The sequence below is a fragment of the Microbulbifer echini genome, from assembly GCF_041447225.1.
Lineage (GTDB): Bacteria > Pseudomonadota > Gammaproteobacteria > Pseudomonadales > Cellvibrionaceae > Microbulbifer > Microbulbifer echini.
This window is the reverse complement of the sequence record NZ_JBGMEL010000008.1, coordinates 115343-173013: the sequence shown is the minus strand read 5'-3', so window position 1 is coordinate 173013 and position 57671 is coordinate 115343. Positions and strand designations below refer to the sequence as shown.

42 protein-coding genes and 2 pseudogenes (1 of these 44 cut by a window edge) are annotated in these 57671 nt (G+C 47.6%); 24 read left to right on the top strand and 20 right to left on the bottom strand.

All coding sequences use genetic code 11. From position 1 onward, the window contains the following. The 3 genes in view from ACCI51_RS10035 to ACCI51_RS10025 are tightly spaced (at most 44 nt apart) and all read right to left on the bottom strand, a layout consistent with a single transcriptional unit that may run on beyond the window. Positions 1-488, bottom strand: the beginning of a protein-coding gene (locus tag ACCI51_RS10035; protein WP_371843469.1) for a DMT family transporter. It extends 496 nt beyond the left edge of the window; 488 of the gene's 984 nt are visible here — the first part of the coding sequence; its start codon is at positions 486-488; its stop codon lies off the left edge, out of view. A gap of 44 nt (positions 489-532) precedes the next feature. Next, positions 533-2635: a 3-hydroxyacyl-CoA dehydrogenase NAD-binding domain-containing protein gene (locus ACCI51_RS10030; protein WP_371843468.1), complete on the bottom strand. Its 2103-nt coding sequence runs from the start codon at positions 2633-2635 to the stop codon at positions 533-535. Between the two features lie 32 nt (positions 2636-2667). After that, positions 2668-4545, bottom strand: a complete 1878-nt coding sequence (locus tag ACCI51_RS10025; RefSeq protein WP_371843467.1) for an acyl-CoA synthetase — start codon at positions 4543-4545, stop codon at positions 2668-2670. 463 nt (positions 4546-5008) lie between these two features. Between ACCI51_RS10025 and ACCI51_RS10020 the strand changes: the two genes are divergently transcribed. Beyond that, positions 5009-6208 (top strand): acyl-CoA dehydrogenase family protein, encoded by a 1200-nt coding sequence (locus ACCI51_RS10020; protein WP_371843466.1) that lies wholly within the window; start codon positions 5009-5011, stop codon positions 6206-6208. A gap of 27 nt (positions 6209-6235) precedes the next feature. Further along, positions 6236-7363, top strand: a complete 1128-nt coding sequence (locus tag ACCI51_RS10015) for an acyl-CoA dehydrogenase family protein (protein ID WP_299589137.1) — start codon at positions 6236-6238, stop codon at positions 7361-7363. A 59-nt stretch (positions 7364-7422) separates the two neighbouring features. Here the strand turns inward: ACCI51_RS10015 and ACCI51_RS10010 are convergent, their stop codons facing one another. After that, positions 7423-8223: an IclR family transcriptional regulator gene (locus ACCI51_RS10010; protein ID WP_371843465.1), complete on the bottom strand. Its 801-nt coding sequence runs from the start codon at positions 8221-8223 to the stop codon at positions 7423-7425. Between the two features lie 446 nt (positions 8224-8669). Between ACCI51_RS10010 and ACCI51_RS10005 the strand changes: the two genes are divergently transcribed. From ACCI51_RS10005 to ACCI51_RS09995, 3 genes and pseudogenes are all read left to right on the top strand, one after another. Beyond that, entirely contained in the window at positions 8670-9440 is a 771-nt protein-coding gene (locus ACCI51_RS10005; RefSeq protein WP_299589143.1) for a class I SAM-dependent methyltransferase, read from the top strand. 156 nt (positions 9441-9596) lie between these two features. Beyond that, a complete protein-coding gene (locus ACCI51_RS10000) occupies positions 9597-9890 on the top strand; it encodes a hypothetical protein (protein WP_371843464.1) in 294 nt (97 codons plus the stop codon). A 53-nt stretch (positions 9891-9943) separates the two neighbouring features. After that, positions 9944-10227: pseudogene (locus tag ACCI51_RS09995) on the top strand (transposase); the annotation flags it as partial. 137 nt (positions 10228-10364) lie between these two features. Here ACCI51_RS09995 and ACCI51_RS09990 read toward each other — a convergent pair. The 3 genes from ACCI51_RS09990 to ACCI51_RS09980 all read right to left on the bottom strand — a co-directional run bounded on the left by ACCI51_RS09990 (position 10365) and on the right by ACCI51_RS09980 (position 12554). Beyond that, on the bottom strand, positions 10365-10997 hold the full coding sequence (locus ACCI51_RS09990) for an HD domain-containing protein (protein WP_371843463.1): 633 nt from the start codon (positions 10995-10997) through the stop codon (positions 10365-10367). Between the two features lie 380 nt (positions 10998-11377). Continuing rightward, positions 11378-11863: a glutathione S-transferase family protein gene (locus ACCI51_RS09985; RefSeq protein WP_371843462.1), complete on the bottom strand. Its 486-nt coding sequence runs from the start codon at positions 11861-11863 to the stop codon at positions 11378-11380. Between the two features lie 556 nt (positions 11864-12419). Then, positions 12420-12554, bottom strand: coding sequence for a hypothetical protein (locus ACCI51_RS09980; RefSeq protein WP_371843461.1), 135 nt, complete (start codon positions 12552-12554; stop codon positions 12420-12422). Between the two features lie 212 nt (positions 12555-12766). On the opposite strand from ACCI51_RS09980, the gene ACCI51_RS09975 reads away from it, so the two are divergent. Then, positions 12767-14980, top strand: a complete 2214-nt coding sequence (locus ACCI51_RS09975) for a M3 family metallopeptidase (protein WP_371843460.1) — start codon at positions 12767-12769, stop codon at positions 14978-14980. A gap of 389 nt (positions 14981-15369) precedes the next feature. Here the strand turns inward: ACCI51_RS09975 and ACCI51_RS09970 are convergent, their stop codons facing one another. After that, complete coding sequence (locus ACCI51_RS09970) at positions 15370-15774, bottom strand: YybH family protein (RefSeq protein ID WP_371843459.1); 405 nt, start codon at positions 15772-15774, stop codon at positions 15370-15372. Positions 15775-17926: 2152 nt separating this feature from the next. On the opposite strand from ACCI51_RS09970, the gene ACCI51_RS09965 reads away from it, so the two are divergent. Continuing rightward, positions 17927-20161 carry a pre-peptidase C-terminal domain-containing protein gene (locus ACCI51_RS09965; protein ID WP_371843458.1) on the top strand — a complete coding sequence of 745 codons (2235 nt, stop codon included), beginning with the start codon at positions 17927-17929 and terminating at the stop codon, positions 20159-20161. Positions 20162-20822: 661 nt separating this feature from the next. Here ACCI51_RS09965 and ACCI51_RS09960 read toward each other — a convergent pair. The 3 genes from ACCI51_RS09960 to ACCI51_RS09950 form a co-directional block, all read right to left on the bottom strand. Next, on the bottom strand, positions 20823-21380 hold the full coding sequence (locus ACCI51_RS09960) for an NADAR family protein (RefSeq protein WP_371843457.1): 558 nt from the start codon (positions 21378-21380) through the stop codon (positions 20823-20825). A 796-nt stretch (positions 21381-22176) separates the two neighbouring features. Continuing rightward, positions 22177-23829, bottom strand: coding sequence for an amidohydrolase (locus ACCI51_RS09955; protein ID WP_371843456.1), 1653 nt, complete (start codon positions 23827-23829; stop codon positions 22177-22179). 170 nt (positions 23830-23999) lie between these two features. Further along, entirely contained in the window at positions 24000-25160 is a 1161-nt protein-coding gene (locus ACCI51_RS09950) for a PQQ-dependent sugar dehydrogenase (protein WP_371843455.1), read from the bottom strand. A 432-nt stretch (positions 25161-25592) separates the two neighbouring features. On the opposite strand from ACCI51_RS09950, the gene ACCI51_RS09945 reads away from it, so the two are divergent. The 3 genes from ACCI51_RS09945 to ACCI51_RS09935 are packed head-to-tail and all read left to right on the top strand — an operon-like array spanning position 25593 to position 26377. Then, on the top strand, positions 25593-25955 hold the full coding sequence (locus tag ACCI51_RS09945) for a hypothetical protein (RefSeq protein WP_371843494.1): 363 nt from the start codon (positions 25593-25595) through the stop codon (positions 25953-25955). Further along, positions 25930-26232, top strand: a complete 303-nt coding sequence (locus ACCI51_RS09940; RefSeq protein ID WP_371843454.1) for a hypothetical protein — start codon at positions 25930-25932, stop codon at positions 26230-26232. Before ACCI51_RS09945 ends, ACCI51_RS09940 begins: the two co-directional genes overlap by 26 nt. Continuing rightward, positions 26192-26377 (top strand): hypothetical protein, encoded by a 186-nt coding sequence (locus tag ACCI51_RS09935; RefSeq protein WP_371843453.1) that lies wholly within the window; start codon positions 26192-26194, stop codon positions 26375-26377. The genes ACCI51_RS09940 and ACCI51_RS09935 overlap by 41 nt, the downstream gene beginning before the upstream one ends. Before the next feature lie 148 nt (positions 26378-26525). Here ACCI51_RS09935 and ACCI51_RS09930 read toward each other — a convergent pair whose 3' ends face one another. Together ACCI51_RS09930 and ACCI51_RS09925 are read right to left on the bottom strand one after the other, a co-directional pair. Then, positions 26526-27446 carry an ADP-ribosylglycohydrolase family protein gene (locus ACCI51_RS09930; protein ID WP_371843452.1) on the bottom strand — a complete coding sequence of 307 codons (921 nt, stop codon included), beginning with the start codon at positions 27444-27446 and terminating at the stop codon, positions 26526-26528. 64 nt (positions 27447-27510) lie between these two features. After that, a pseudogene (locus tag ACCI51_RS09925) lies at positions 27511-27818 on the bottom strand (NrtR DNA-binding winged helix domain-containing protein). A gap of 325 nt (positions 27819-28143) precedes the next feature. On the opposite strand from ACCI51_RS09925, the gene ACCI51_RS09920 reads away from it, so the two are divergent. Then, positions 28144-28350 (top strand): DUF2905 domain-containing protein, encoded by a 207-nt coding sequence (locus ACCI51_RS09920; protein ID WP_299588467.1) that lies wholly within the window; start codon positions 28144-28146, stop codon positions 28348-28350. A 262-nt stretch (positions 28351-28612) separates the two neighbouring features. Here the strand turns inward: ACCI51_RS09920 and ACCI51_RS09915 are convergent, their stop codons facing one another. Continuing rightward, positions 28613-30784 (bottom strand): TonB-dependent hemoglobin/transferrin/lactoferrin family receptor, encoded by a 2172-nt coding sequence (locus ACCI51_RS09915; protein WP_371843451.1) that lies wholly within the window; start codon positions 30782-30784, stop codon positions 28613-28615. Between the two features lie 233 nt (positions 30785-31017). Between ACCI51_RS09915 and ACCI51_RS09910 the strand changes: the two genes are divergently transcribed. The 5 genes from ACCI51_RS09910 to ACCI51_RS09890 all read left to right on the top strand — a co-directional run bounded on the left by ACCI51_RS09910 (position 31018) and on the right by ACCI51_RS09890 (position 38845). Further along, positions 31018-31548, top strand: coding sequence for a MotA/TolQ/ExbB proton channel family protein (locus ACCI51_RS09910; protein WP_299588461.1), 531 nt, complete (start codon positions 31018-31020; stop codon positions 31546-31548). Then, positions 31548-31895: a DUF2149 domain-containing protein gene (locus ACCI51_RS09905; protein WP_299588458.1), complete on the top strand. Its 348-nt coding sequence runs from the start codon at positions 31548-31550 to the stop codon at positions 31893-31895. The genes ACCI51_RS09910 and ACCI51_RS09905 overlap by 1 nt, the downstream gene beginning before the upstream one ends. Before the next feature lie 2 nt (positions 31896-31897). Continuing rightward, positions 31898-35848, top strand: coding sequence for a cobaltochelatase subunit CobN (gene cobN, locus ACCI51_RS09900; RefSeq protein WP_371843450.1), 3951 nt, complete (start codon positions 31898-31900; stop codon positions 35846-35848). 1320 nt (positions 35849-37168) lie between these two features. Beyond that, complete coding sequence (locus tag ACCI51_RS09895; RefSeq protein WP_371843449.1) at positions 37169-37846, top strand: hypothetical protein; 678 nt, start codon at positions 37169-37171, stop codon at positions 37844-37846. Between the two features lie 228 nt (positions 37847-38074). Further along, positions 38075-38845, top strand: coding sequence for a reprolysin-like metallopeptidase (locus ACCI51_RS09890; RefSeq protein WP_299588448.1), 771 nt, complete (start codon positions 38075-38077; stop codon positions 38843-38845). Between the two features lie 186 nt (positions 38846-39031). Here the strand turns inward: ACCI51_RS09890 and ACCI51_RS09885 are convergent, their stop codons facing one another. Beyond that, a complete protein-coding gene (locus ACCI51_RS09885) occupies positions 39032-39370 on the bottom strand; it encodes a DUF4870 domain-containing protein (protein ID WP_371843448.1) in 339 nt (112 codons plus the stop codon). A 149-nt stretch (positions 39371-39519) separates the two neighbouring features. After that, entirely contained in the window at positions 39520-40152 is a 633-nt protein-coding gene (locus tag ACCI51_RS09880; RefSeq protein ID WP_371843447.1) for a LysE family translocator, read from the bottom strand. Between the two features lie 281 nt (positions 40153-40433). Here ACCI51_RS09880 and ACCI51_RS09875 point away from each other — a divergent pair, with 281 nt between their 5' ends. Further along, entirely contained in the window at positions 40434-41498 is a 1065-nt protein-coding gene (locus ACCI51_RS09875; protein WP_371843446.1) for an FAD-dependent oxidoreductase, read from the top strand. Positions 41499-41544: 46 nt separating this feature from the next. Here the strand turns inward: ACCI51_RS09875 and ACCI51_RS09870 are convergent, their stop codons facing one another. Together ACCI51_RS09870 and ACCI51_RS09865 are read right to left on the bottom strand one after the other, a co-directional pair. Further along, complete coding sequence (locus tag ACCI51_RS09870; RefSeq protein WP_371843445.1) at positions 41545-42765, bottom strand: phytanoyl-CoA dioxygenase family protein; 1221 nt, start codon at positions 42763-42765, stop codon at positions 41545-41547. A gap of 6 nt (positions 42766-42771) precedes the next feature. Continuing rightward, positions 42772-43128: a hypothetical protein gene (locus tag ACCI51_RS09865; RefSeq protein WP_371843444.1), complete on the bottom strand. Its 357-nt coding sequence runs from the start codon at positions 43126-43128 to the stop codon at positions 42772-42774. A 413-nt stretch (positions 43129-43541) separates the two neighbouring features. On the opposite strand from ACCI51_RS09865, the gene ACCI51_RS09860 reads away from it, so the two are divergent. The 5 genes from ACCI51_RS09860 (at position 43542) to ACCI51_RS09840 (ending at position 50850) form a co-directional block, all read left to right on the top strand. Beyond that, positions 43542-45833, top strand: a complete 2292-nt coding sequence (locus tag ACCI51_RS09860; RefSeq protein ID WP_371843443.1) for a TonB-dependent receptor — start codon at positions 43542-43544, stop codon at positions 45831-45833. Between the two features lie 302 nt (positions 45834-46135). Further along, complete coding sequence (locus ACCI51_RS09855) at positions 46136-46969, top strand: alpha/beta fold hydrolase (protein ID WP_371843442.1); 834 nt, start codon at positions 46136-46138, stop codon at positions 46967-46969. A gap of 544 nt (positions 46970-47513) precedes the next feature. Then, complete coding sequence (gene ppnN / locus ACCI51_RS09850) at positions 47514-48887, top strand: nucleotide 5'-monophosphate nucleosidase PpnN (protein WP_371843441.1); 1374 nt, start codon at positions 47514-47516, stop codon at positions 48885-48887. Positions 48888-49369: 482 nt separating this feature from the next. Next, positions 49370-50389 (top strand): ATP-binding protein, encoded by a 1020-nt coding sequence (locus tag ACCI51_RS09845; protein WP_371843440.1) that lies wholly within the window; start codon positions 49370-49372, stop codon positions 50387-50389. A 53-nt stretch (positions 50390-50442) separates the two neighbouring features. Further along, positions 50443-50850, top strand: a complete 408-nt coding sequence (locus tag ACCI51_RS09840) for a PaaI family thioesterase (RefSeq protein ID WP_299588210.1) — start codon at positions 50443-50445, stop codon at positions 50848-50850. Positions 50851-51519: 669 nt separating this feature from the next. Here the strand turns inward: ACCI51_RS09840 and pgmB are convergent. Together pgmB and ACCI51_RS09830 are read right to left on the bottom strand one after the other, a co-directional pair. Further along, positions 51520-52191, bottom strand: a complete 672-nt coding sequence (gene pgmB / locus ACCI51_RS09835; protein ID WP_371843439.1) for a beta-phosphoglucomutase — start codon at positions 52189-52191, stop codon at positions 51520-51522. Beyond that, positions 52188-54542, bottom strand: coding sequence for a glycoside hydrolase family 65 protein (locus tag ACCI51_RS09830; RefSeq protein WP_371843438.1), 2355 nt, complete (start codon positions 54540-54542; stop codon positions 52188-52190). The genes pgmB and ACCI51_RS09830 overlap by 4 nt, the downstream gene beginning before the upstream one ends. Before the next feature lie 429 nt (positions 54543-54971). Here ACCI51_RS09830 and ACCI51_RS09825 point away from each other — a divergent pair, with 429 nt between their 5' ends. Beyond that, positions 54972-56234 (top strand): MFS transporter, encoded by a 1263-nt coding sequence (locus tag ACCI51_RS09825; RefSeq protein ID WP_371843437.1) that lies wholly within the window; start codon positions 54972-54974, stop codon positions 56232-56234. Positions 56235-56311: 77 nt separating this feature from the next. Beyond that, positions 56312-57376: a LacI family DNA-binding transcriptional regulator gene (locus ACCI51_RS09820; protein WP_299588202.1), complete on the top strand. Its 1065-nt coding sequence runs from the start codon at positions 56312-56314 to the stop codon at positions 57374-57376. Positions 57377-57671: the final 295 nt, after the last annotated feature.

Sequence of the window (57671 nt, the reverse complement as noted above, 5' to 3'; positions counted from 1 at the left end):
AAAATTGGTAACCAGCGTTTTGGGGCTATATGCGCATGTGCCCAAAGCCAGATTACAAGGGGAACGAAAATAGGGGCGGCGTTACGTAATAACCCGGCTTCCATTAAGGAGATTTTGCTGAGTGCAGAAAAATACGTGATGAAGCAGAGCCATCCGGCAAAACCACGAAGCAGGTGAGTTTTCCAGTGTTGTGTTGCGAGCTTCGGTGGGGATTGGCGCACTATCCAAGGAATCAATATTAATAGGCAGATACTGTATTGACTGAGGACTATCAATGGTACAGGAACTGCCGCGGATACCCATTTGCTCGCTGCGGCAGAACTACTGGCCACTATAGCAGCGGCCAGTGCGAATCCGATACCTTTCCAATTATTATTTCGGGTATCCGTTTCGCCCCTTTTGGGAGGGGCTTGCGATGATAATGGAATCGCTGGATATACCTGAGCAGATGGTAATTGAGACTTAATTAGACGGCAGGGCCTAGTCATAATGTTGCCGTGACTCGATAGAGTTTATCGAGTAAAAGCACATATTAATGCGAGTCATCTGCCCAGCTCGCGAAGGTGCTGCCTTCCCGGGCAAGCCGAGCCAGTAGCGGTGCCGGAGTCCAACAGTTTTCACTCAGCCGATCATGGAATGCGCAAATCGATTCATAGACTTTGGCCAGGCCGATGTTGTCGGCGTAGTACATGGGACCACCGCGATGGGCGGGGAAGCCATAGCCGTAAACATATACAACATCGATGTCGCTGGGACGTTGAGCCGTGCCATCCTCCAGAATGTTTGCGCCTTCATTAATTAGGGCGAAAGTAAGCCGCTCGAGGATTTCTTTATTGGAGATTTTCCGACGCTTTATCCCTTGAATTTCAGCCTGAGCTTCGATTATAGCTAGTACTTCCAGGTCATTAACGCGTGCACGGGTTTCGGGGTCATAGCGGTAGTAACCGGCTCCACTCTTTTGGCCAAGGCGGCCCATTTTAACCAGGACATCAGCAATACAATAAGTTTTTGGATCTCCTCTTTCGGCATCACTTAACCCCTGGCGTGCCTTGAAACCTATATCGAGTCCGGCCAAGTCACCTACGGCAATCGGACCCATGGCCATACCCCAGGATTCCATCACCGAATCGATTTGCTCTGGAGTGGCGCCTTCCAATAGGCACAATTGTGCCTCACGATTATAAGGAAGCAGCATACGATTGCCGATAAAGCCGTAACAGTTACCGGCAAGTACAGGAGTCTTGTTGATAGTTTTTGCCAGTTGTATCGCAGTGGAAATAACGGGGTCTGCACTCTTTGTTCCGCGAACTACTTCGAGTAGTTTCATTACATTTGCGGGACTGAAAAAATGTAACCCGATAACGTTTTCAGGTCTTGAGGTGGCGGCGGCAATCTGATCGATATCCAGGAAGGAAGTATTCGTTGCGAGAATAGCCTCGGGTTTACAACTCTGATCCAGCTTGGTAAAAACCTCCTGTTTGAGTGCCATATTTTCAAAAACAGCCTCAATTACCAGATCAACTTCTGCTAGCTCAGAGTAGTTGGTAGTGCCCTGGATTAGCGAGAGAAAGTGCGCTTTTTGGCCTTCTGTGAGCCTCCCTTTATTCATGCTGATACTGTAATTCTTACTGATCACAGCTAGGCCACTTTCAATAGCGGTTTGACTGACCTCCAGTAGTTTGACCGGGATGCCGGCATTGGCAAAATTCATGGCGATACCTCCACCCATGGTGCCTCCACCAATAATACCAACGCTCTTAATCTCCCTGGTGGGAGTATCTTTAGGCAGCCCTTTGATTTTTGTAGCAGTACGTTCGGCAAAAAACAGATGTCTAAGTGCTGCGGACTCGCTGGAGAGTAGGCATTCAATAAACAGGTCCAGCTCTTTTGCCAGCCCCTGCTCAAAGGGCAGCTTAACAGCCGCTTCTAGGCAAGAAACAATGTGCTGTGGTGCAAGCTGACCGCGTGTTCTTTTTTCCAGACGCTGACGGAAGTCATCAAATAATCCCTCTGGAATACTGGCTGGGTCTATGCATATATCTCTGACCCGGCGCGTAGGCGCGTTACGCTGAATAAGTTCATGGGCATAAGTAAGGGTACCTGATAATAGATCATTTTCGATGACCCGATCGATAAGATTCATACTCTCGGCTTTTTCGGCAGAGATCGGAGTGCCCCTGGTGATTAGCTCCAGTGCTGCTTCAACACCCGCCAAGCGTGGCGTGCGTTGGGTACCGCCGGCACCCGGAAGTAAACCAAGTTTGATTTCGGGCAGACCAATCTTGGCGGAGGCCAGGGCGCAGCGATAGTGACAGGCCAGCGCTACTTCGAAGCCCCCGCCCAAAGCTGTGCCGTGAATGGCGGCAATTACGGGTTTGTGAGAATTTTCAATTTCTGTAATTACTTCGGATAGTGCAGGAGCCTGCGGAGGCTTGCCAAACTCCGTAATGTCGGCACCTGCGATAAAGGTGCGGCCTTCACACAGTAAAATCAGTGCCTGGGATGTATCATCTTGGGCGTTTTTAATGGCGCCCCATAAACCTTCTCGTAATGCTTGCGATAGGGCGTTAACGGGGGGATTGTTTAGTCGAATAACCCCGATATTGCCTATGAGTTCGTAATGTACGGCAGACATAGCTCCCTCCAGATCTTAAGAAATTTTTGCGCTTAATCAAATTCCAGTGCTACAGGTAAATTTTCCAGGGCCTCTTCTGCTGCAGGTTTGTTTGAAGCTTGTTCCAGTCGTACTTTTGCGATCTGACCGCGAGAAGCATCAAAGCTGGCAGAGAGTTCTGCGGCAATATTGTTTTCCTGTAATGCTTGGCCAACCACATATTCTGTGGCGCGATTGCGCAGCGCAGGCTTAAACACTTTGGCCACAGCAGTTAATGGAATTTCATCAATGATTTCGATTCGTTTAGGGATGGCTGCCCGCTCAGAAATTTGGGTGCGGCAGTAATCGATCAGCTGCTCCTCGCTGGGAGGGTTGTCGGAGGGGTAAAGGGTGACATAAGCAACTGGAACTTCCCCAGCATAGGCATCGGGTTGGCCAACTGCAACGGCCATGGCAACAGCGGGGTGCCGAGATAAAGGTTCTTCTATCAATGCGGGATCGATATTGTGGCCGCCGCGAATAATTAAGTCCTTTGCACGTCCAGTCAGGAATAAGTTGCCATCCCCATCGAGATATCCCATATCACCGGTATTGAACCAATCGTGATCCACCCAAGCCTTAGCATTGTCCTCCTCGGAGAGGTAGCCGGAGAAAATATGTGGCCCTCGTGCCAGCACAATACCGACCTCACCGGCGTTGCAGGTTCTTATTAGCCGGTTGCCGACTATTTCGGCAATCCGCATCTCCATATAGGGAAGACGCCGGCCAACACTGCCGTCGGGAGCTTGTAGGTCGGTGGGGGGGCGAGCGAGGAGGCAGCTGGATTCGGTCATCCCATAGCCGTTGCTGATTGTCACATTGAATTTTTCCTCGAAGGCATTCTTTAGCCCAGTGGGTAATGGAGAGGCCCCACAGCCTATATCCGTCAGGCAGCTAATGTCATTGTCATCAACAGGGATTTGTAACAAAACGCCGAGGATCGTGGGTACGGTAACAAACCCTTGAACACGAAAACGGGCGACATGGTGCCACCAGTTGGGCAGCACATTGGGCGAACGAAAGCCCTCTGGGGTCATTATAACGATCGTGCGACCAGAGAGCAGAGTGCCAATACCGGCAACGACTGTGCCGAATATATGAAACAGGGGGAGGCCACTCAGGGTGGCGAAGCGCCCCTTGTTTGCGGTGGTATCCGCACTGAGCTGAGCCACAAAGGCAATATTACTATGAGTGAGGCGGGCAACCTTTGGGTGTCCGGTTGTGCCCCCGGTATGAAAATAGCTGGCGATATCGTCCCCATGGATGGTGCGCCCACTTATTAAATGGGCATCAGGCTGCTGCTTAATGGCTGTGACAAAGTTTTCCACTCGTACGCCGGTGGGTACTGTCACCATATGTGCTGGTTTTTGGCTAACCAGTAGGAGCGCCTGAAGAGTTGGTACTCGCCCGATGACTTTCTTTACTTTACCCCACATCTCCTCACTCAGATCTGGCCCAAGAGCGACTAGCACTTTGGCCTTGGTGGTATTCATGATCTCAACGATGTGCTCTGGTTCCAGCAGCGGATTAATGGGGCTAGCAATACCTGCCGCCTGTGCCCCCCAGAGGGCGAAATGGGTTTCCAGCAGGTTGGGTAGCAGTATTGTAATCGTATCCGTCGATGTAATATCGAGGGTGTGAAGCAGATTGGCAGTTTGATGAACCCGCTCTGACAACTGGGAAAAACTTACGGAAATGGTTTCTTCATCTGGGGCGGCAGTCGGTAGAAACTCGATGGCTGCATCTTTTTGATAGAGACGGGCGGACTGTCGGATAAGGTCAAAGGTGCTCTCCCACGGATAACGTTGCGAGAGAGGGACTTTTTCGTAGGTTTGAATTTCTGCAAGAGACTGCAGTGTGGGACTGGCGGATTGCGATGGCGTGATCGACATGGGGGCTTCTCTCACTTTGGTTATTATAATGACGACCATAGCAAAAGTGATATCGGCATTCCACTCTGCGGAATTAAGTGGTAGTTTTTCATTTGTTTAGGTGAGCCGAGCCACCGTTTTAAGCTGCATCCAGTAAAAATGTCATTTAAAACATCCTGGCATGCGGTGTAAGAGAGTCCAAATTATGAGAATGGCATTAGATTCCTTTCAGCAAGGCGGTTAATTCTTTGAATTGCAAATAGTTCAGAGAGATATGTATTCAATGTAATACCGGTGATCTACACAATCTGGATTGGCTCTGGAAGAAAACAGTGGATGCCCCTTAAGCTAGCGAGGCTGAAGATTGGTATCGCCGGTTGTGGAAAATTCTCAATCTGGTTCACCGCAACTACTCGGCCTAAATAAGAAGTTTGCTAGATAAATCGCTCTTTACTACCTCTCCAAAAACAAAAGGAGCAAGCGAATGAATATGGACTTTTCCCCAGAGGAGTTAGTTTTCCAACAGGATGTTCGGCAATTCTTACGCGAGAAATTACCGCCAGATATTAGAGAAAGCACACTTAAAGAAATCCCTTTAGCTAAGGAAAATTTTGTTCGTTGGCAAAAAATTCTCTATGAAAAGGGTTGGGCTGCAGTTAACTGGCCGGTTGAATATGGCGGCACAGGTTGGACGTCGACCCAGAAATATATTTGGGCCAACGAATGCGCCAATTTCGGAGCACCAGATGTGATTCCATTTGGGTTGAATATGGTTGCGCCAGTCATTTTTACCTACGGCAGCGAAGAACAAAAAAAGCGTTTTCTTCCCGATATTCTGCAAAGTAATGTCTGGTGGTGCCAGGGTTATTCGGAGCCAAACGCTGGTTCCGATTTGGCCTCATTAAAAACTACGGCCGTTCGCGATGGTGATGCCTACCTTGTCAACGGCACCAAAACCTGGACCACCCTGGCGCATTACGCCGATTGGATTTTTTGCTTGGTGCGTACCGGTGAGCCAGAAGTTAAAAATCAGGCAGCCATTAGTTTTCTGTTGATTGATATGAAGTGCCCCGGCATAACCGTATCGCCAATCACCACTCTCGGGGAATACCACGAGGTTAATGAGGTGCATTTCGATAATGTAAGGGTGCCGGTGGCAAATCGTATTGGGGAAGAGGGCCAGGGCTGGACCTACGCCAAGGTATTGTTGACTCATGAACGCACCGGAATTGCACGAGTTGCCATAGCTAAAAAACGCTTACAAAATTTAAAAAGCGTGGCAAAAGAAACAGGCGATAGCGGCACTAATCTGCTAGATAACACCGTTTTTGCACAAAAAGTTGCTGAAGTTGAAATAGAGTTACTGGCTTTAGAGTTCACCGAATTACGCACACTTGCGGCCATCAGTACCGGTAATGCTCCGGGTGCGGAATCTTCAATCCTGAAAATAAAAGGAACTGAGGTGGCTCAGCGTCTAGATGAGCTCTATGTGGAAATTGCTGGTTACTATGGAATGCCATTTGTAAAGGATCAGTTTAAAAGTGATTTTGACGGAGAAATGGTCGGTCCCGGACTCATTACCAGTAGTACGCCACGATATATAAATAACCGCAAAGCATCAATTTACGGCGGTAGTAATGAGATCCAGAAAAATATTATTAGCAAATGGGTGCTTGGCCTGTAAATTTTGCATCTGATGAGGATTGGAACAATGGACTTTTCCTATAGTGAAGAGCAGCAAATGCTACAAAGCAGTGTTAGTAAGTTTGTTCAACAGGATTATGACTTTCATCGTCGTTGTAAATTGGTGAGCAGTGATACAGGCTTTAGCCTGGAAAACTGGCGGTTGTTTGCCGAGCTGGGCTGGCTCATGGTGCCTTTTAACGAACAGGATGGTGGCTTGGGTGGCTCTGCTGTAGACCTGATGGTTCTAATGGAAGAATTTGGCCGTGGATTGGTGGTGGAGCCCTTCTTGGCGACTGCGGTTTTGAGTGGTGGGCTGATTGCCGATAGTGCCAGTGAGGCACAGAAAAGGGAGTTGTTAGGTCTATTAATGGAGGGACAGTTGCAGCTGGCTTTTGCCTTTGCCGAATCCCAGAGCCGATACAACCTTGCAGACATTACAACCAACGCGAAAAAAGAAGGTGACGCTTACATCCTGAATGGCCACAAGGCGGTTGTCCTCAATGCTGAGGCTGCAGATAAATTGCTGGTTACCGTGCGTACCAGTGGAGTCCAGTATGACCGAGAAGGTGTTACCCTTTTAATGGTGGATGCCGATAGTGAGGGTGTTTCTCGCCAATGTTACCGTACCGTAGATGGGCACCGTGCAGCGGAAGTGAAATTTAAAAATGTGAAAGTCCCTGAGGCAAATCGGATAGGTGTTGAGGGTACGGCCTTACCTGCAATTGAAAAATCTATCGATCGAGCCACACTAGCGCTCTGCGCAGAGGCTGTGGGCGCAATGGAAAAAATTTATAAGAAAACTGTGGAGTACACAAAAACTCGAGAACAGTTTGGTGTTGCTATTGGTAAATTCCAGGCGTTACAGCATCGAATGGTGGATATGTTCACAGAGTATGAACAGGCTCGATCAATTTTGTTAATGGCAGTCTTGCAATGGGATAGTAACAAGGGTGCAGCGCCTAAAGCTGTCTCCGCTGCGAAAAGCCGTATTGGTAAGGCCGCTAGGCTAATTGGTCAGGAGGCCATACAGATACATGGTGGAATCGGTGTAACTGAAGAATTGGATGTAAGCCACTTCTTTAAACGCTTGACAACAATTCAGTACCTTTTTGGCAGTACAGATTTCCACACCTTGCGGTTTGCCGAGCACTAATTCGAGGGTTCACAGCTGAAGGTTGGTAGAAGATTTTTGGCTGTGAACCTCAGAGTATTTTAGAGGCGAATCAACATCGTCTTAATATTGCTGACCATGTTTTTTAATAAGGGGGCGACTTCGTTTTCGAGAAATTCTGGATTGAGCCGGAAGGCGGGGCCACCGGCATTAAACGTGTAGATATGTCCTTGGCTTAGTTGTAAAGGAACTGCGATTCCATTTACATCGCGATTCCAGTCGCCAAAAGAACAGCAGAAACCACGTTGCTGGTAACTTATTACTGCCTCTTCAATACCGGCTTTGGTTTTCGGCCAGTCCGCCACGGCTTTTTTCTCAAGATATGGGTAAAAATATTCGCGTTCTTCCTGGGGAAGTGCGGCCAGATAAGCTCGGCCAGTGCCACTGGTAGCCATAGCCACCCGATTCCCAATTTCATGGCGAAAAGCGGTGACATTGGCGGGTGCAGAAAATTCAACAAAAATCATATCGAGCCGGTCGCGGTCAGACAATCCCACCGCAGTACCCGTAGTGTTGGCCAAGTCCTGCATCAAAGGCTTGGCGACTTGACGGATAGTAAGATTGGAGACAAAGGCGTAACCCAAAGCCAGTACTCCGCTACCCAGTTGATACTTTTCCAGTCTCTCAGAATAGGTCAAATAGCCCAGCTTGGTGAGTGTGTAAGTCACTCGTGAGATACTGGAACGGGGTAGTCCAGTACGTTGGGCAATCTCGAGGTTGCCCAGAAAACCATCGCCGGGCTGAAATGCTCTGAGTACATCCAGGCCACGGGCCAGGGCTTCAATAAACTTGCGGTCGGGTTCGGTGTCTTTTCTTCTGGGGAGATCACTCAATGAAACCATGGGCTAAAATCCTGCTTTGATCATGACAATTATACAATTTTTGCCGATGTGACAGAAGGATATGCCTGTATTTTACATATGGGGGCATCAAGGTTAAGAATCCTGATCGGAGAAATTTCTAGTCAGCTTCTAATTGATTGGTGGTGTTACTGTAGGATTTGACGGTTGTAGAAGTTAGGCATGGTTGGTCGTAGTTGGGGCTAATCCTTTGCCGCGACTGTAACACACAACATTAATAGCTTTTAACGTGAAAAAATTATAGATAATGATTCACTTTATATTTAACTCCGGTTAAAGTTTACATAAATCAACGACTAGTAAGATTTGATTAGTATATCTAGTATTGTATTTCCGGGTTGACCATTATAATGGTGAAGGTTTTGTGATCAGGCTATCAACGTAATATTTTAGAAAAGGCAAGAATGATAATTTTGTAAGATAAAAATATGGATTATTTAACGGTAAATAGAGATTTGTGGGATAAGCGTACAAAAATACATGTAGATTCAACGTTCTACGACGTTAATGGATTTCTAGAAGGAAAGAGTGCACTTAAGGAGATTGAATTAAGTGAGCTGGGTGATGTTGCTGGTAAAAGTTTACTTCATTTACAGTGTCATTTTGGATTGGATACTTTGTCTTGGGCGAGGTTGGGGGCTAGGGTTACAGGCGTTGATTTCTCATCAGTTGCCATTGAAAAAGCCAAGTCACTCTCAGAGGCATTGGGTTTACAAGGACATTTTATTTGTTCTGATCTATATGGTTTTGGTGAAAGTACACAGGACCAGTATGATATTGTATTTACCTCTTATGGGGTTCTCTGCTGGTTGCCAGATATCCAAAAATGGGCGGATGTAGTATCGCGTAGTTTGAAATCGGGCGGTACTTTTTATATGGCAGAGTTTCACCCTTTTATTGATATCTTTTTGGGCTATAGCTACTTCCATAACTCGAAACCGGATATCGAAGAGGAGGGCACCTATACCGAGAATGATTCGGGAGAAAGATTAACGATCGTTACATGGGTGTATCCAATTAGCGATGTGATTGGAGCCTTACTCAATGCTGGTATACATATCACTCATTTTAAAGAGTACCCTTTTAGCCCGTATAATTGTTTTGATGGGATGGAGGAGCGAGAAAAAGGTCGATTTTACCTTTCTCACAAAGAGCAGGACATTCCTCTGATATATTCTATTAAGGGTTTTAAACGTTAAATGGTGTTTTTGTTTTTTTCCTAAGGAACCTCTGAATACTACCAAATTGGCTCGGAATTATTCAGAGGTTCCTTAGGTGAAAATAATTATTGCATCATTGCTCCGCATAAAAGATCCGAGGCTGCATATTTTATCACCTCTTTTGATTGTATAGATTTGAAAGAAGTAATAAAGCAGGCCGTATACTTTGAATTATATATACCTTCACAAGAGGTTGGAGGTGGAGTGGCCAGCGCAAGAAAGCGGAATTATCACTTTGCTATCTATAATGATGAAGCAATGTATTGCTGGAGTATTCGAGAAGGAAAATTTATTAAACTACCTGATTATGTACACAAAGCGTTTCAACAAAATCTAAAAATTTACTCTATGTACAAAGGGAGAAAAGATATTTTGGGGAAAGGAGGCTTTTCACAGTTATCATGGGACTACTATAGTTGCCCCTATTAAAGGCCTCTACTTCTGGATCAGAATTCAGAATAAAGTACGTAAATGGTACCGCGGCTCTATGCCAAAGTCGTTGGGCAAATGGATTTTCTTGTCCTCACTGTTGGCATGGCAAGGATTGTGATCTCTCTCACCGAAAGCTCAAATGATGTAATCGTTGTCGGCGCCAGACGTCGATTACTTCCCGTACGATCTTCGATTCCACTAAGTTACCCCTTATAACTTGGTTCCTTGGTATTTTTCTTATCACCCAGGATGAAAAGGCATCTCTTGTATGGAGTTACCAAGTCATTTGGGTATCTCATACAACGCAACTTGGTGTATGAAGCAGAAACTCATGTAGGTGATGATGGAGTGAGATCACCAATACAAGCTGTTTGGCTGTTTTTAACAGTATTTCAATTTGATGGGGTTTTTCCTGGGGGCGGGGACTCTTCTATTGTCATTTCACCAATGTGCTATACGATAGAGGAATGATTATTCAGAGAAATCTGAATTGTGCATAAGGTCACAAAAGTTAGTTCTTTTAAACTCCTTGTTGTAGCGCTCAGCGATGTCAGCAGTGAAGTTGAACATGGTTGTTTCAGGTTTTTTTGATGTTACATCGCTTATGCGTTTTAACATTAGCTCCGTAAACTTGACCCGCGGGTACTGATCAATTATTTCATCGATCGTTTTGCTGTCAATTGAATCTATTGGGATAGCACCAATATCTATCCCTGCTCCGAACTGTACCAGAGCGATTTCAGGTCTTTTATGTTGAGCAATTTCTAATGTTGAATGCAACGCAATTGCATCCCATATCACTTCTATCTTTTCTTCTGGGTACCCCTTTTCATGAAGAAAAGCTGCGGCGCCATTTGCCCCATCGACTTCAAATCTTTTATCTTTCACATATGGTTTCACCAGGCCTAGATCGTGAAGGGTAGATCCTAGAAAAAGCATTTCCAGATCAATTTTTGCCGAAGCTGCTTGTCCAGCGCATGCTCCAAAGAAATAGGTTCTCATTACATGATTTAGTAGAAAAGTATCATGATTACCCTGAACGAATTTCAAAGTCATTTTGCATAAGTCTGTATCAGGGATTTTCACAGTGTCGAATATTGTCATTTTAGGGAGCCTTTCATTGAATTTTGATATCAGTATGCATACATTTTTTAATGTTCGACAGGTTTATACCTGTGGTATTCATGTTTAATGCCTTGCCAGCGGAATTTACAGGACTTGAGGTGTTTATCTGGTCGAAGCAGGTGGGCCGGCCAGGTTGCGGCACCTGCTGTAAAATACCCGATTTCAGGGGGTAAGCTAGAAGAGTGGGTATGGGACTATTAAGGTTGTGAGTTTCCCTATCGGGTGGGATTACTTGACGGCTAATGCTACTTCTTCATCAAGGGCCTTTCGAAAGGCTGGGCGCTTGTTTAGCCTCTCTTGATAAACTGGCAGGACCTTAAGCGCTTCAGGCAATGGAAAACCCAGTTTCGGTAAGAGTGTCAGCGCCCAGAATAGATAGACATCGGCGATACTAAAATTTCCAGAAAGATAGTCTCTATTTTGCAATGTGGCGTAACTAGTGTGAGTTGTCGTTGTACAAGTTCATTGGTGATAGCTTTCATTTCATTGGAAAAATGTGGGGAGGCTAGGGGGTAAACCCCCATTTTATGTATTTCTGATGTGACAAAGCTTAACCATGAGATGACCTCGTATCGATCTTCCCGATCTTCTACGGGAATTAATGACCCTGGCGCCGCTTGATCGGCTATGTATTGTAAAACTGCAAAGTTTTCAGTGAGAACGCGACCACTATCCAGAGCTAAGGCTGAAACCTTTCCTTTGTCTGTGATGGTCCAGAAGTCTATTCCAGATTCAGTGACCTTTTTATTTAAGTTGACTCGCACAAACTCACAATCTAGTTTGGCCTCATAAATTGCAATGCGAGCGGCGAGAGAACACGCGAAAGGTGAGAAGTAAAGTTTCATAGAAATATTCGGCTTGGTTTGCGTGTGTGATATGGTTTTATACCGGTTAACATCCTAGCGGGATGTTTCACTTATTGGTTTTCTTTTTGATATTAAATATAGTGAGAGGAAGTTGTGTGTCGGTTAGGTTGGCAATCTAGGGCGTGAGGTTTTCTATTGAAGCGATTCTAGTAGCTTCTTTCAAAATCTCAACTTCCGTGATAGACAAAAGGATATTAGGTTGAATAACACGCTCAGTTACTTTGCTTTTCTGTGAGCTTTGAGTGGCCACTGTCTGGCGGAAAAGTGTCGGCTTAGTGTTATTTGCAGGTTGTTACCCATAATAATAGGAGGGTGTTCTCCGATAATGGGTAGATCCTGTAGGGAATTTTGTCTTGATCAAGCAAACACCTTTATTTCTATTTACGCACTCTCCTTAGGCGATATTGCCTAGTTAGCTGGGGACGAGTGAGCAGAAATTATAGAGTATCGATATTTGATTTTGATGATACGTGAAATAAAATTTCAGTATTTTAGGTTTTTTTGGGTTTTTATTTTTTTGGCTCGCTGTAAATGCTCAAAACTGGGTTGCTAGTGGCATAGTCTGTCGACGCACTTTGGTGTTGTCAGCTGGTTGCAGTGTGCCGTCATGGGTCATGGGCAGTGGGGCATCTCTAGCTTCATCTATCTTTCTCGGTGAATTTTCGTTCATTATCTAAACCATTGAGGTGTTTGTTATCAATATCGGCGTCTCTTGTCATCTATCTGCGCCCTTTCCCGCTTAGAGGTAAGTTGTCGCAAAAATCACTCGCTTGAACGTAGCCCCTGGGCGCTGCGGCAGGAGGATTGGCCGGGAAAGGCCAACAGAGGTAAACTCCGGCTCTTAAAACTACTACAAGACTCTATCTTAGAAGGAGATAGCGAATGCGTCGGACAATGATCGCACTTTCCATTGCTGCGGCCCTGGCCGCTTCCGGCTGTGGCGAGAAGGCACAGAAGGACGAGAATGTGAAGGATTCGGTAAAGGCTGAACAGTCCAAGAACGCCATGGCCCAACAGTCAGATAACCTTTTGCTGGCCGATTGGATCGGTCCCTATGGCGGTGTGCCTGCGTTTGACAAGATGGAGTTGGAGGATCTCAAGCCCGCGATTGAGAAGGGCATTGAGATGAGCCTGGCTGAACTCAAAGCGATTGCTGCTGACTCCGCTAAGCCTACTTTTGCCAACACCATTGTGCCTATGGAGCGCAGTGGTGCAGAGCTGGGTCGTGCAACAGCTTATTATGGGATCTGGGCCGCCAACATGTCCTCCCCAGAGTTCCGCAAGGTTCAGCAGGAGCTGGCTTCTATCTGGGCGGATTACGAGTCCAAGATTTATCAAAACAAAGCACTGTTCAAGCGTATCAAGGCGATTTACGACCAGCGCGACTCCATGGATCTGGATGCAGAGCAAAAGCGTGTTGTTGACCTGATCTACACCCAATTCTCCACGAGTGGCGCCACCCTGGAGGGTGAAGCCAAGGAGCGCTACGCCGAGATCAATAAGCGTCTGGCAGAGCTTTACACCACGTTCTCTAACAATGTGCTGGCGGATGAGGAAGGTTACGATATCTTCCTGAGTAAAGAGCAGCTGGCTGGTCTACCGGACTCCTTTGTCGCTGCTGCGGCGGCGATGGCGGAAGAGAAAGGCGAGAAAGGTAAGTACGCAATTACCAATAGCCGTTCCTCCATGGATCCCTTCCTGACGTACTCGGACAATCGCGAGCTGCGCAAGCAGGTTTGGACCAATTATTACAGCCGTGGTGACAATGGTGATGAGCACGATAACAATGCACTCATTGCCGAAATTCTGACGTTGCGCGATGAGCGTGTGGGTCTGCAGGGTTTCGATAATTACGCCCAATGGCGCTTGCAGGATCGCATGGCAAAAACCCCTGAGCGTGCTATGGAGCTGATGGAGGCGGTATGGCCTGCCGCGGTTGCCCGCGTGAAGGAAGAGGTGGCGGATATGCAGGCTGTGGCGGATGCCGAGAAAGCCAATATCACCATTGAGCCTTGGGACTACCGCTACTACGCGGAAAAAGTGCGCAAAGACAAGTACGACCTAAACTCCGATGAAGTAAAGCAGTATCTGCAGCTTGATAACCTGCGCGAAGCTATGTTTTACGTAGCTGGTGAACTGTTCAACTTCGAATTCACTCCAGTGAAAGAAGGTTCAGTACCGGTATTCCACGAAGACGTTAAAGTCTGGGAAGTGACCGATAAAACCAGTGGCGAGCACATCGGCCTCTGGTACCTGGATCCATTCGCCCGCGCCGGCAAGCGTTCCGGGGCCTGGGCCACCATGTACCGCGACCATTCCACCTTTGATGGTAAGAAGAACGTACTTTCTTCTAACAATTCCAACTTTATCAAGGGTGCACCGGGCGAGCCTGTATTGGTGAGCTGGGATGATGCGGAGACCTTCTTCCACGAGTTTGGGCACGCGCTGCACTTCCTGGCCTCCAATGTGACCTACCCAACCCTGAATAGCGGTGTGCGTGACTACACCGAATTCCAATCCCAGTTGTTGGAGCGCTGGTTGTCTACCGATGCGGTGATCGATAACTACTTGGTGCATTACAAAACTGGTGAGCCGATCCCAGCAGATCTGGTTGCCAAGATCAAGAAGGCGGCCAAGTTCAATCAGGGCTTTGCCACCACCGAGTACCTGGCTTCTGCTCTGATCGATCTGAAATTCCACACTGTCGATCCGAAAGGTATTGATCCGGATAAATTCGAGCGCGAAACCCTGGAAAAACTGGGTATGCCTAAAGAGCTGGTAATGCGTCACCGTACTCCGCACTTTGGCCATATCTTCTCTGGTGAAGGTTATTCAGCCGGTTATTACGGCTACATGTGGGCCGACGTGCTGACCTCTGACGCCTCTGAAGCTTTTGCGGAGTCCAAGGGTGGTTTCTACGATAAGAACGTGGCCGCAAAACTGGTGAAACACCTGTTTGCCCCGCGCAATGCCGTGGACCCCGCCGATGCCTACCGTGCTTTCCGCGGTCGAGATGCTAATATCGAAGCACTAATGCGCGATCGTGGCTTCCCGATTCCCGAGAAGAAAGAGAGTAGTGTTGCCGCTAAGAACTAAATTATTGATCCAATAATTGGTTCTCGAAAAGCCGCATCTTTGGATGCGGCTTTTTTAGTGTCTGAGCCCTGTCAGAATGACACTATCAGTAGATCTAAGTGAAGAATGGCGGGTAATTTTCACTCCAGGTTGAGTGCGAAAGATTGCCTTTGCGCGAGGGCTAAGAAACTTACTTACCTATTAAATACGGCACTTTTACCTTACGGTTTCTACCTGATTCTCTCAGTTAACAGTGACAGGCTAGGAACTCGGTACTGGGATTTAGTTTGTTTATCCATTAACTAAGATCCCAATGCGTTGATCTTCCGTCATTTATTTATTGGGTAGCTTGGCTGAGTACACATCCGCTTAAACATTTGGCGCAGAGCCGTAGTCGTTTGTTTCGTGTGTTAATTACCTGTTTTGGCTGGTGTGGAAATGTGGTGATGGGCAACATGCCATGTTTCGTCCACTTTATTGAAACAAAAAGTGGCCCGCACAGTATCTCGAATCTTTTTGCCATCGGGTAAAGTACCGCCACAGCTTATAAGGCAATGAGCAAAACCAACCTCCTCTCCTGAAGTAATTCTCAGCTCCTTCAATTCGAACAGTGAGGGGGTTTCAAAAGGCGGTTGCCATTCATCAAAACTTTTTCTATAAGCCTCAGTGCTTTGGTATTGCATTGGAGCAAGTACGTCGAAAATTACGGCATTTGGCAAATGATTATTTAAAATACTGTCCTTTTTATCATGTCGGGTAGACTCGGCCCACTCCATAAGGAGTGATTCTATTTTTTTGGTGGCTTGTTCGTTCATAAAGGCTCCATAAAATTAAAAGATCTTCAGGTACGCATAATTCTGTGCTCATCTACTCAGCTAGAAGTACAAAAAGAAAACGGCTGGTGGCAGAATATCCTTCTGCGTTTGCATTGTGTAAGCCTCAGGTCTGGGGCAAGGGGTGAAGAAAAATCTCCCGCCATTATTTTAGGGCACTTCTAAATAATGTATTTTCATCAATTTTATCGTCTGATCAAGCCCCATACGGGTGGTTCTTTATTGCTTCCGCTTTATCCGTGAGTTATACCTCGGTATTGTACTTGGTTGGGCAATCTAGGCCCTGTAGTGATCTTTCAATTGGCAATCGGCAACATTGGCTAGTTCACTTCATTTATTCTGATGAGGATATCGAGTGCTAACTCTGCTACTCAGCTTGTGATTGACTCAAGCAGGGCAATGTATTGAAGGCATTGATCATTTCGCGTATTAGGAGCGCGGTTGGTGTGTCTTTGGGATCGCTGCCTAGAAGGCCATAGCTCCGTCCCCACTCGGACAACTCTGATGCATGTATGCCGAATTCTTTTAGTTTGATTGGCACGACTTATAGAACCCGATGATGCCTGCCGTCACCCTATGGCCTGGAGCAGCTGGGTGAATACAACTGGATCAATGAGGTAAGATTCTACCAGGCAAAGTGCTACGTATACTATATGAATTCATAGTTGAGGATTTGGAAGAGTGGGTGCGCCAACCGGGTTACCACTGCAGCAAGGGTCAGTGGAAAAACATCGAACCACAGCTGGAGCCATTGCAGAGGGTTCTGTCTGGGGAGAGAGCGATAGGTGAAACGGTTTCTAAGCCATAGGGCAGTGCGTTGAGGCCATTCGCGGCATACTACCCCAAGATCCAACGTCTTTGAGTCTCACAAAAATATTAGAGGGCTTTTCTAATATTCTTAGATGGGTGAGCGAATAATCAACAAGGAAAGCTTACTCGAACTCGCTACGGGCTGTAATTTTATAGAAGCTATAGCACTGGTCGATATCAATGGCACAAACCTTAGATGGCCGACTTGTTAAGTCGAATGAGGAAGGATCAGCATCAGTGATTACTTTTCCGGGTGTTTGGCTAAATACCTAATCATCGTTTTGGGTAAGTCGATAATTTAATGTTTCAAAGTTTTTTAAAGCTGATTTTATATATTTTGTTTTCGATATGGATGTAAGCTGAGCCCATAATCCGTCTGGGTAGATAGGCACTTACTATATCTTGCATAAAAAAGGGGGTTGCCTTAAAGGTTCCATTTTTTGCAGATTTGATGTGTGTCATATTCATGATGAGCCTTGTTTCTATCCTTTGCGCAGGCTCGGTTTGGCGATGGAAAAATTTCGCTCTGAATTCAGGTGTTCCCATGCCACGAAAATATGTGTGATACCTTACTTTCGTAAAACCATTGATTTTTAAACTTTAACAGATTTCAAAGTCATAATTTGTTAATCTGGTAGAGAACCTTCCTTGTGCCGAATTCCACTGTGGAACCCCCCCCCCAAAGTAATCACTTTTAGATCAACCTGCCCCAATGTTAAAGAAGGTAGGGGTAATGTGCGTCTAGCCGTCTAAAAAATTGAAGTAGTTATAGAATTCGTTTTTGTAAGTTATTTGTGGTGGTTTTAGTTATTCTTTTTTTCGGTCTATTGCGCTGGGATTGTAATGTCGGGCGATGAGAACCTCTATTTACACTGGCGTCATATGAGGGTGGCTATGTTTCCCATTAGGTTTCCAATAATAAGTTGATGTGTGATTGGTTCTTAGGATCCATGATGGTAATTGGCACTTTTGTTTCGGTTGTCTTCTTTCTGTAATTTTTTGTCAAGGCTTCCTGAGTTAGTTGCGAGAGGGGCTGCTTATGGTTTCGCAAATACGAATTTCATATCACTTATAGAATAATTTCTTGAAAGTGTTTGCTTTTTATTCGGTGTGGGGCGAAGAGCGCCACCCTGTCCAGTATGTTTTTGAAGAAAAGGTTATCTCTTGTCGACTAGAAAACGCAATGGCTGTATTCTTGCCCGCGGCGGCGCTCCCTCTCTTTGATCAGATTTTTTTGATATAAATCAATTGGGGCGCTGCTTTTTAAAGCCTTGAACACCAGGTTTGGTTATAAATCGTGAATTTTCAGAGAAGGAACATGAAAATGAAAAAAATAACCGATGCAGTGCTGGGAGTTTCCACAGCGTTGGCTTTGATGGGTCATTCAACGATGGCTTCGAGTCAGGTAGAAACTTCAATGACTCCAAACTTTACCGCGTTTGAATTTGCTCAACTGGAAGAGCAATTTACCGCGAAGAGAGTGATTGTTGATGGAAAACTCTACCAGTTGACAGGCGATATGCTGGAGTTGATTCAGCAGAATCCTGAACAAGTAGGCATTATGTCGGCTTTTGAAATATCGGCGAACAAATGGCCAAACGGTATTGTATATTATGATTTTTATGAGGGTGTAACAGAAGAAAATCAACAAAATTTTGTTGATGCCACCAAGGTTTGGGAAGAGATTGCAGATTTGCAGTTTGTTCAGCGCACAGATCAGACGGATTACATCTATGTGCGAAATGGTAGTGAAAACCGTTCTATGGTTGGAATGTCCGGTGGTGGGCAATTTTTCAGCCTGAGCGACTGGGATAGTAAATATATTATTGTTCATGAGTTGGGCCATGCAATTGGTATGAGGCATGAGCAGCAGCGTTCGGATCGCGATAAATACGTAGATATTGTTGAGGAGAATATTAAGCCAGCTTATATCTACAATTTTGATATTCGTCAATCGCATAATTATAGTGAATATGACTTCTTGTCAGTGATGCACTATCCCTCTCACGCCTATACGGTCAATGGGCAAGCGACTATTGTTCCAAAATCGGGTTATGAGCACTTCTCCGATGTTATGGCGCAACGTGTTGATTTGGGTGGTGGTGATCAAGTCGGCGCGGCCTCTCACTACGGCACTGTGAATATCAATATCCCAGACCCGGCATTTAAGTCTTATTTATTGACATTTTTCGATATGGACGGGAATGGCGAGATTAGCAGCCTAGAGGCAGCTGAAGTTGAAGAAATCCGTACTCCCGGGAATGGTAAAATCCAGTCTTTAGAGGGGGTTCATCTATTTAGATATCTAAAACACTTGACTGCGGCCAATGAAAATTTGACGCAAATCGCAGAGCTGCCAAAACGCCTGGAAACGTTAAATGTTTCTGGTAATTATTTGGCATCCGCTCAGTTTTCATGGGTGATAAATAAGCCTTTCCTTAGTAATGTGGATGCTACCAATAACCTGCTGGATATTTACTCCTGTGAAATACTCACATTTATTAATGGCGTGCTTGAGGAAGGTGGTATTCAATACAATCCGGTTAAAGGTGGTGGGTCATTTGTTTGTGATGCAGAAGCTGAGCAAATACTTATTTCTGGTAAGCCAAGAGTCGACTTGAGGGGTAAAGGTGAAAAAATCTTTCATATTGATGTTCCAGAAGGTACTCAAAAGCTGACTGTTCTAACTGAGGAGTCAGAAGTAGAGAATGAGACAAGTGGAGAAATGAATGTTTATGTCGCCTTTGATCGAGAACCTAGCGTCATGGATTTTGATTTCAAATCTGAGAATGCCGGCAATAACGAAAATATACAGATCACATTACCTAATTCAGGTCGTTGGTATGTATTATTGTCACCCATTGAGCGCTCTTTTGAAGGAGTAAATCTAACTGCTGCGGTGGATTTAAAGGGCGAACCTGCTAATGAGCTCATTAACCAAGCCCCGATTAACGGGCTGGGAGCCGGTGCTGGTGAAGCACTGTATTACACAATAACTGTTCCAGAAAATGCCGCTGATTTACAGTTTGAAATGCGTGGTGGTAGCGGAGATGCTGATCTTTATGTGCGCTTTGGCAGTAAACCGACAAAATCAGTGTATGACTACCGTCCGTATTTGGAGGGTAATGAGGAGGCAGTTACAATCGCCAATCCTAAAGCAGGCGTATGGCATATCATGCTCCTGGGCTATACAGATTTTGATCAAGTCACTTTAGTTGGTGCTTATAGTGAATTACCATCTGAGTATCTGATCGCCGGTGAAACAGTGAGGGACTTGGATGGTAAAGCCGGTGATGAGCAAATTTTTATGTTACAGGTGCCTGAAGGTGCAGCTAAGCTTTCCGTAAAAACAGGTTTATCATTGGTTGATTCCAGCGGTGACGCAGATCTGTATATTAAATTTGGTGAGCAGGCTTCAGAAAATAATGCGGACTACGTTTCTGATCGTTGGAGTAGCTATGAATCTATTGAAGTGAATGCGCCAAAGGCCGGTATTTGGTATGTGACCGTTCAAGGTTATACAGGTTTTAAAAATATCTGGTTAAGTGTTGATTATTAACATTTAGATTGCTAGGTAATTCACAGGCAGAAGATTTTTTAATGTTTAGTAATTCTTCTGCCTGTTTTACTTTGGGGCGAAATGAAAAACTTGACAAGCTATGTGCGTCTTTAATGTTTCGCTATAACCACCCCCCAAATAGTAACTAAAAGCTCACTCCCCAGCGGGCATGTTGTTTAACGTCACTATGGCAGGGTTGAGAACTTGAGTTTCTGAGATTCAATATTGACTGAAGCGACAATGTTGAAAGTCCTAGAAGATAGCGAAGGTTAACGACAAGTATGCCGCTGTCTTCCATTTCTATTAGCAATATTTAAAGAGTGAGCAGTGCCTTAATCGATTGATGATTTTGTCGATTCTGTATTGATAAACTTGTCTTTGAAAACCCTCTCGAAGGGTTCTCCTGTTGGAATCTGGTCAATATTTTCAAAGAAATTCTCTGTTATTTAATTTCTAACTATACATGGTTTATTGTTGGGAGGAGATCGCAAGCTAAAGCGTGTCGTTGAGTGAGGCAGGAAGTGATAATATTAGAGTAATTAGCAGCAGTGTTCCCGGCCTCAAGTTATCTATAAGTTCTAGATAAAAGCGGCCGTTATAAAAATTGATTGGAAGAGGTGTGCGAATCTATTGTTGTGGTCAAGCTTAGCGGGGCGCTCTTCTAAGCTTGATCACAAGCAAGTAAGGCTCTCACCTCCATAAGTGCAAACCCCAAAAGATTAAGACCTCTCCAGGTGTTGGGATCTTGTGCTGATAAATCATCTTGCGCCAGGCCAATACCCCAAATTGTATCTACGGGGCTGGCTTCCACTAAGACTCGGTTTCCTGTGTTGAGCAAAAATTCCTTTAGTGCTGGATTTTGGGAGAACTTAGCTAGGTTGGCATTTACTACAATTTCGAAGCGTTTCTCTTCCCAGATTTCCTGTTTGAAGCCAATGACCTGTCGCCCAATTCTCTTGGCTTCATTTGGGGTGGTCGAAGTGAGCACTTTCTTACACGCGTTGCTATCCCCAAATAGTTTAGCTTTGTGGTACATCATATAGTGCTCAGCAGTAATATACTGATTTCCATCTTTTTCGAAGGTGGAGTTATACCACTGGCTAAAGCAGCGTTTTGTTACTTTGCTTCCATTTTCCTGATGACCCCAGAAATAAAGGTACTTCACCTTGTTGCCGTTGTTTGCGAAATCGATAAGTTGATCTCTAGTGATAATTTTCAATATATCTCCAATTGTAGATTGTTGTAACTGTTTATTAGAGGGGTAACGTATGTCTAGAAAGTGCCTGGCTTTAAGGTAGCTAACAAAATCAATGCAAAACCTCAAGAAGAGTTTCCGTATCGTTGACGATGGCATTATTAAGGCTAGGAACTCCTCTATCCATTGTTTTTTACGGTGGCATTTCCATGTTCTTTCAAAGCAGCGAAAAGAGTCTTTCCATGCATGTGGTAAATTTTTTGATCTTTGCACTGCTCGAATTTTGACATAAATATCCGGTTTGCTCTCTAGAAAAGCATAATATTGCTTAATCGCATTTTTCGTTTGAGGGATTCGAAAGTATCGGTAACTCAAACTGACCTCCATTAGCTATGAGTTGCTAATGAAAGCTATATTCTTTTCCTATCAGTAAACGTCTTTAATTCATGTTTCCAACGTCTAAATTGTATTTAGAGGTAGATCTATAGATAATTTTTTTCGAGAACTGGGGTTACAAAAGTACCGTGGGAGCCTCTGAATAACGCTGTGAAACCTCTGAAAGTCCAGTAATGATAGTACGGCCTTGCTCAGAGGCGGCAAGGCCGAATGTAGATCGCATAGGAATGGATTGCTATAAACCTTGGGGTTAAACAAGCGTCAGTACAAAGTCCCACGAGTCTACTAACTTTCACTTGCTTCCATTCCTGCAAGGATGTTGCCGGCAAATTTTGGGGCTTCTTTGAGGGCGATAGTATCTGCTTGTAAGCCGGCTTTGCCAATACCTTTAGAGACGTTCAAAGGGTAAAATGGAGCAAGTCAATTATAAGGGTTTCCGGTAAACCCTTTTCCCTGCAACCCAAGTCTCCAAAACCTGTACCTGCCAAATTTCCTGCGGGTCAATTTCAAAAATATTCTTATCCAGCAAAATGAAGTCAGCGAATTTCCCCGGCTGTAGGTTGCCGATTACTTTCTCCTGGTGGCTGGCGTAGGCGGCGTCCAGGGTGAATGCACGCAGGGCTTGCTCCGGAGTCATGGCTTCTTCAATGCGCCAGCCTTCACTGGGTTTACCCTGGCGGTCGCGCCGGGTGACAGCCGCGTGGAGGCCGAACATGGGGTTGGCCGGTTCTACCGGGAAGTCGGAACCGGCGGCGATGGGTGTCCCCTGGTCTAGCAGTGTTTGCCAGGCATAGGCGCCGATTAGACGTTTTTCACCCAGGCGATCACCGGCCATATTTTTGTCACTGGTGGCGTGGGTGGGCTGCATGGAGGCAATCAGATTGAGCTGGCTAAAGCGGGGGATATCCATTACCTCAATCACCTGGGCATGCTCTACGCGATGACGGTGCTGTTTCTGGCTTTTCTCTTCGTTCAGCGTCTCGAGGTGATTGAGTACGATCTGGTTGGCTCTGTCGCCGATGGCATGCACGTTGACTTGGAAGTTATTGTCGGTGGCCAGTTTGAGTAAGGTCAACATTTTGTCTTCAGGATAGAGTAATAGCCCTTTTTCCTTTGGGCGATCATGGTAGGGCTCCAATAACGCTGCACCGCGGCTACCCAGGGCGCCGTCGGCGGAGAGCTTAATACTGCGCATATAGAGTCGTTCGCTGGGGCTACCAATATGGCCAGCATTGAGCAATTTAGTGTAGTTGTGGCTATCCACTGAGAGCATGGGGTACACACGCATGGGAATCGCTTTTTGCCTGGCCAGCTCACGGTAGACATTGAGAGTTTTCTCGGTAATGCCCGCATCGTGGACACTGGTGAGGCCGAGGGAAAGTGCTGTACGAAAGGCGTTTTGTAGCGATTTTTTTTCCTGTGCCAATGTGGGGGAGGGGATGGCTTTCTGCATCAGGTCCATGGCGTTGTCGACCAAAATTCCGCTGGGGTTGCCGTGGGTATCTCGTACGATCTCTCCGCCTTCCGGGACCTGGGTATTTTTATCAATACCGGCGAGTTGCAGGGCTTTGGAATTAGCCCAGCCCGCGTGACCATCTACCCGGCGCAGCCAGATGGGGTGATCTATTTCGAGGGCGTCGAGTTGGGCGCTGGTGGGAAACCGTCTGTCCGGCCAGGTTACCTGGTTCCAGCCGCGCCCGAGTAGCCATTCGTTGGGATCCAGCCCTTGAGCGTGGTCTTTAATCGCATTCAGGGCGCCTTGAAGGGATTGATCGCGTAAATCTAATACAGTGTTGAGCTGCCCTAGGCCGAGCATATGCCCGTGGGCATCGATGAGGCCGGGTAGCAAGGTTTTACCTTTGGCATCTACTTTTTCCGCGTGGGGATACTTGTGGGCCAGATCCTTGATGCTGCCGGTTGCGAGCACTTTTCCTTGGTCAAAGGCCATGGCGCTGAACTGAATCAGCGCTTTTTCGGTAGTCTGGTAACCGGAAAAGTTGTGGATCAGCGTTACTGCCTGGGTGCTGAAGGAGGTGGCGGCGAGGAGTGCTGCCGCCAGGGCCTGGGCTAATCGCATGGTTGGATACCTTGTTGTTTTCGTTACTGGCCATTCTATGGTGGCTTTGTATCGGATGAAAAGCGGTTGGGTATTACACAATAAGTGCTCATTTGAAGCGGTCTTTTGTAAAGGTGAGCGATTCACTGCGGCCCCCACCTAGACCGCAGCGACTCCGCTGGCGAAAGCGTTTATTGAGCGGGATCAATACGAAGCAGGCGCCCTTGAGGGCCATCCGTGATGACGTAAAGTGTGCCGTCTGCGCCGATTTCCGAGTCTCTGACTCTTTCACCGATCACAATTCGGCTTTCCGTGTTAAGGGGATCACCCTGCGGATTGATAAGGCGTAAATCCTGGCTCACGAGGCCTGCCGAGAGCAGGTGACCGCGCCATTCGGGGAAGGCTTTACCTGTATAAACGGTAAGGCCACCGGGAGCATGGGTATCGATCCAGGCGAGAAACGGGGAGACAAATTCCGGGCCGGCTATCTTAAAAGCGATATTGGAGCCATCGCGATAATCCCTACCAAAGGTCACCCTAGGCCAGCCAAAGTTTGCACCTTTCTTTAACTGGTTTAGCTCGTCTCCCGCCGCGGGGCCGTGCTCGGAGGACCAAATAATTTGGTTCTCGTGATCGATGGCCAATCCCTGAGGGTTACGGTGGCCAAAACTCCAGATTTCTGGAAGGGCACCATCCACTCCAATAAAGGGGTTATCGTCAGGTACTGAGCCGTCAGGTTTTATACGGATCACCGAGCCAAAGTGGGTCTGTAGATTTTGCCCCTGTTCGCGAGCAAAGACATCGAGAAAGTCCTGGGGTGGGTTGCCGCCGTCCCCAATACTGGCCAACAGAGTGCCATCTGGCAGGAAAGCCAGACGCGAGCCAAAGTGCGCACTATTCTTTTTCCCCTGGGCCGCTTTAAAAATTTCCTCGAAATCCTTCAGCTGCCCGTTTTGCCACTTACCTCGACCAATTGCTGTGCGATTGTTCTCAGTATTTCCCGTGGAGTAACTGAAATAGAGCAACTGGTCTTTTTCAAAGTTAGGACTGGCGGCAACATCTAGCAGCCCCCCTTGGCCTTCAAAGAGTACATTGGTGGGAAAATCAACGGCATCGGTTAGTTGATTACCTTTGACGCTGCGGAGTTTGCCATCGCGCTGGGTAATGATCAGGGTGCCATCGGGTAACAGGGCTAGACCCCAGGGGTAGGGTATCGGCCCGGCTACTGGGCTAATTTTTACCTTGTTTTCTACGGGGATGGCGCCTCGAGAGATGTGAGGGTCAGCATAGCAGTTTAATGAGCTGACGGCGCAAGCCAGTAGCAGGCTCGCGGTGATAGAAATCCTTCTCACTTTGGCTCCTTGGACTTGTAATAGGGGATAACCACCTGGGATCTGAGTGAGGTCCACATAGTGGGGTAATAGTAAGGGAAGCTCTGAATAATGCCGTAATGACTTTGCGGGAAGCATATACTGCTACGAAGTTCACTGAACCCTTTGAAGCCGCTAAAACGCAGAAGATGAGGCATTCAAGGCCGATACGACGGTGCTTTTAGAGCGAATTGTGCTCTAAAAGCCAAAGTTTTACAGAATTATTCAGAGGTTCCCTGAATATTGATTTTGGCTCAAAAGCAGAATATTTCCAAAAGTCCACGGAAGATAATTTCTCGCTTTGGCCGTAAATCACACTTCCTACACAGAGTTATGGCACACAAACTCGAACAGTATCATGCCGGATATAATCTGCGTTGACACATTGGCGTCCTAAAGACAGTAATTTTGAGGGTGATTGCTCTGGGCAGACTGGAGCAAAAATACAGCAAGGCGGTTTGTTCCCTGACAACGGTCGCAACCCTGAGCCGTGAAGGCAAGAAACTCATCCAGCAATATCTGCAGGAAACCGCGGATAGCCTGGAGGGACTCCCATTTAAACTACATGACTTTGGTGCTCACGCTGCAAGTACTGAGGAAACAGCGGCTATCGGCGGGCTGGCTCATCTGGTGAACTTTCAGGGGACCGATATCATAGCGACAATAGTGGCTGGGCGTCGTTATTACTACGCCCCTATATTACCACACCCCTATGGCCGGGTTTTCAATTCCCGCAGCCGAGCAAAGTACGATGACGAGCTGGAGCCGGGAGCATGAAGCCGATGCCTATGCCAATATGCTTGAACAATTTTCCAAGGATGGACGTTTGTTGGCGGTGGTGAGTGACAGCTATGACCTGTGGAATGCCCTTGAAAATATATGGGGTGGAGAGTTAAAGGAATATGTTGAGCTTAATGGTGGAACCTTGGTAATTCGCCTGGGTAGCGGCGATCCTGTCGAGGTGGTAACTCAAACCATAGAGCGATTGATCGATATCTTTGGGGCCCGGATCAATGGAAAGAATACCGGGTTCTGCCAGAATTTATCCGCGTGATACGGGCGATGGTGTTTCTCGCCACACCATAGGGAACATTCTGGCTACTATGAAAGCCCAGAAACAAAGTGCGGGGAATATCGCCTTTGGTATGGGCGCTGAACTGCTACAAAAGATCAAACGAGGCACGATGAATTTGCCATGAAAGTGAGTTGAAAGGTCAGTCTTTACAATAAGAGCTGGCTTGTGCCGGCTCTTTGCTTTTGCGTGAATCTTCATTGAATGACCGCTCTATTATTTACCATCAGGTAAAGTACCCCTAAATAAATTGAGGGCGTGGGGCGCTTAGAGCCCTATTGAGGACTCACCAACAAACCGGTTCTGTAAAGATTTTCTGCTAATAAAATAATATCTTCTGACCAGCATATTTGTTGCTGCCATTCTTCAGGGACTCCAGAGATTCCATAGTAAGCTCCAGCTATTTGGCCACAGATGGCAGCGGTTGTATCGGCATCATTCCCAATATTTGCGGCTAACAGTATGGCTTCGCGAAAGCTATCGGTATTAAAAAAGCACCAGAGAGCAGATATCAAGGATTCGATTACGTAGCCGCTGCCTGTCAGCTCCTCATAACTTTGCTGTAAGAATTCACCTTTGGCGATACTAAAAACCTTCTCAGAGTTTGGTGTGTATTCTAAGGTGTGAAGAAGGTTGTCTTTAGTGGTGCCGTTGAACACAGAAAGGATTAGGTCGCAAAAAAATCGACAACTCTCAATACACTCGGTGGACCCATGGGTTGTTCTGGAGCTCTCTCCAGAATAATGGATTGCCTCAGAAGGCAAAGATAAGAAAAAAATTGGTACTGGTGCTAGCCGCATCAGGGAGCCATTACCGGATGAGCGGGTGGCAACAGAGCCGCTAAAAGGATTACCCGTTTCCAGGTACCGAATTAAAGCGGATTGTACTGTAGCGCCAATATCGAAGCACACACCTGTAGAACTCATATACCCATATTGATACCAGTTGCAGTAGCGATTCATCTGGTCGATAGCACAGAAACCCTCTTGAAGGAGTAAACTGTGTGCCAGGCAGAGCGCCATAGAGGTGTCGTCGGTCCATTGTCCTTTTTCTAAACCAAATGGCCCCCCACCCATCATATCGGATATAGGGGTGAATTCCCCCTTTCTTTTAAATTCCAGTGTGGTGCCTACGGCATCACCACAGGCGAGCCCCACCAGGCAACCTTTTACTTTGTCTAATACATTGAAACTCACTTAAAAATCCTTCTCAGTGTACTCACTCATGATATTTAGTGTTTTCGATAAATTCTACTCTGCGCTATAACTCAAGATTTCGTACAAACGTGTGTCTTCCTGAATTGGCATGCATAGTGTACGGGGTGGCTGGGCGGCCCCGTTCCGTGCGTTTTTCGCCGGTATCGATCAAAAGGTCTGCCTGTTCAATACGCTGGCGAAAGGATTTTTTTGTAGTGGCTTGCTGATAATCACTTCATGCACCTGCTGAAGCTCTGGTAGGGTGAATTTTTTTGGTAGGGCATAGGCGGGGATAATGCTGTAAAGGGCCTTTTGTATAAGGCGGTCGTGTGCAGTATTGATGATTTGCAGATGATCAAATGCCAGACTCATCTGGTTTGAGCGCTCAACCAGCAAGATCTTAAGGTGGCCATCCTGGTAAGTGAAGAGGGCGGCATCCACGGTAATGAGTGGCGTATCGAAACTGCTCTTGTTATAGCAGGCAAAATTTTCTTTTTCGTTCATCTTGACAATGAGTGTCAGTTGGTCACTTATGGTAGCGGTATCAAAAGTTGAGCTCAAGCGCTTTGCGTTTTCAGTTATACGATCTTTGTGAAAGAGTCTATCCTGGAATTTGGGTTTGAAGCTTAAAAGGAGTGATAAAAGAGACCTGAAGTTTATAGGCACCCTAAATGGGCCGCTATACGAAGGAGGGGAGATGTCCCGTTGGTTGATCGTCACCGGAATAATTTTGCTGATAGTCGGTGTCCTTATGCACTTTGCCCCTTGGCTGTTTAATTGGTTTGGACGTTTGCCGGGGGATATTCGTATTGAGTCCGGCCGCACGCGGTTTTATTTTCCTATTGTTTCAATGATTATTATAAGTTTGGTGCTGAGTTTACTCGTGAATTTCTTCCGGCGCTGAACGATTGTGTCAACGGGTGGGATAAAAAAAGGCCGCATGGGGTACGGCCGCAAGGGACTTATAGGAGAGTGGGAGAAAAATTTCTCCTGTTATCAAAAAAGGTCATCCGTGACCTATTTGATCACCACCCCTGAAAGTGCGCAAAGCGCAGAGTGACTTAGTTTCAGGGGGTGTGCTGGCCGTGACCAGCCCGGCACATCCGCTGTGCCGCATCAACCCGGCGATACACTAACTCGCCGGATCAACAATCAAAAAAACGTCTTTAAAAATCGTACTTAAGGGATGCCGAGAAAGTGCGCCTCGGTGCGGAATTTATCGTGAGGTCACTGCCTTTATCCCAACCAGCCACGTTCAGGTAGGGCACATATTCCTTGTTGAGCAAGTTGTTAACGGCCAGATTAAAGGACATCTTGTGCATCAGCTGATAACCCAGGGTCCAGTCCACTGCGCCATAATTCGGAACTTCGGCTTTCCCATCATTAACGCGATTCATCCGGTCTGCCCAGCGTAGCAGTACCTGGCTGGAGAGTTTCGCACTGGTGTAGCTGGCACCCACCACGCCGGAAAGAGGGCTGATAGTGGTGAGGTATTCACCAGTGGTATCGTTTTCACCGCGTTGGTAGCTGGCATTAGCAAATAGTTCAAATGCTGGGGTCAGATACCAGTTAGCACTCAACTCAACTCCCTTGATCGTCACAGAGTCGATGTTTTGGTATTGGTATTGCTCGAATACGTGGGAGAAGCTGCCGTCGTCATTGTTCATGATTTCGCTGTTTATCAGTACGGTTTCCAGGAAATCATCGTATTCGGTGTAAAAGGCCGCGGTACTGAAGGCAATCGGGCCCAGATGGCCGCGCAGGCCGAGCTCGAAGGTGTTACTGGTTTCGGGATCGAGGTCATCCGCCGGTAATATTTGGTAGGCGTAGCTGGAAGTTGGCTGCAAGTAGTGCTCGATATAGGCCAGATCGTAGGCCGGTACCTTAAAACCTTGCCCGTATTGGGCGAAAGCGGATAGTTGCGAATTGATTCTATACAGGGCACCCAAATTAAAGGAGAAATTACTCTCTTCAATAGTGGCAAAGGGGGTACCGTCAGATTTCTCTGCGCCATTGGGGTCCATTTCGTACCAGTCATAGCGTACGCCGGGAGTGATGGTCAGTTGGCCATTGGCAAAAGTCATTTCATCGTTGAGGAACAGGCCTGCGCGGGAGACTTCGTTCTTTGGGAATTTTTCTGTGGTTACATCCAGGGTGGAATTGCCTTTCACTTCACGATATTGGTGAACGCTGCGCTGGCTTTCGGTTTGTTCCAGGTCGAGGCCATATCCCAGGATATGGGTTTCGTTCAGGATTTTGCTGGCATTGGACAGTAGGCCAATCGTGTCCTGACTGTACAGGCTGGTTTCCCACATATCACGGATTTCAATAACACCGAACATGGGGGCGTTGATATCCAGCTGTGCGTACTGTTCGTCCTCCTGCTCGGATTCATTTTTATACAGGTTGATGTTCAACTGGTCATAAAATGCGCTTGGGGTTTCGCTGTGGTAGCGCAACTGGTATGCGCGGGTCTGTTTGTCGGAGAGGGACTGCTCTTTTTTGATGTTGTAGCCATAGTCGGCCAGGCCACGGAAATAGTGAAGGAGACCATCTGCACTGTCACCGGTACTTTCCTGATTCCAGTGGTCGATAGTGAAATTGATGAAATCTTCGCCGTCGAGCTTGTATTTGGCTTTGTATAGCAGGCTCTTGGATTCTATCTCGAAGGGGTTTTGACTCTCGTCGAAGTTTTGCTGTTCCTCGCCATCACGGTAGGTCATATGCAACAGCTGTTCAAAATGGCCGGTGCGTAAGGCCAGGGTAGGAGAGACGTGTGATTGATGGGTAATGCCGGTATATCCCGTTTTGACTGCGCCACCGAACTGTTCGCCATCTTCCAGATAGTCATTGGCATCTTTGGTGGTAAACACCACGATACCCGCTAAAGCATCCGAGCCGTACAGCGAGGAGGCAGCGCCTTTGGCAATTTCCACCTGCTTTAGGGTATCCACCTCAATAAAGCCGCGGCCAATGATGTCATTCTGACCATTCGCTCCATAGCCTTCATTCACTCGCATACCGTCTTTGATGATCAGTACACGGTCTCCACCCATGCCGCGTACCAGGATATTTTGCGCACTGCCGGCGGCACCGGTTACTTCCACGCCTGGTTCGTATTGGAACAGCTGATTCATGTCGTTCAGCTGTAATTGCTCAATTTCGTCATTGGTGACAACAGAAACACTGCCCGCAACATCCTTCAGCGGTTTCTCCGCACGGCCACTGACAACGATCAGTTCTAGATCGTTACTCGCTGTAGATTCGGAACTATCGGCATGCAGGTCAGAGGCGGAGGCCAAGCCCAATAAGGCCGCTGCGAGAGGGCGAAGTTTCATGGTGTTGTCCTTGAGATGGATTCTATATTGCTGCACTTGTCGGTTGGCCACAGGGGCTGGTGTAAAAGTCCACCGCCAGGGCCAGCTGGTGGAGAATTATAGGGATGATTTTAATAATGTAAAGCTAAATGCGAATCACTATCAATTAGATTAAATTTGACGTTAGCGGGTACTTCCGCTAGTTTCCGCGGCCATTGATCAAGAGTGGAAGTGCTGGGCTGAGGAGGCTTGCAATGAATATTTCGATAGTTGAAAACCTAATGGCGGACGTGGCCGATTTGTTTATGGCCCCAGTCCTATTGGCGATTTTGGCCCTGTTTGTCTACTCATTATTCGCCATCGGGCGATTTATTTCGTTGTGGGTGCTGCGTGGCCGCAATGCGGACAGCTATCGCTTGGCCTTGCAACAAGGTCGGATAGAGGGTTTGCCGGGGTATCAGGTACACAATTATTACGTGCAACATCCTTTGGCTTGTGATGACGAGCTGGAGGTTTTCGCCCTAAAAAAATTGGAATTGCTGCGTATGGCGACCCGTATCGCCCCCATGCTAGGCCTGATCGCCACCATGATCCCCATGGGGCCGGCATTGCGGGCACTGGCCGATGGCAATATTCAGGGTATTAGCGAAAATCTGATTATTGCCTTCGCTGCGGTAATTTGGGGGCTGGTAATTTCTACCCTTACCTTCTGGCCAGCCTCAGTGAAGAAACGCTGGTTTGCCGCCGAGCTAATTAACATTCGTAAGTTAAAGGAGGCCTCCTGATGCGCTTCCTGGATGAAGATGAAGAGCTCAATCCAATTTTAAGCGCGGTGAACTTGATTGATGTTTTTCTAGTGATTATTGCCGCACTGCTTATTGCCATCGCGCAAAACCCGCTAAATGTATTTTCCAATGAAAAGGTCACGGTGATCAAAAATGCCGGTGAGCCCAATATGGAAGTGATCGTAAAAGACGGAGAAGAAATTAAGCAGTACAAATCCTCCGGCGAAATTGGTTCGGGAGAGGGCACTCGTGCGGGGGTCGCCTATCAAATGGCAGACGGCAGTCTGGTGTATGTACCGGAAGGCAAAGAAACGCCCTCAAAAGATAAGGCCGCAGGAGGTAACTAGTCGTGTTGAAGAAAGCCTGTGTATTTCTGGTGAGCTTTGTTGTTGCGTCGCTTTGTGGGATGGTCACGCAAGCCAATGAGAAGCCCAAAGTTTTATTGATGATGTCCAGCCATACCGCTAAGGCCAAGGGCAGGTTGCTCTCCGAACTGGCCGCAGATCAGCCGTTCGCGCTGGAAGTGTTTAACAGCAAGGGCAAGAGTGAAGAGCAAACCGCCCAGGCATGGGGCTCGGCGGATCTTGTGCTATTGGATGGTATCAATCCGGCACTTTCCCAATTTATGTTTGGCAAGTTCGAACCGCTGCTCAGCCAGTACCCCGAAGTACCGGTAGTGTCTTTGGGGGATTTATCGAATAAAGCGATGAATCAGGGCTTACCATTGGTACAGCATGAAGCGGTTGCAGCCTACTTTAATAATGCCGGCCGGCAAAACTATCGCCACCTGATGCAGTTCCTTGCGACAGAGATATTTAACTTTTCCTCAGCTAATGTGCCGGAGCCATATGCTGTTCCGAAAGTGGGTTTTTATCACCCGCGCTGGGAGCAGCTGGTGACCGATCGTGAAGAAGACTTCTTCCGCTGGCTACAACCTGCGGATCAACAGCCGGTGATAGCCGTGGCTATTCATCGCTCGGTGGTAGATTACGAACAGCAGCAGGTGGTGGATACCCTATTGCAGGGGCTGGAAATGAAAGGTGCCAAGGCGTTCGCCTTCTTTTTTGAAGGCGAAGACCTGCCCCTGTCCTACCCGGATCTGTTGCAGGATGGAGAAGGGCACACTCGTATTGATCTAATGATCAATTACCGCTCCTTACATTATGTGAGCAAGCGCCGCGCCGAGTTCGAAAAACTGGGTGTGCCGGTGATTCATGCCCTGAATTATACCGAGGGCGGTGAGGTAGATTACTTTGCAGACCATAGTGGTGTCTCTCCTTCTCTAACACCTTTCTTCTTAGTAATGCCGGAAGATACCGGCAGCATTGACCCGGTTGTTATTGCCGCGCAAGAGGAGGGCGATAGAGCGGTAATGGAAGTTCAGATGAACGCTCTAGTGGAGCGTGCCTGGCGCCATGCCGCTCTGGGGCAAAAGCCAAACTCCGAAAAAAAGGTCGCCACCTTTATTTGGAATTATCCCCCAGGCGAAAAAAATATTGGTGCGGCCTTTCTCGATGTTCCTTCTTCTATAGAGTCGATCGCCCAGGCCATGGCAGAGCGCGGCTACCAAATAGACCAGCGGGACTCCAAGACCTTGATCGACTGGGCGGGCCAGTTATTGCGCCCTTATTACCGCCGCGAAGAGAGCGTTACGTTGATTGATAAAGGATTAGCAGATTGGATGCCGCTGTCCACTTACCTGGATTGGTTTAATGCTCTGCCGGCTTCAGTACGTGAGCCAATCGTGGAGCGCTGGGGAGAGCCGGGAGATAATGCCATGTTGGCCGAGCACAACGGTGAGCCGGCCTTTGTGATACCGCGCATGACTTTGGGCAACCTGGTAGTACTGCCTCAAGGTGTGCGTGCTGATACAGCCGGGGATCACTCGGCTCTCTACCACGATATGAAGAGCCCGGTGAACCATGCCTACCTGGCAGTTTATCTTTATGCGCGTAAGACCTTTGCGGCCGATGCCTATATTCACCTGGGTACCCACGGCTCGCAGGAGTGGCTCACAGGAAAAGAGCGAGGACTTTCTGTCTACGATGCACCCAATTTGGCCCTGGGAAATATCCCGGTGTTTTATCCCTACATTATTGACAATGTTGGTGAAGCCATGCAGGCCAAACGCCGCGGACGCGCCACCATGATCAGTCACCTGACACCGGGCTTTGCCAAAGCAGGTCTCTATGCGGAAGTCGCCGAACTTTCGGAGCTGATTGGCAACTACCTGATTTTGGAAGAGGGGAAGACTCGTCAGAATACGCAGGTGCGCATAATTGAGCTGGCCGACACGCTCAATATGCTTCAGGATCTGGAGATTAGCGCGGAAGCTTTGCGGGCTGATTTTGATCGCCAGCTCAGCCGTCTGCAGGATCACCTCGGCCAGTTGGCAGAAATGAGCCATCCGCTGGGTATTCATCGTTTCGGTCAACTACCCAAGTCTGAACATCTCACCAGCACCATGTTGCAAATGCTGGGCGAGGGCTACATCACAGCAGCGGGGAAATTTGAGGCTGAGCATAACCTCAGTCTACCGGATGAACAGCAGCGCGATGAGCGCAATGTAGTCGCCTTGGAGGCCCAGCCCGGGTTTCAGCTATTAAAGACCTACCTTGCGGGCGAGGGGTTGCCGGAAATCTCCGCGGGATTGCAAAAGCAGTTGCAGCAGGGCCGCGAGTATGCCGAGAATTTTGCCAATATTGCCGAATTGCGAAACTTGATGTCGGCACTCGATGGCAAGTATATCCCGGTCAGTCATGGGGGTGACCCCATTCGCAATCCCCAAGCCGTGCCCACGGGGCGCAACTTGATTGGATTCAATCCGGCGAAAGTACCCTCCAAAGAGGCCTATGAAGCTGGCGTAGAGTTAATGGAACAAACCATCGCCAACTACCGTGAAAAGCACGGACGCTTCCCAGATAAGTTGGCCTTTTCACTTTGGTCCCTGGAAACCATGCGCCATCAGGGCGCACTTGAAGCACAGATACTGCATGCCTTGGGGCTCAAGCCAAAATGGAACCCGCAGGGCAATGTGACCGGAACTGAGGTGATTCCCTATTCGGAGTTGAAGCGCCCGCGTATTGATGTGGTGATTTCGGCAACGGGGTTGTATCGCGATGCTTTCCCCAATGTGATGTTGTGGCTAGCTGAGGCAATCGACAAGGTGGCACAGATGAAGGAGGAGAATAATTTTGTCTATCGCCACAGTCAGGCCCTGCAACAACAGCTAGTGGAGGAGGGTAACTCTGAGAAAGATGCCCGCTACCTCTCTTCGGTGCGAATCTTTTCCAATGAGAGTGGTAACTACGGTACCGGCCTGAATGGCGCCAGCCTAGCTTCTGATAGCTGGGAGACCGACGACAAACTGGCAGACTTATATATGCGCCGTATGGGTTTTGCCTACGGCAAAGATGAATCCCGTTGGAGCGAAGATTCGCGTAACGCTGCGCTGTATGGCCGGGTACTGTCGGGTACCGACGGAGTGATTTTTTCTCGTTCCACTAACCTCTACGCCATGATGACCAACGATGACCCCTTCCAGTATTTTGGCGGTATGGGCCTTGCCGTGCGTAACCTGGATGGCAAGACACCGGAGATGTATGTCGCAAACCTACGCCGTAAGGACAACATCAAAACCCAGACATTGGGAGAATTTGTCAATCAGGAAATGCGCAGCCGTTATTTTCACCCGCGCTGGATTCAGGCAATGCAGGAGTCCGGCTATGCCGGGGCCACAGCAATTCTGGATAGGGTGAATAATATGTGGGGCTGGGAGGTGATGACTCCGGAAACGATCCGTGATGACCAGTGGCAGGAAATGTTCGAGGTCTATGTGGAGGATAAATACCAGATGGACATGCGTGAATTCTTCGAGGAGCACAACGCCGAAGCGATGGCGCAAATGCTGGAGCGAATGCTTGAGGCTGTGCGTAAAGGCTATTGGCCGGCCGATGCGGAAACGCTCAAGAAAATGGTAGAGACGTACACTGAGCTTGCCAATCAATATGATGTCGCAACAGACAATGAGAAATTTTCTGACTTTGTGAGCGAGCAGGCCCTTGGCTTTGGTCTTACGCCCTTGTTGAGTAATCAGGCGATTAATGATGTTGCGGCCAGCACGGCTGAGCCTCAACAGGTTAGTGGTCAGAAACTTGAGCAAGTACAAGAGTCCAAACCACAACAAAAGACACAGGAGTTTTTGTGGTTGGTGTTGCTGGGAATTTTACTGGCAGGCTTTTTGAGTGTGTTTTTTGATCGGTTTTTCATTATGGGTAATCAGCGAATTACCCACGCTTAAGGGGAGGGGGCTGTGCAACAGCCCCGCTCAATTTTTTCAACTACTGCCTATCACACCAAACCAGCTGCACTCTCCTTTAGCGCTGGCCTTCTCTAGGGCGAATCCGCCAATCTTATACCTCTAAGCCCCACCTTACTGACTACTGTTCGCCACGCCTAAAAAACTGAGTGCCGCCAAGTCTTATTGGAATCGGTGTAAAAAATTTCTGAAAAAATTATTGCGTGGAAATCTTGGTGAAGCGTCTCAGAAATACAGGGAGTGTTAAGAAGGGTAAAGCCCTAACGTGACAGAGTGCTCAGATTTATTGTGTCGGAATGACAACTCTTGGCAAGAGCCGGAAATATATACCAAGAAAATTGAAAATGATAAAAAATTTTTTCTGCTCTTTCTCGGTTTATGGCTAGAGCCTATTTCTTGTGGGGGGGTATCGGAATTGTCTTCTGCAGTGTTCAGAAAAAATACTAATGAAGAGAAAGCAAAAAATAGTTCCAGTTGAAACCATTTTTTCGGAGCAAAGCGTGCATAGCTCAGTCCTTTTGTTGAAATTTCAGGAGCCTCCTAAAGGTGTTCCTCCCACGTCTGGTGGGTTAAGTGTGTGATTGACTTTTAAAGAAAAATACAGGGGCTGGTTTCAAGCCTCCAGGTTGTGAAGGCTGTAAATGGTTTGGTTCGTCATGCAAAGCCATTCAGGTTTCATTTTTCTAAAAAAATGCCACAGATATCTAAGTGGAGTGAGTGGCCTGGCTTCAAAAAGTGAGGGCCTGATTAAGGTTGCAAAGTGGCTGTGGTGAGATCTATGTCACTTAATCTCTGCTGAGGGGTAATCAGAGTAGGGAAATTCTGTAATAGGAATACTTTTTATAGGTGGCTAATTTTTACCCGGTAAAAATCTGCCCAGAGTGAAGTGAGTACTGTGTGAAGAGGGTTGCTTTCATTGTGGGATTGAGTCGTCATTTTTGGCTGGGTTGAGTGTTCAGTTTTGTTTTTTTATTTTGATTCTTGCCATTTGGTGCCGAAATTAAGAGTGTGGGAAATTTTATTGAACTTATAGTCGAGTCGATGGACCTATGTCTGTCTCGCTGAGATGTGTAAATTTTCTCGCTGAGGTGAGAGGGTTCACAAAAAAAAATTTGGTTTCGTTTTCTTCTGTGAAGTACTTTCCAAATAAATTTTGAGGTGTTGATACTATAGTGCGTCTCTTTCGGGGCGGCTTAGGAATCTCTATTTATACCTCATTATTGTTTGGTGTAAGAGGCCGTGAAGCTGTTTTCACCTGTTTTGGGTGCGACTTTTTATAAATAATTGTTTGGGGTGCAAGCCGTGAAGAAATTGGCATTTCCTGTGTTGATTCTGTTTTTGGGCGCAGGCTATTTTTTCTGGATTAAAAGCCAGCCTGCCCAAGTAGAACATTCCGCTAAATTACCTGAGCCTAAAATGGTCGTTGACAGGGTTCCTGTTGAATCTTCTTCTGCCGAGACTGTTGATGACAGCGGAATTCCGGAAGAAGTTGTTGCAGATAGTGAAAAATCACTTTGGTCAGAATCAGATCTTGCAAGAGAGGTGTTGCATGAAAATGGACGCCTACCCGTAGATCTCAATGGGGAAACCTATCTGGAACTTGATATGGAGAGGTTGAGGGGACTTGAAACCGGCGACTATGTTGATATTGATCTGCCGGGTCTTGAAAGTGTCTATGACGCCCAGGTCGGTGATGTTGAGCAGCATGCAAGCGGGAATAAAAGTGTGCAATTGAACTTTTTGGGCCAGTCTAGATTGCATGGAGCCACTTTGACTATCGGTAAAAGCTCCGTGTATGCCCAGCTAAACACGCCCGCAGGCTCTTATACTCTTGAAGCCCAGGATGGATATGCGTGGATTGCACCCAACGGTGCCCTAATTTCAAATCATGTTGAGAAGCATGATAAAGACCTATCATCTGAGGCGCAGCGCGAAAAAGACTGGAAAGACAGTGACGTTCCTCTAAATGATTTTGAGTAAAAGAATTGATTGAAGGTATTTCTTCAAATCGATAATCAAGCTAAGGAGAGCTGATGTAAATCCTGCGAATACCAGAAGTTTATCTTCACAGGCGGTTAAAAATTCAGGACGATCTTTTAGTCGAGTCAGGGTATTAATTGCGTATTGCTAACACACTATCAGGCAGGCAGTAAATTTACTGGTTGTCAAAAATAGAGTATGCACTACTTATAATAAAAGGAGTCTATAGTGAGTTTTAAGAAAAGCCTGGCAGCTACTATTGCTGCACTGACCGTTTCTGCTGCTGCAACTGCCGAAACTGTTGATATTGCTATTATGTACACCGATCCAGCTGCACAGCACACCGGTGACATTTCTGCAAAAATTGATAACTACATCAGCTATGCCAATAATTCCTTTAAAAGGAATGGTGTTGATATCCAGCTGAATCTGGTTGATAGCTGGGAAGCTTCCAGTTCTGACTTTCGTGTTAACGAAGCAACTCTGGACCTGATCACTTTTCACGACAGCGTGAATAGCTGGCGCTCGTCCAAAAAAGCCGACATGGTGGTTTTCCTGACGAAAGCCGAAGAGGTTGTTGAGAACGGTAGCACCTACATTACTTGTGGCATTGCCTGGGTTGGCCAAGGTAGCAATGGCACCATGTACAACAGCGCTAAAGAGCGTGCTTACAGCGTGACTGGTGTTGACTGTGGTTATAACACTTTCGTCCATGAGCTGGGCCACAACATGGGTCTGACGCACTCCACCAAGCAGGGTGATACTTCTGGTGGCGTTTACTCTTATGGTATGGGCCATGGTGTAGACAACAAGTTCTCCACTATTATGGCTTACCCATGGAGATACGGATCCAATGTTACCCAGTACGATTGGTTCTCTGATCCTGACTGGAATGAGTGTGGTGGTTTGCCTTGTGGTGAGCGTTCTAACGGCAAGGATATTTCCAATGCCTACAAAGCGCTGGGCCCGATCGTGGACGATGTTGCTGGTTACTATTAATAACCCGCTTTATCTTTACGATAAAAACAGCACGCTGGCTATTTGCAGATATTAGCCTTAGCTTGCGCCTCTAGTCATCGGCTAGATGAAAGCCAGGGTTTTCCCTGGCTTTCATATTCCGCTATTTATAAAACGCAAAGATAACTGGGAAAACCTCAAGTTTAAATATTGAGGATATCTTTAAACTTATTTAAAAAAACGAATACTGAGTGGATATCGCCAGAATATCCCATCGTTGGCTCGAACAGCCCCGATAAGGATAAAGATTACATTGATTAAGGCCAGAACTAACAATCCTAAAAGACCGACGCCCAGGATAATTAGAATAGTGCTTATGATGGAGTAGATAAACAAGCTGATCATCCAGTTGAAAATCATCTTGCCATGGCGATCAACTTCAATGACCTGATCTTTAGTGGTTGCCCACATAATAACAGGTAATACGAATCCGGCTCCAGGGATAATAATCCAGGCCAGTTGGCTTAGTGTAAAAGCATTAGAAAGGTGTTTCTTTCTAGTCCCCATGGATTGTAGTTATCCATTACAGCATACTCCTGTTAATTAACGGCTGAAATTACTCGCTTTACGGCTTGGATCAAAGCCACTTGTCTGCCGTGGCGGTCAGATGCCTCGCGCTTGCCTTTCTCTGTTGCTTTTTTCCCCATTCCTAGCTCTCAGTGTTCTGACGCCAGGCGACCGGCCAGGCCTAGGAATACCACACCTAAAAAACCATCGAAGTGTCGGCTGAATGCTGATTGATGACTCAGTGTCTGCTTCAGCCTGCTAAAAGAGAAAGAAATTGCTGTGTTTACAGTGAGTGCAATAGTACTTAGGAGAAATCCTAGTAGCAGTATCTGTTGGGTGATGGGCTGGGTAGGGCTCGTAAATTGCGGTAAAAACAAGCTGAAAAAAACTAAAGCCTTTGGGTTCATTAAATTGTTGATCAGCCCTCTGCTGAGGAGTTGTGAGGCACTCAGAGGCTCGGTGACTGCTTGCCTTTGAGTGTTTCCTAAATTGGAACGCCACTGGCGTATTAAGTTAATCCCGAGCCACGCTAGGTAAAGTGCTCCTAGTGTCTTTACCGCCAGGGCAACAACAGGAATCGTCTGCATGATGTGCCCGAGACCAAAGGCCACAAGGAACGTTTGCGTTAGCCCTGCCAGAAATATACCCAGGCTGAGCAAAAAACCAGCGATAAAACCTCGGGCTGCCGAGTACGTTGATAGTAATAGCAGGTCCGGCCCAGGAGAGAGTGCCAGCAGGGCAGATGCGCCAAAGAATGTCACTAAAATCGGAATTTCGGGCATTAAATTGACTCTAGAGAAATTTTCTGGGGCGCCATTATAGCTGTAATGCCCGCAACCCGCCCCTCAGATAGATATCATGCAATTTCACTAGAGTAACCTCCTGGGGTCCCTGGCTCTTTTGCTTATAAGTTCTCTAAGTTAGCTAATAGGTCGACAATATCAGCCTCCGTGGTGTGATCTCACGCAATATTAGTAGGTCGTGGTTTGTACTAGTTTACCGGGATGATGCTTAAAGGGGCTCTTCTATGCTCTAGAGAAGCATGCTGATCGGTGAGTGATTGATGAGAGTTCTGATTGTTGGGGCGGGGACAACGGGCCTCACTGCCGCCTGTGCATTATCGTTGCAAGGGATCGATTGTCAGATCATTGAGCGCCGCAGTCAGCCCTCCCAGCTCTCTCGTGCTGTTGGTATCTTCCCTTCTACGATTGAGCTACTCAGTAGTATTGGCGTTTCCGCGGATTTATTCTCTGAGGCGGTGCCGATGCGGGGGCTTCAATATCTGAGAAATGGGCGGCGCTTGTTGTTTCTCGACCTTTCCTCTAAAGAATACCTAGGGAAGGTCGGACTTTTTTTTCCGCAAAATAAAACAGAATCGGTTTTGGCGGGTGTACTCAGGGAGCGGGGGGTTGATGTGCAGTATGGTTTGCAATTAACCGATATTGCCAGTCAAGACTCCTCTGCAGTAGTGGAATATTCTAATCATTACAAGGAATCTTTCGACTGGGTGATCGGTGCTGATGGCGTTTACTCTCTGGTTCGTCAGAAAATGGCAATAGGGTATCCAGGACTAGATTTACCAGAGTGGTGGTCGATTGCCGATGTAGAGGTAAACGGGTACATACCTCCCAATTTGGTTACGGTGAACTTACAGGAGCCGGGCAACAGTCTGAGTATTGTTTTGCCACTAGGACGGGGGCATGTCAGGGTGGTTTCTTCTAAAGAGGATGCGCTTTCCGCCCTTCGGCAGCCTCTTGATATTAAAAAAGTACACAGCCTGGGCAGTTTCCAGATATCCGTCAGGCAGGCAGAAACCTATTATAAAAATAGGGTCCTGCTCGCTGGAGATGCGGCCCACTGTCATTCACCGGTCGGCGGCAAGGGAATGAACTTGGGAATTGCCGATGCTGTGGCCGCAGCTGGGGCCATTTCTCGAGGGGAAGTGGAACAATATGCCTGTGAACGCCACAAAATAGCTAAAGAAGTAATTAGGAAAACTGAATTTGCCCGAAAGGTAGTGACTTCAAATAACTTTCTGATGAAATGCGGGTTATGGATTCTGGCTAAAGCTATCGATGTTGTGCCCGTAATTCGTCGCGGTTATATTCGTCATTTAACGGAAATTTAATTGCATAGTTCCACTGAGATGTTGGATGACTATTGGTGAGCTAGAGTCAGTCATCCAGAATTTTATTCAGTCCATAGGTATCTTTCCCATAAACCTGAAAGGTACTTACTTCGGGTATCGTATACTCTATTGGTCCTTCAAGACTCGGGTACCTGTCTTTGCCGTGTGGGGCGACTTTTACATGGTTAGCTGTACAGCGTCCCACAAAAGAGAATCTTTCATCCTTTCTGGAAGTGTTGGGGTAGGAGGCGTGCATATTTAGAGAGGAAAAAATCAGGCACTCACCGGCTTTCATCTCCAGATCCTTGACTTCAAATTGGTCAAAAAAATTATCCCCCAAAAGTTTTTCTGCGCTGAATAAAATAACGGCACTCTTATGGAAAAGCCTTCCATATAAAGCAATTTTACCGAGTTTATAGAGAAAGGAAGGGGAGAATGGTAGAAGAGAAAAAAAGAAAAGTTCATTTTCCGGGATAAATTCATAGAGGTAATTTATTCTGGCATCTGTGAAGGAGCCAGGCAAAATACGCAGGCAGCCGTTCTCTCTGGTAGAGTCGCTCAAGGCTACCCAGGCATTCAGTTGAATCAATGCGGGAGATGTTTTTTGCGTGGGTTGTAATTTCGCATATTTGCCCGCTTCACGAAATGTGGCATTTTGGTGCCAGGCGGTGCCTTCTGCACCGGGCATTTTATCGAAGAACTGCGTGCGCCAGCATAGAATTTCATCTCCGAGCAGGCTCGTTAATCGCTCAGCAATTTGAGGCTTTCGCAAAAGCTCTCTAAACGGTTTGAGCCGCAGGGCCTGGTACAGGCCTGCATATTCGATAGTCCAACGATTGTATTTCTTCTCTATGTCGCGAATCCTACTGCCTAAGTAGGATATGCCGCCAAAGCCACTTTTGTACTCTCGAATAGCAAGCTCTTTTAGTGCGCTTGCCTCTTCACTGGAAATTACCCGAAAGGGAGGTAGGTAACCGTTTTTTGTGAAGAATGTGCGGTCCTGTGCGCTCAGGAAGTACCTGCTGTCTTGTTGGGTGGCCGATGGGGTGGGGAGGTCAATCGTTAAGTTTGTTAGCTGATCCAGCGTTGCAAAAAGTTGCTGTCGCTCTTTTTTCTTCCATGGAAGAAAAAAGAGTTTGTAGAAACCTATAGCTGATACCAGCCCAATTACTTTTAGCCGCTGGGTCCAGGTAATGGGAAATTGGGCCAGTTCTTGGAGGGTGCCAGCTTCCTTGTGCATCTCCGCCAGTGTGCTGTTTTTCGGCATTGCGACCTACCGCTCATGAATGACTTCCACTGGCCCGTGATCATCACAATGGTCGCCATGGACATGGTGTAGGCGCCCATCCACCAGATAGTCGAAGTGGTCGCCGTGGGGAATCCGTGTGTGGCCGCAGTTCTCCCCGTGAACGTGAGTTGCATGGGTACTTGCATTGATGGGATTGCAGTCATTCGGGTTTTTTGTGCTCACCTCTAGAACGTGTTCGTCGTAGTGGTCCCGGTGAGGATGGTGCAGGTGGCCATCATGCACGTAGCACACATGGTCTCCGTGTCGAATGGCGGGGTGCCCACAATGTGGCCCATGTTTGTGGGAATGGTTGTCAGTTTGTTGGCAGGTGCTGTTGGCCATTTGGAGTCCTCAGTTGAACGGCAGCGACTTCTGAGCGGGTTGTCGAGCGCTGTGTCTATGCGGTTCGAACAGCCTCGCTAAGAAGACTCATAAAACTGTAGGAAGGCCTTTCCTCGCTTTCAAAGCAATAAGCAATTTTGGCCTCTGACCCATTGTGTTTGGCTTCTGAGCCATTGTGTGTGGCTACCGGGGGAGGATATCTGGCTGCGATCAACTTATTTAGTAAATGTGACTAAATCCTACAGAATGACCCCAAACACGTCTTGCAATCGATTGCATTGTCAAATTATAGTGCCTAGAAGGTGTTGTCTCACAGGGCAGGCCTGGCTTATGGCCGTCATCGATTGAGGCTATGGGCCTAAATTGGCCACACCAAAAAAATTTATAAGAATGACGATGAGAGGGAAGAGTTGATGAAAAAGAGGCCTCTAGCGCTGGCGGTCACTCTGACGACCGTATCGATAGGTTTGTGTGGCGCAGCCATTTCCCAGGAGACTGTGTCACCGGTAAGCGGGGAAGAGCGGATGATCGAGGAAGTCATCACCACGGGGACTCCCGGTGGTACCGGTGTTAGAAAGCTGGAAGCTAGCTTCTCAGTTACTACTCTGGGTGACGATGAGATTGGTAAGGCTTCTCCGTCGAGCACCGCTGATCTGCTGAAGTCTATTCCGGGTCTTTGGGTTGAGAGTTCCGGTGGTGTATCTGGCGCAAATATCGATGTGCGAGGCTTTCCCGGTGGCAGCGACGCGCCTTTCGTCACGGTATCTATGAACGGCCTGCCGCTCTATCCGGCGCCGACACTTTCTTTTCTGGAGAACTCTTCACTGTTTCGCGTGGATGACACCATTCAGCGGGTTGAGGGGCTGCGGGGTGGCCCCAACCCAGTCTATTCAAACGGACAGCCCGGTCTCACTACTAACTTCATCCTGAAAGAGGGGACTGAAGAAACCGAGGGCCGTTTTAAATACACCACTTCCGATTACGATCTTCAGCGTACGGATGCTGTGTTAACCGGCAAGCTCAGTGACGATGTTTACTACATGCTGGGCGGTTACCTAAGCACTTCTCCAGGTATCCGCGATGCCGGATTCAATGCAGAGGAGGGCCATCAGTTCACCCTACATCTGACCAAAGAGATGGACAGCGGCAAAGCCGGTTTTTATGTGCGTGACACGAAGGATACCGGCACCTGGTATTTACCCAACGCCGCTTTCCTGCCCACCGATTACACCCAGGTTGGCCAGAGTAATCGAAAGGTCTCTGTGCCTGTTACACAGGGTGATGGCAGCGGTGGGACGACTGTGCGCTGGCAAACCTTTGATCTGGGGGAAGGTCGTGGCTGGGATGGTAGTGTGGCCGGTGCATATTTAGAGCTGGATCTAGGGGATGGCTGGAGTCTTACTGAGCGCTTTGCACTGACCAGCGGTAGTGCCGATACCCTGGGCTTTGTCCCGGATGGGGCGCCTCTGGCTCTGAATACCCTCACAGATCAGGCCGTTATAACAGCTTCGGGCGCTGAATTATCTGGCGAGACCTTGGTGCAACAGTTTGGTGCCTGGGTGGTGCGTAAGGATATTGAAGCAGCCACCAACGATTTCAGTCTGGCCAAGGAGTGGGATAATGTTAAATTCACCGGCGGTTTTTACACCTCCAGCTGGGAGGTGGATGAGTGGTGGTCCATCGGCAACCAACGATATTATGTGCTCGGTCAGGATGGCGAACTGATCACTGGAGCAGCCGATGGCGGCGCACTTACCGGTGAGCTGGCCTGTAACAATGTGCCCGATGTACTGACCTGTGGTTGGAAGTACGATGTGGAGGCGGTGGGGGATGCGCGTGAAAGCGCTGTCTACCTGGCCGGTGAGTACTACCTGGGCGATTTTACTTTTGATTTAGGGCTGCGCTCTGCCAATCGTGAGACCAACTATTCGGTCGATAAGGGGATTCGAGACGGAGTATTTACCACCTATAAAGCCGATGAGGAGGGCTTTGCCTACACCGCCGCAGTGGACTGGGCATTTGCAGAGAGCATGGGTGCCTTCTTCCGCATCAACTCCGGTTTTAAATTTGCCGACTTCGATAACTACCGCGAGTTTGATGATCGTTACCTGGCGGGGTCCGACCTGATCATCGATATCGACCAGTATGAACTGGGCTATAAATTACAGGATCAAGACTACTCCCTGTTCGCCACCTTCTTCTATAACGAAACCCAAGGTATGCCGGACTGCATTATTGGTAGTGGGACCTGTACTCGCCTGGAGACCAAGGCGCTGGGATTGGAGTTGGATAGCAAGGTGCACTGGGGAGACTTTACCCTAGGCCTAAATGCCACTCTACAGAAACCGGAGATTACCAGTGGTCAATTCGAAGGCAATCAGGTGATGCGCCAGCCCAAGTATCAGGTTCGCCTGAGCCAAAACTATGATTTCACCGTCAACAATATTGATATGGCAATATTTGGTGGGATCAGCCGAGTGGGGGATCGTTTTAATGACAGCGAAAACTTAGTGACCTTGCCGGGGTATACCAAAGTGGACCTGGGGGCTATAGCTTATCTAAACGATATTTCCGTTCAGCTTTCGGTGGACAATCTCACTGATGAAGACGGCATTACCGAGGGTGACCCTCGTAATCCTCTGGCTTCCAATGTCCGCTATATCCTGCCGCGCAATATCAAGTTGAGTATTGCTTACGACTTCTAGTTCGGCTCAAGCCTCTCCCATAGGCTTTCTGATCTTTGCCGCACAATATTTTTGTGCGGCTTTTTTATGCCTACGTTTTTACCACTTATCCTTAAAATCACCAGCTTGATCGAATAGATAGCATTATTCAGGTTGGTTATTTTCCTTGGCAATTAACCATGCTCTTATAAAGCAAACGTTATAGTGGCTTTCCTTGGATAGGTTTTCTGGGGTAGTGCCTGCATTGTTGCTGCAAAATTGATGGGTTATACTAATTATTCGTTCGGCAGGCTAAATGTAAGTTATAGCTTCCAAGGATGATTATGAAAATTTACACCGCATTTTTATTAGGCATTCTTTGTTGCTCAGTTTGGGCGCAAGATGAGCATAAATATAAACTTGTTAACATTGGAGGCAATACAATCTCCTATCTCTGCAAAGAGGAGGGTGAGGGTAAAAAAGTGATATTGATGGTTTCAGGTATGGGGTTAGATGCGCACAGCACCTATAAGAATACCTTTCATAAATTCTCTTCTGATGATTTTATACTCTGTATCTACGATCGACCTGGAGCTGGAAAAAGTGAGCATGCAGTTCCAGGAGTTAGATCGATGGATGATCTTTCTGCTGAACTCAAGGCGTTCGTGGAGTTTAAAGAATGGGACTCCGTAGTTCTTGTGGCCCACTCATTTGGTGGTTTAGTGGCAAGGGCATTCGCGAGTGAAAACCCCAATAGCGTCTCTGCCCTTCTATTTGTGGATGCAGCACATGAGTCTTGGTACGGTAACTTGAGGTCTTCACTATCCAAGGAGGGTTGGGCAACAATGCAATGGATTATGGCGTGGGAAAAGGAAAAGCACTCCTTTGAGGATTTCAAAGAGTCCGCATCAAAGCCAGAGCGTTATGAATTAAAGAAGGAAATTCCAATTACGGTGATGAGTAGAGGGCTGCCACATACTGCAATCCGTCAGACTAAAATGAGTTACGCAGATGTGGATGCTTACAACAGAACTTGGGATCAATCGCAAATTGAACTCTCCAAGATTAGTGAGAACGCTAAGCATGTCATTATGAAATACTCCTCGCATCTGTACGATGGAACTGATCCGTGGATTGTACTTGAAGAGCTGGATCAACTTTTATCTAAAGTTGAATAGGTTTTTGATGACCTATTGAAGACAGTTCACTCTTGGATTTGTACTGGTTTTGACTTGACTTGACCGGGCAGGGTAAGGCTTGGAAGCGGCCGTTGTCAGATCAAGTCAGAACTATCGAATTCGTGTATCTAGACTACCTCTATACATTCGGATAGACGTAAAAATGACTTTTATTGCAGGCAGGCTGTAAGAACATTCTCGATATTCTCAATAAATTTCTGTGTCTTATAATGTTCCTCGGGTAATGTATTTTCTTCCGCCTTTTTAACAGACGCCGCTTGAGTTTTTAAGGTTACAAGTCGCAATTTAAGCTAATTAAATGCTCTTCACGTCTTGAGTTCGAGTGGGAGCATTTTGGTGTTCTATTCAGCTTCTTGATCCCTCCCGAATTGATCAATTTTGCATCAATTATTTTCCGCTATTGAATGGGCTCTCCAAAAGTAAATTAAAAAGCTAGTCAAATCAGAAACTTAGATTACACTTTAATAGTCCCTGGAAAGTATTTTATGAGCTGGGGGGGCTCTCAGTCTTATAAGAGGATTATATGTCTACGGATCTAATTGACGCACAAATCGCACCAACAGGGCAGTTTGATATCCTGTCCAAGTATGAAATTAATAAACTCAGCCATGAAAGCCGCGGCTCTCAATACCAAACCTTTCGCAACTGTTCGCTGGCGGTGCTGAATAGCGGCGGTTATATGGACGATGGAAAAGAGCTTTTAGAAACCTATTCCAACTTTGATATCTCGGTTGTTCCAACCGAGCGCAGTGTCAAGTTGCAACTCAAAAGTGCCCCGGTCAGCGCGTTTGTGGACGGTAAAATTATTGGTGGTATTGCAGAACATTTATTCGCAGTACTTCGTGACATTATTTATGTGAACAGTGAAATCACAGGTAGTCAACTACATGACTTAACCTCTTCTCAGGGGATTACTGATGCTGTCTTTCATATTTTACGCAATGCCGGCACTTTCGATCGGGTACGCGCACCTAGGTTGGTGGTGTGTTGGGGAGGGCATTCCATTTCGTCAGAGGAATACGATTACACCAAACAAGTAGGTTACGAGCTGGCGCTGCGATATCTAGATATTTGTACCGGATGTGGCCCTGGAGCGATGAAAGGCCCAATGAAAGGGGCTACAATCGGTCATGCCAAGCAGCGTGACAGGCACGGCCAGTACCTTGGGGTTTCTGAGCCGGGAATCATTGCCGCAGAAGCGCCGAATGCAATTGTCAACCAGCTTGTCATCATGCCGGATATAGAAAAAAGGCTAGAGGCTTTTGTGCGCACAGGCCATGGGATTATTGTTTTTCCGGGCGGAGCTGGCACCGCCGAGGAGATAATCTACCTATTGGGTATACTCTTGCATGAGGATAACAAGGATCAACCTTTTCCCGTTATTTTTACTGGGCCGGCTAGCGCTGCAGATTATTTTGTACGTATTGATGAGTTTATTGCTTCCACTTTAGGGGAGGAGGCGAGGTCAAGGTATCAAATCATTATTGATAATCCTGAGGAGGTCGCCAGGCAAATGGCGGTAGGTATTCGAGAGGTTAAGTCTCATCGTAAGGAGACAGGTGATGCCTATTATTTCAATTGGAAGTTGAAGGTGGCACAAGAGTTTCAGCAGCCATTTATGCCGAGCCATGAAAATATGCTGAATCTTGAATTGCATAAAAATCAAAAGCCCTACCAACTGGCGGCTAACCTAAGGCGGGCATTTTCCGGAATTGTATCTGGCAATGTAAAAGATGAAGGAATCCGTTTGGTGGAGAAAAATGGACCGTATGAATTGCGTGGTGATCCAGGCATAATAAACAGTATCGATATTATGTTAGAGTCTTTTGTCAAGCAGCAGAGAATGAAGCTTCCAGGCAAGGAGTATATCCCTTGTTATCGAGTGGTTTCTGAATAATGGTATGGAGTACCAAGTATAAATGGCTGTGCTAATCATGTATTTGTTTTCCTGATTTATTGACCTGTGCTCTCATAGAAAGGGTTTTTAGGCTGTGGGGGAAGGTAGAGGTCAAGCACCCTGGCTACTGTTGTTGTGATAGTGGCCGCTTTGCTGCTTGTGGTACCAAGTACATTGTACTTTCTTGCTGGATTTGCCATATCAATTTTTGGTTTTTCTATATAAATGAGGGCGTGGCACCCTTGTTCTTAATTGTTGTCGCGTTTCTGTTATTCTCTGGATTCGGGTTGTACTGCCTTTGGTGGCTGTCGGTATTTGTATGTCTTTACTCTATACCCGCCAATTTTTCATGCCAGGACTCGGTCTGCCCATAGATTTTATTGATATAGCGAATGCTATTCAGGATTTTCTTATATTGGGGTCAATTTAAATTCCTGGAGATAAGAAACCCTTATTATATAAATAAGTGTGAAGGACGTTTTATGTCGGCTGAAGGGAAGTCTGAGGATTTAAGATATTTTCCATTATTGGATTCCGTGAGAAAGCGACCGGCAATGTACTTTGGTGGTATTGGTTCCCTTGCAATCAATAATGCAATTTATGAGCTGATCGCCAACGCGATCGATCAATACCTAATGGGGCATGCAACAAAAATTAAGGTGGTGATTGATGGATCGATCATAAAGGTATCGGATGATGGGCGAGGATTTCCCTTTGATGTAAATGCTCCCATTGAAGAATGCTCGAATTTGGTAGAGTTTTACTGTCTGTATCGGCACAATTTACCCACTGCTGACCACCACGCTCCGCATATACACATTCTTGCTGGGGGGCTTGGTTTGGCGGTAGTCAATGCGGCTTCTGAGTATATTAAGGTAAAAAGCTCAGACGGTCATAGGGTTTACCGGCAATCATTTGGTGGGGGCCAAGTTCGGTCAGCGTGTGAAGCTGAATCTGTGGTGTCGGATAAAGGAACTGAGCTGGAATTAGTTGTCGACAGAGAGCTGTTTCAAACCTCACTACCAGATATGCCAGCGTTGCGAAAAACGCTTTTTGAGCTTGTACATTTTTATCCTGGGCTGACTATTGAATTTCAGGAGGAGCGCTTCTTAACCGAACGCGGTTTACTGGATTTAGCCTTTGTAAGATATTCACCCTCTTCAGCAGGTTACTCCCTGGGAGTGCCGCGTCAGTTTTATTATGAGGGTGCTGATAGCGGGGTTCAAATACAGGTAGCTGCATTGGGGTGTTTTGACTCCACCGAGTATAAATCCTGGGTGAATGGCATCGAGACCGTGGAGGGTGGCGTTCATATCGATGGGTTAGAAACAGCTTTTATAAAAGCGGGCTGGAGACCAAAGCTGGCCTTAATCCATGTGATTATGCATGATCCCCAATACGCAGGCCCCTGTAAAGATGCCTTGTGTGCCCCTAAGGTGGCAAATGTAGTAGAAAAGCTCGTAGGGGAATCTTTAGCTCAATTATTAACAGATTCTCATTGAATTGATTCAGAATAGAGATTGGGCGAACTGTTTAAAGCTGGATGGGAATGTGGATGAAAGATCATAATTTTTACAATACGCTTTGTACTGGAAAATTCCCTGAGCTTATTGGTATTAAACTTGTCAAAGTAGCTGCAGGTGAAGTACAGGCCAAAATGATTGTTACAGAATCTCACTTGGCGCCCAATGGTTATTTGCATGCGGGTAGTATGGTGTCTTTAGCCGATACAGCTTGTGGGGTCGGGTGCATGGCAAATTTACCAGAAAGAGCCACAGGTTTTACAACTATTGAGCTTAAATCCAACCACCTTGGAACAGTACGCGATGGCATTGTTCTGTGTAATGCAGAGTCAGTCCATTTGGGGCGTACCACTCAGGTCTGGGATGCTTCCGTGTTTTGTCATGCGACCGGCAAGAAACTGGCTTTATTTCGCTGTACCCAACTGGTCCTCTATTCTTGATTGTATGCAGATATATGGAGGCTTCTCAATGATTCACCGTGTGAATTTTTTTTGGGCACTCTGACTAGATCAACCCTGATTCCTATTTCTGTTGATTCGAAGTGGAGGCCATGCCTTCACATCAGTGTCACCAGATGAGGTGTTTGATCAGAGGCTGATTCTTGAAGTATGTAGAAGCTTAACGGTCAGTTTGAAGTTGTTCGATGTAGGTATCTAGGAGGCGGATGGGTATGATCAATATAGGGGTAAATAGACTTTTCACACTAATTTTTGGCTGGTCATTAATTTGGGTTTTCTTTGCGTGGGGCTCGGGGTTGCTAATTTTGCCCGGGCGCAGGGCAAATTGCTCGGTTACTTGGGCTTCGGTTGTTGGTACTTGCTGATGCTGGTTCATTTTTATGCAGTTTATGCTGTGTGGATGGATCTATTCCCGGCCTCTTGGTGGGTATCTTTTTTACTTCTTTCGCATTTTGTTTTTGGGTGTATTTTTGGCCGAAACCTTAGTGCTCGTTAAGTGTTGGGTGAAAGCTTGGTGTGAGAGGCTTGCTTGAAGGGCAATTATTTCTGGATTGGGGTGTGGAGCTATTTTCATTCATGGATACATCATTGGTAGGCTAAATAGTAGGTGAAGTGCCTACTATTTAGCCCGTATATTTGCCAGCCGTAACTCTAACGAATGGCCGCGGCTTTAATCTCAGAGAGAAAGAAGTCTTTGGGGGCAAATTCTTCTAGGCTGCTAACAATATAGTCTGCGCTACCCAGCGCACTTTTACAGCCTACGCCGATAGCGGTCATTCCCTCGGCTGCTTTGATCGCAGCTATACCGGCACAAGCATCTTCAAAGGCCACACAGAGGTCTGGTTCAACTTGTAAGCCATGGGCCGCAGCGAGAAAAATATCTGCAGAGGGTTTGGGGGCTGATTGCTCAGGATCTGCAATAAATGAAAAATAATTAGAGATTCCCAAAGCGTGCAAAACGGCCGGTGCATTTTTACTCGCAGAGGCCAGGGCAATAGGGATTTCACTTTTGTTTAGCCAATCCATAAGCTCCCTGGCTCCTGGCAGGAGGTCTCTTGGGGAAAGGCTGCGGATCAGCGCCTGATAGCGTTTATTCTTGCGTGAGGCGAGCGAGTGTTTTTCCTTTTTACTGAATTTACGGCCTTGCTCTCCCAAGATGACTTCCAGTGAGGCCATGCGCTCCAGCCCTTTTAGTCTTTCTTCGGTATCCTCTGGCCAGGGAAGTTTGAGCTCTTCGGCCAGCTGCTGCCAGGCCGCCAAATGCAGCCGCGCGGTATCGGCGATAACACCGTCCAGATCAAATATTGCCGCACGATAGATCACTGTGATACCTCCGCTACCTGTGTTATTTCAAATGTAAGCGTTTTACCCGGCGCCTGTAGTGCTATGGGTTTATTGCCGTGCAGCAGGCTGATGGCTTTACCCTCTACCAGGGTGTAGCTGGCGCTATCGCGTTTGACATCCAGCGCCAGGGTGCGGCCTCGAAAGCGCAGGCGGAATTGATAACCATCCATGCCACGCGGAACATGGGGGCTAAAATGCATGGTGTCGTCCTGTAGGCGCATACCGGCAAAGCCCTGCACCATGCACATCCAGGTACCGCCCATACAGGCGGTGTGAATACCGTGCTGGGTATTGTTGTGATGGTTGTCCAGGTCCATGCGCGCCACCTGCTGGAAATAGCCGAGTGCTTTTTCGCGGTATCCCACCTCACTGGCAATGATGCTGTGAATACAGGCGGACAGAGTGGAGTCGTGGGTGGTAAGTGGTTCGTAGAAATTGAAGTCGCGGCGTTTTTGTTCGACGCTAAACGCCGAGCTTTGCAGTAGTAGACCTAGGACTACGTCTGCCTGCTTGCAAACCTGGTGGCGGTAGATTACCAGCGGGTGGTAGTGCAGTAGCAGGGGGTAGTGGTCTTTAGGCGTATCTTCAAAATCCCATACGGGCTTATTGAGGAAGCCATCATCCTGCGGGTGTATTCCCAGGGATTGGTCATAGGGTAGGTACATGGCCGCTGCGGCTTTTGCCCAATTTTGGGGTTCTTCGGGGCTCAGTTGGATGCGTTGGGCCAGACCCTGACACGCGGCAGGGTCAAAAGACTGCAACCATTGGTACACTTCTGCAGCGTACTCCAGATGAGCGCGGGCCATGAGATTGGTATAGAAATTGTTGTCTACCAGCGCAGTGTATTCATCTGGGCCGGTGACTTCATTGATGCAGAACTGATTGTTTCGGCGCGAGTTGTAATGACCGATCTCCATCCACAGGCGCGCGCCCTCAATGACCACCTCCGCACCTTTATCCCGCAAAAAGTCGCTATCGCCGGTTACTTGACTGTAGTGGCGTACCGCATAGGCGATATCCGCATTGATGTGGAATTGTGCGGTACCTGCCGGGTAATAAGCGGAGCATTCCTCACCACCGATCGTGCGCCAAGGGAATAGGGCCCCTTTCTTAATAGCCAATTCACGGGCGCGTGCGCGGGCTGAATCTAGAATCGAGTGTCGATACTCCAGTAGGCCACGCGCCAAATCTGGTTGAGTATAGAGAAAAAACGGCAATATATAGATTTCAGTGTCCCAGAAATAATGGCCGTCATAGCCGTCACCTGAGAGCCCTTTAGCGGCGATATTGGTGCGACCATCTCGCCCCAGGGACTGGAATAAATGAAAAAGGTTGAAGCGAATACCCTGCTGTAGGCGATGGTTGCCGCTCACTTGAATGTCGGATTCCCGCCAAAACCGATCCATCTGTTCACGCTGTAAACGCGCGTGATCCGCAAAACATTTTCCGGCACAGCGCTCCAGGTAATGGCGTAACGCCTTGGTCTCAATAGGGTCGGCGTGTTGCTCCGCAAAATAGGCTACGTACTTGGTCAGGCGGATGAGCTGGTTGCGCCGGGCTTTAATGCGGTACTCGGCCGCTACGCAGTCTTCACTGCGAAGGTTACTGAGCTCAACATCGCTGCTGTCTTCTATATGGTGTAAAGCGGCACAGCGAATCGAAAAGCCGCTGCTTTTAACCTGCAGAGGCAGCGCTAGGTAGGCGCCATCAGCGCTGTTGTCACGCCACTGAATGTCCTGCTGGTCGATCGGCGAGGCCAGGCGAGGGTCGTCACTGCGCTCTGCCTGTGCGAAGCCCCCGTCTATCCAGGATTGCAGGCGTATCTCGCCATCAAAATCGACGGGGGTGATCTCCAGATTGAGGACAAGAAGGTGCTTTTCTGTCTGGGAGACCAGGCGTTGCATTTTGAATGCGATCGTTTTACCGCGCGGTGAGCGCCAGGTGAGTGTGCGCTCAAGTGTAGCGCTGGCCATATCCAGGTGGCGTTGATACTCAAGCAGTTCGCCCTCGGCCAGATTAAAGCGCTCACCATCAATCCAGATATGGATTGCTTTGGCGTCTGGCACCGTAAGCATGCGCTGGTTATTGCGGGCATAGCCGTAGGCGGCTTCTCCATAGCGGATGGGTTCGCTGGCATAGACTCCGTTCAGGTAACAACCGTCGGAGAAAGGTTCGGGATCAAATCCCTCCTCGAAGGCGCCACGCAAGCCTATAAAGCCATTGCCCAGGGAGAATAGGGTGGCGTTGAGGCGATATTCCTCTGCCTGAAACCCATGTTCCAGCAGGTGCCAAGGGTGACTTGCTTGGTTATTTTGTTGTTCTTTCTTCATACCATTTACACAGAAACCGACAGTAATTGATGCCCGCGGGTTGATTAACACCTGGTCAGGCTGAGTGAGTCTATCGCCAATCACCGCACAATTGCAATCGATTGCATCTTTGCGGTGATTGACCTGTTTTGGGGTAATATAAGGGATTAATTTTTATCAGAAATTTATCTAACTAATTGATTTAAAAGGGATATGAGCCTGGTTTGAAATTCTGAGACTGTGTTTTGTGACCAGCTTGCCTGGGATGTTTCTATTTTATTGGAACGATACATTGCAAACGATTGCATTATCGTTTTAGCCTGGGTAATACTGAAGATTCTTGGCGCCGCCGGCATCCCCATCCGGCGATGCCCTCAATTGACCAAAAAATGTACAATAACAGGCTGGTACGGCCGTGTGCCTGAGCCATAGACCGATAAAGAATTTGTTATGAACAATCAACGCATACTGCTTTCCCTATTCGCTACCTATTTCGTGTTCGCTATTCTGTTGAACAGTGTGGGCACAGTGATTTTACAGGTCATCAATACCTACGGTGTCAGCAAGTCGGCGGCCAGCGTGCTAGAGGGGTTTAAGGATATTCCCATTGGTATCGTGTCTTTTTTGGTGGCTTCACAGCTGCCACGCTTCGGCTTCAAGAGGGCCATGCTAACCGGGCTCGCTATTGTCGCCGTGGCCTGCATCACCATGCCTCTTGTGCCGGGTTTCTGGACGGCGAAACTGTTGTTTCTCTCGGTAGGGGTGGCGTTTGCCCTGGTGAAAGTTGCAGTTTATTCCACTGTGGGGCTGCTCACACAGGGGGCGAAAGAGCATGCGAGCATGGTGAACACCCTCGAAGGGGTATTTATGGTGGGGGTTCTTGGTGGCTATTGGCTTTTTAGTGCCTTTATCGACTCCGCCAATCCCGACTCTACGGCCTGGCTAAGTGTCTATTGGGTATTGGCCGCCATTTGCGTATTTGCGTTTGTTTTATTGTGGCTCACTGAAATGGATGAGGCCGGAAATCGGGAGGAGGGTGCGAGTCCGCGCGAAGATTTCTTTGCCATGATTAAACTGATGGCCAAGCCGTTGGTGTATATCTATGTGATTTCTGTGTTTATCTATGTACTGATCGAACAGGGCATCGGTAGCTGGCTGCCCACATTCAATAATGAAATTCTGAAATTACCAGCGGCGATGAGTGTACAGGCGGCGAGTATTTTTGCGGCCGGGCTCGCACTTGGGCGCCTTGGAGCGGGCGTAATAATGCGGCGCTTGCACTGGTATCCCGTGCTAAATGCCTGCCTGCTGGCGATGGCATTGCTCGTGGTACTGACCTTGCCACTGTCGAGCGGTGTGCAGGCCGATCCGGATATCAGCTGGTTCAATGCCCCCATTGTGGCCTTTATCCTGCCGTTGATTGGTCTGTTTATGGCCCCCATTTATCCGGCTATTAACTCAGTGATGTTGAGCTCACTGCCGACCCATCAGCACTCGGCAATGACAGGGCTTCTGGTGATTTTTTCCGCTTTGGGAGGTACTACGGGTTCTCTGATTACGGGCTCAGTCTTCGAGGCCTTTGACGGGCAAGTGGCATTTTATCTGTCGCTATTTCCCATAACAGTAATTTTGATCAGCCTTTTCTTCTTCCGTCGCGCAGTAGAACGTGGAGAGGAGCAAGCCCCCGAAGTCGTTACCAAGCTCACTGTTTAAGCCGGCAGCCCTGATTTTACAAACCTTTGTAGCACGCCTAAGATGGCGTATTTCCCGCGAACAAGGTGAAGTACGTCATGCCTAAGGATTCCTCCTCTCCCATCTCCATGTCCGATATCGCACGGCTGGCGGGAGTCTCTGAATCCACCGTTTCCCGCGCGCTGAATAACAACCCGCTGATCAATGAAAAGACGCGGGAACGTATCCAGCAAATCGCGCGCAGTATGAATTACAAAATCAATGAGAGTGCGCGCAACTTACGCCTGAAGCGCAGCCATACCATTTCGGTGGTGATCAACACGGGCTGCTCGGGTGGCCAGACTTTTTCAGACCCCTTTATGTTGGACATGATCGGTGCTATTGCCGACCGCCTCGCGGAACACCGCTATGATCTCCTGTTTTCCAATCGCATAGCCACAAGTGATGACTGGCATGCCTACTTGATGGGGTCGCGCCGTGCCGATGGCGTAATCGTGATTGGCCAGGGCGTGGATGACAGCCCCCTGCGCGAGCTTCAGCGCCAGGGGGACCCCCTGGTGGTCTGGGGGGGGGCGCCAAAGCTGGATTCCAATTACTGTATCGTGAGCAGTGATAATCAAATGGGAGGTTCCCAGGCCACAGCGCATTTACTCGAACTGGGCCGCCGCAAGGTTATCTTTTTAGGTGATACCGCGCATCCCGAGATCAATGGGCGCTATGAAGGTTATTGTTCTGCGCTCAACATGAAGGGGCTTGGTAATAGTGCGCGTCAGATAGAGGTGGCTTTCTCTAGTGAAAGTGGCTATCAGTCCATTACAGATTTATTGGCGCAGGAAGGGCTGACCTTTGATGCGGTGTTTGCGGCAAGCGATAGCATTGCTATGGGGGCGATCAAGGCCCTTCAGGCTCATGGCTACACCGTGCCAGAGGATGTCGCCGTGATTGGATTTGACGATATTCCCATCGCGCCTTTCTATACTCCCCCATTAACCACCATTCGGCAAAATATTCAGCGGGCGGGAGAGTTGATGGTGGAAAAAATGATGCAGTTGATCGGTGATCAAACTGCGGAGCCTGAAGTGCTGTCTACAGAACTTGTTGTGCGAGCTTCTTGCGGCGCCAATCCTGCGTATCAACCAATTCAGGAATATCTCCAGGAATAAGCCCCCGGGCAGCTCCCATTGTGGAGTTGCCTTCCCTTCTCCCCAGTTTTAGGGGCTCTTGGCTCGAATTGGACTCCCGCTTTTATGGCTACAGCTTGAAGGGGCGGGGCCATTTTTCCGCGTAACAGCGATATCTGTCGCCAATGTAGGGTAGCTACACCACGCTCCTTCAGGCTTGTACGACAAAAAAAGGCCTCTGGCAGAGGCAATTCAACGAGTGTCAGCAGGCCCTAGGCACATCAATCTACTACCTAGCTCGCTGCCCTATGAGCTATTGGGCCAAACTGTCAGGGCA

What these genes read in the sequence shown, in the direction of transcription:
- ACCI51_RS09825 (WP_371843437.1), top strand. Translation starts at nt 54,972, where the DNA reads ATGAACAATCAACGCATACTGCTTTCCCTATTCGCTACCTATTTCGTG.
- ACCI51_RS09905 (WP_299588458.1), top strand. Translation starts at nt 31,548, where the DNA reads ATGCGCTTCCTGGATGAAGATGAAGAGCTCAATCCAATTTTAAGCGCG.
- ACCI51_RS09880 (WP_371843447.1), bottom strand. Translation starts at nt 40,152, where the DNA reads ATGCCCGAAATTCCGATTTTAGTGACATTCTTTGGCGCATCTGCCCTG.
- ACCI51_RS09820 (WP_299588202.1), top strand. Translation starts at nt 56,312, where the DNA reads ATGCCTAAGGATTCCTCCTCTCCCATCTCCATGTCCGATATCGCACGG.
- ACCI51_RS10025 (WP_371843467.1), bottom strand. Translation starts at nt 4,545, where the DNA reads ATGTCGATCACGCCATCGCAATCCGCCAGTCCCACACTGCAGTCTCTT.
- ACCI51_RS09855 (WP_371843442.1), top strand. Translation starts at nt 46,136, where the DNA reads ATGAAAATTTACACCGCATTTTTATTAGGCATTCTTTGTTGCTCAGTT.
- ACCI51_RS10030 (WP_371843468.1), bottom strand. Translation starts at nt 2,635, where the DNA reads ATGTCTGCCGTACATTACGAACTCATAGGCAATATCGGGGTTATTCGA.
- ACCI51_RS09915 (WP_371843451.1), bottom strand. Translation starts at nt 30,784, where the DNA reads ATGAAACTTCGCCCTCTCGCAGCGGCCTTATTGGGCTTGGCCTCCGCC.
- ACCI51_RS09840 (WP_299588210.1), top strand. Translation starts at nt 50,443, where the DNA reads ATGAAAGATCATAATTTTTACAATACGCTTTGTACTGGAAAATTCCCT.
- ACCI51_RS10020 (WP_371843466.1), top strand. Translation starts at nt 5,009, where the DNA reads ATGAATATGGACTTTTCCCCAGAGGAGTTAGTTTTCCAACAGGATGTT.
- ACCI51_RS09975 (WP_371843460.1), top strand. Translation starts at nt 12,767, where the DNA reads ATGCGTCGGACAATGATCGCACTTTCCATTGCTGCGGCCCTGGCCGCT.
- ACCI51_RS09980 (WP_371843461.1), bottom strand. Translation starts at nt 12,554, where the DNA reads ATGAACGAAAATTCACCGAGAAAGATAGATGAAGCTAGAGATGCCCCA.
- ACCI51_RS09955 (WP_371843456.1), bottom strand. Translation starts at nt 23,829, where the DNA reads ATGCGATTAGCCCAGGCCCTGGCGGCAGCACTCCTCGCCGCCACCTCC.
- ACCI51_RS09875 (WP_371843446.1), top strand. Translation starts at nt 40,434, where the DNA reads ATGAGAGTTCTGATTGTTGGGGCGGGGACAACGGGCCTCACTGCCGCC.
- ACCI51_RS09935 (WP_371843453.1), top strand. Translation starts at nt 26,192, where the DNA reads ATGGAAAGAATACCGGGTTCTGCCAGAATTTATCCGCGTGATACGGGC.
- ACCI51_RS09970 (WP_371843459.1), bottom strand. Translation starts at nt 15,774, where the DNA reads ATGAACGAACAAGCCACCAAAAAAATAGAATCACTCCTTATGGAGTGG.
- ACCI51_RS09965 (WP_371843458.1), top strand. Translation starts at nt 17,927, where the DNA reads ATGAAAAAAATAACCGATGCAGTGCTGGGAGTTTCCACAGCGTTGGCT.
- ACCI51_RS09870 (WP_371843445.1), bottom strand. Translation starts at nt 42,765, where the DNA reads ATGCCGAAAAACAGCACACTGGCGGAGATGCACAAGGAAGCTGGCACC.
- ACCI51_RS09885 (WP_371843448.1), bottom strand. Translation starts at nt 39,370, where the DNA reads ATGGGGACTAGAAAGAAACACCTTTCTAATGCTTTTACACTAAGCCAA.
- ACCI51_RS09940 (WP_371843454.1), top strand. Translation starts at nt 25,930, where the DNA reads ATGACGAGCTGGAGCCGGGAGCATGAAGCCGATGCCTATGCCAATATG.
- ACCI51_RS09920 (WP_299588467.1), top strand. Translation starts at nt 28,144, where the DNA reads ATGTCCCGTTGGTTGATCGTCACCGGAATAATTTTGCTGATAGTCGGT.
- ACCI51_RS09910 (WP_299588461.1), top strand. Translation starts at nt 31,018, where the DNA reads ATGAATATTTCGATAGTTGAAAACCTAATGGCGGACGTGGCCGATTTG.
- ACCI51_RS10010 (WP_371843465.1), bottom strand. Translation starts at nt 8,223, where the DNA reads ATGGTTTCATTGAGTGATCTCCCCAGAAGAAAAGACACCGAACCCGAC.
- ppnN (WP_371843441.1), top strand. Translation starts at nt 47,514, where the DNA reads ATGTCTACGGATCTAATTGACGCACAAATCGCACCAACAGGGCAGTTT.
- ACCI51_RS09990 (WP_371843463.1), bottom strand. Translation starts at nt 10,997, where the DNA reads ATGACAATATTCGACACTGTGAAAATCCCTGATACAGACTTATGCAAA.
- ACCI51_RS09860 (WP_371843443.1), top strand. Translation starts at nt 43,542, where the DNA reads ATGAAAAAGAGGCCTCTAGCGCTGGCGGTCACTCTGACGACCGTATCG.
- ACCI51_RS09845 (WP_371843440.1), top strand. Translation starts at nt 49,370, where the DNA reads ATGTCGGCTGAAGGGAAGTCTGAGGATTTAAGATATTTTCCATTATTG.
- ACCI51_RS09985 (WP_371843462.1), bottom strand. Translation starts at nt 11,863, where the DNA reads ATGAAACTTTACTTCTCACCTTTCGCGTGTTCTCTCGCCGCTCGCATT.
- ACCI51_RS09830 (WP_371843438.1), bottom strand. Translation starts at nt 54,542, where the DNA reads ATGAAGAAAGAACAACAAAATAACCAAGCAAGTCACCCTTGGCACCTG.
- ACCI51_RS10005 (WP_299589143.1), top strand. Translation starts at nt 8,670, where the DNA reads ATGGATTATTTAACGGTAAATAGAGATTTGTGGGATAAGCGTACAAAA.
- ACCI51_RS09865 (WP_371843444.1), bottom strand. Translation starts at nt 43,128, where the DNA reads ATGGCCAACAGCACCTGCCAACAAACTGACAACCATTCCCACAAACAT.
- ACCI51_RS10015 (WP_299589137.1), top strand. Translation starts at nt 6,236, where the DNA reads ATGGACTTTTCCTATAGTGAAGAGCAGCAAATGCTACAAAGCAGTGTT.